The 47797-nt window shown below is 70.5% G+C and carries 37 protein-coding genes (1 of these 37 running past the window's edge); 18 read left to right on the top strand and 19 right to left on the bottom strand.

Annotation, left to right across the window (positions count from 1 at the left end; all coding sequences use genetic code 11):
* Nucleotides 1–221: 221 nt before the first annotated feature.
* Entirely contained in the window at nucleotides 222–656 is a 435-nt protein-coding gene (locus BSP109_RS10640) for a hypothetical protein (protein WP_101600517.1), read from the bottom strand.
* A complete protein-coding gene (locus BSP109_RS10635) occupies nucleotides 653–2263 on the bottom strand; it encodes an acyl-CoA carboxylase subunit beta (protein WP_101600515.1) in 1611 nt (536 codons plus the stop codon). The genes BSP109_RS10640 and BSP109_RS10635 overlap by 4 nt, the downstream gene beginning before the upstream one ends.
* Nucleotides 2264–2357: 94 nt before the next feature.
* On the opposite strand from BSP109_RS10635, the gene BSP109_RS10630 reads away from it, so the two are divergent.
* Nucleotides 2358–3245, top strand: a complete 888-nt coding sequence (locus tag BSP109_RS10630; protein ID WP_087009426.1) for a biotin--[acetyl-CoA-carboxylase] ligase — start codon at nucleotides 2358–2360, stop codon at nucleotides 3243–3245.
* Nucleotides 3242–4909, top strand: coding sequence for an adenylate/guanylate cyclase domain-containing protein (locus tag BSP109_RS10625; protein WP_257944655.1), 1668 nt, complete (start codon nucleotides 3242–3244; stop codon nucleotides 4907–4909). The genes BSP109_RS10630 and BSP109_RS10625 overlap by 4 nt, the downstream gene beginning before the upstream one ends.
* A 66-nt stretch (nucleotides 4910–4975) precedes the next feature.
* On the opposite strand, the gene BSP109_RS10620 is transcribed toward BSP109_RS10625, so the two are convergent.
* The 4 genes from BSP109_RS10620 to BSP109_RS10605 form a co-directional block, all read right to left on the bottom strand.
* The gene (locus tag BSP109_RS10620) at nucleotides 4976–7711 is read right to left on the bottom strand and encodes a DNA topoisomerase (ATP-hydrolyzing) subunit A (RefSeq protein ID WP_087009428.1); all 2736 of its coding nucleotides are present in this window, start codon (nucleotides 7709–7711) and stop codon (nucleotides 4976–4978) included.
* Nucleotides 7708–8736, bottom strand: a complete 1029-nt coding sequence (locus BSP109_RS10615) for a hypothetical protein (protein ID WP_101600514.1) — start codon at nucleotides 8734–8736, stop codon at nucleotides 7708–7710. The genes BSP109_RS10620 and BSP109_RS10615 overlap by 4 nt, the downstream gene beginning before the upstream one ends.
* Before the next feature lie 91 nt (nucleotides 8737–8827).
* Complete coding sequence (locus tag BSP109_RS10610) at nucleotides 8828–9760, bottom strand: siderophore-interacting protein (protein WP_101600512.1); 933 nt, start codon at nucleotides 9758–9760, stop codon at nucleotides 8828–8830.
* A gap of 413 nt (nucleotides 9761–10173) precedes the next feature.
* Nucleotides 10174–12855 (bottom strand): GNAT family N-acetyltransferase, encoded by a 2682-nt coding sequence (locus BSP109_RS10605; protein WP_101600511.1) that lies wholly within the window; start codon nucleotides 12853–12855, stop codon nucleotides 10174–10176.
* Between the two features lie 42 nt (nucleotides 12856–12897).
* Between BSP109_RS10605 and BSP109_RS10600 the strand changes: the two genes are divergently transcribed.
* Both BSP109_RS10600 and BSP109_RS10595 read left to right on the top strand, forming a co-directional pair.
* A complete protein-coding gene (locus BSP109_RS10600; protein WP_087009270.1) occupies nucleotides 12898–13485 on the top strand; it encodes a DUF5998 family protein in 588 nt (195 codons plus the stop codon).
* A 7-nt stretch (nucleotides 13486–13492) separates the two neighbouring features.
* Complete coding sequence (locus tag BSP109_RS10595) at nucleotides 13493–14653, top strand: alkaline phosphatase family protein (RefSeq protein ID WP_101600509.1); 1161 nt, start codon at nucleotides 13493–13495, stop codon at nucleotides 14651–14653.
* A gap of 72 nt (nucleotides 14654–14725) precedes the next feature.
* On the opposite strand, the gene BSP109_RS10590 is transcribed toward BSP109_RS10595, so the two are convergent.
* Nucleotides 14726–15214, bottom strand: coding sequence for a GtrA family protein (locus BSP109_RS10590; RefSeq protein ID WP_101600508.1), 489 nt, complete (start codon nucleotides 15212–15214; stop codon nucleotides 14726–14728).
* A 59-nt stretch (nucleotides 15215–15273) separates the two neighbouring features.
* On the opposite strand from BSP109_RS10590, the gene BSP109_RS17915 reads away from it, so the two are divergent.
* Nucleotides 15274–17127 (top strand): 5-(carboxyamino)imidazole ribonucleotide synthase, encoded by a 1854-nt coding sequence (locus BSP109_RS17915; protein ID WP_101600506.1) that lies wholly within the window; start codon nucleotides 15274–15276, stop codon nucleotides 17125–17127.
* 100 nt (nucleotides 17128–17227) lie between these two features.
* On the top strand, nucleotides 17228–18376 hold the full coding sequence (locus BSP109_RS10580) for an acyl-CoA dehydrogenase family protein (RefSeq protein ID WP_087009276.1): 1149 nt from the start codon (nucleotides 17228–17230) through the stop codon (nucleotides 18374–18376).
* A gap of 38 nt (nucleotides 18377–18414) precedes the next feature.
* Here BSP109_RS10580 and BSP109_RS10575 read toward each other — a convergent pair whose 3' ends face one another.
* Nucleotides 18415–19419 (bottom strand): patatin-like phospholipase family protein, encoded by a 1005-nt coding sequence (locus BSP109_RS10575; RefSeq protein ID WP_101600505.1) that lies wholly within the window; start codon nucleotides 19417–19419, stop codon nucleotides 18415–18417.
* Between the two features lie 102 nt (nucleotides 19420–19521).
* Here BSP109_RS10575 and BSP109_RS10570 point away from each other — a divergent pair, with 102 nt between their 5' ends.
* From BSP109_RS10570 to manA, 4 genes are all read left to right on the top strand, one after another.
* The gene (locus BSP109_RS10570) at nucleotides 19522–20718 is read left to right on the top strand and encodes a pyridoxal phosphate-dependent aminotransferase (protein ID WP_101600503.1); all 1197 of its coding nucleotides are present in this window, start codon (nucleotides 19522–19524) and stop codon (nucleotides 20716–20718) included.
* 179 nt (nucleotides 20719–20897) lie between these two features.
* Nucleotides 20898–22400, top strand: coding sequence for an LCP family protein (locus tag BSP109_RS17910; RefSeq protein WP_101600501.1), 1503 nt, complete (start codon nucleotides 20898–20900; stop codon nucleotides 22398–22400).
* Nucleotides 22401–22743: 343 nt separating this feature from the next.
* A complete protein-coding gene (locus tag BSP109_RS10560) occupies nucleotides 22744–25536 on the top strand; it encodes an NlpC/P60 family protein (RefSeq protein WP_101600499.1) in 2793 nt (930 codons plus the stop codon).
* Nucleotides 25537–25693: 157 nt separating this feature from the next.
* Nucleotides 25694–26953: a mannose-6-phosphate isomerase, class I gene (gene manA, locus BSP109_RS10555; protein WP_101600498.1), complete on the top strand. Its 1260-nt coding sequence runs from the start codon at nucleotides 25694–25696 to the stop codon at nucleotides 26951–26953.
* A gap of 169 nt (nucleotides 26954–27122) precedes the next feature.
* On the opposite strand, the gene BSP109_RS10550 is transcribed toward manA, so the two are convergent.
* The 4 genes from BSP109_RS10550 to BSP109_RS10535 all read right to left on the bottom strand — a co-directional run bounded on the left by BSP109_RS10550 (nucleotide 27123) and on the right by BSP109_RS10535 (nucleotide 30476).
* Entirely contained in the window at nucleotides 27123–27785 is a 663-nt protein-coding gene (locus BSP109_RS10550) for a 3-oxoacid CoA-transferase subunit B (protein WP_101600496.1), read from the bottom strand.
* A 3-nt stretch (nucleotides 27786–27788) separates the two neighbouring features.
* Nucleotides 27789–28559, bottom strand: coding sequence for a CoA transferase subunit A (locus BSP109_RS10545; protein WP_101600494.1), 771 nt, complete (start codon nucleotides 28557–28559; stop codon nucleotides 27789–27791).
* A gap of 87 nt (nucleotides 28560–28646) precedes the next feature.
* The gene (locus tag BSP109_RS10540; protein WP_101600493.1) at nucleotides 28647–29291 is read right to left on the bottom strand and encodes a hypothetical protein; all 645 of its coding nucleotides are present in this window, start codon (nucleotides 29289–29291) and stop codon (nucleotides 28647–28649) included.
* 6 nt (nucleotides 29292–29297) lie between these two features.
* A complete protein-coding gene (locus tag BSP109_RS10535; RefSeq protein ID WP_101600491.1) occupies nucleotides 29298–30476 on the bottom strand; it encodes a coenzyme F420-0:L-glutamate ligase in 1179 nt (392 codons plus the stop codon).
* Between the two features lie 483 nt (nucleotides 30477–30959).
* Here BSP109_RS10535 and BSP109_RS10530 point away from each other — a divergent pair, with 483 nt between their 5' ends.
* Genes BSP109_RS10530 through BSP109_RS10520 form a run of 3 tightly spaced genes read left to right on the top strand, consistent with a single transcriptional unit; the run spans nucleotide 30960 to nucleotide 35736 of the window.
* Nucleotides 30960–31220 (top strand): WhiB family transcriptional regulator, encoded by a 261-nt coding sequence (locus BSP109_RS10530; protein WP_087009306.1) that lies wholly within the window; start codon nucleotides 30960–30962, stop codon nucleotides 31218–31220.
* Entirely contained in the window at nucleotides 31217–34282 is a 3066-nt protein-coding gene (locus BSP109_RS10525) for a hypothetical protein (RefSeq protein ID WP_101600490.1), read from the top strand. Before BSP109_RS10530 ends, BSP109_RS10525 begins: the two co-directional genes overlap by 4 nt.
* Nucleotides 34279–35736, top strand: coding sequence for a DUF5719 family protein (locus BSP109_RS10520; protein WP_101600488.1), 1458 nt, complete (start codon nucleotides 34279–34281; stop codon nucleotides 35734–35736). The genes BSP109_RS10525 and BSP109_RS10520 overlap by 4 nt, the downstream gene beginning before the upstream one ends.
* Nucleotides 35737–35758: 22 nt before the next feature.
* On the opposite strand, the gene BSP109_RS10515 is transcribed toward BSP109_RS10520, so the two are convergent.
* The gene (locus tag BSP109_RS10515) at nucleotides 35759–36139 is read right to left on the bottom strand and encodes a metallopeptidase family protein (protein WP_101600486.1); all 381 of its coding nucleotides are present in this window, start codon (nucleotides 36137–36139) and stop codon (nucleotides 35759–35761) included.
* A gap of 73 nt (nucleotides 36140–36212) precedes the next feature.
* Between BSP109_RS10515 and BSP109_RS10510 the strand changes: the two genes are divergently transcribed.
* The 3 genes from BSP109_RS10510 to ahcY are packed head-to-tail and all read left to right on the top strand — an operon-like array spanning nucleotide 36213 to nucleotide 39579.
* Nucleotides 36213–36569, top strand: a complete 357-nt coding sequence (locus tag BSP109_RS10510) for a DUF3499 domain-containing protein (RefSeq protein ID WP_257944654.1) — start codon at nucleotides 36213–36215, stop codon at nucleotides 36567–36569.
* Nucleotides 36570–36592: 23 nt separating this feature from the next.
* A complete protein-coding gene (manB, locus tag BSP109_RS10505) occupies nucleotides 36593–38083 on the top strand; it encodes a phosphomannomutase/phosphoglucomutase (protein ID WP_257944653.1) in 1491 nt (496 codons plus the stop codon).
* A 5-nt stretch (nucleotides 38084–38088) separates the two neighbouring features.
* Nucleotides 38089–39579, top strand: coding sequence for an adenosylhomocysteinase (ahcY, locus tag BSP109_RS10500; protein ID WP_087009305.1), 1491 nt, complete (start codon nucleotides 38089–38091; stop codon nucleotides 39577–39579).
* A gap of 183 nt (nucleotides 39580–39762) precedes the next feature.
* Here ahcY and BSP109_RS10495 read toward each other — a convergent pair whose 3' ends face one another.
* Entirely contained in the window at nucleotides 39763–40581 is an 819-nt protein-coding gene (locus tag BSP109_RS10495) for an RDD family protein (protein WP_256970202.1), read from the bottom strand.
* Nucleotides 40582–40709: 128 nt separating this feature from the next.
* Here BSP109_RS10495 and BSP109_RS10490 point away from each other — a divergent pair, with 128 nt between their 5' ends.
* Nucleotides 40710–41705, top strand: a complete 996-nt coding sequence (locus tag BSP109_RS10490; protein WP_087004917.1) for a stage II sporulation protein M — start codon at nucleotides 40710–40712, stop codon at nucleotides 41703–41705.
* Nucleotides 41706–41725: 20 nt separating this feature from the next.
* On the opposite strand, the gene BSP109_RS10485 is transcribed toward BSP109_RS10490, so the two are convergent.
* From BSP109_RS10485 to BSP109_RS10465, 5 genes are all read right to left on the bottom strand, one after another.
* Complete coding sequence (locus BSP109_RS10485) at nucleotides 41726–43018, bottom strand: DUF58 domain-containing protein (RefSeq protein WP_101600481.1); 1293 nt, start codon at nucleotides 43016–43018, stop codon at nucleotides 41726–41728.
* Between the two features lie 70 nt (nucleotides 43019–43088).
* A complete protein-coding gene (locus BSP109_RS10480; protein WP_087004912.1) occupies nucleotides 43089–44468 on the bottom strand; it encodes a MoxR family ATPase in 1380 nt (459 codons plus the stop codon).
* Nucleotides 44465–45727: a DUF4350 domain-containing protein gene (locus BSP109_RS10475; protein ID WP_101600479.1), complete on the bottom strand. Its 1263-nt coding sequence runs from the start codon at nucleotides 45725–45727 to the stop codon at nucleotides 44465–44467. Before BSP109_RS10475 ends, BSP109_RS10480 begins: the two co-directional genes overlap by 4 nt.
* Entirely contained in the window at nucleotides 45724–46482 is a 759-nt protein-coding gene (locus BSP109_RS10470; protein ID WP_101600477.1) for a DUF4129 domain-containing protein, read from the bottom strand. Before BSP109_RS10470 ends, BSP109_RS10475 begins: the two co-directional genes overlap by 4 nt.
* On the bottom strand, nucleotides 46482–47624 hold the full coding sequence (locus BSP109_RS10465; protein ID WP_101600475.1) for a hypothetical protein: 1143 nt from the start codon (nucleotides 47622–47624) through the stop codon (nucleotides 46482–46484). The genes BSP109_RS10470 and BSP109_RS10465 overlap by 1 nt, the downstream gene beginning before the upstream one ends.
* Nucleotides 47625–47776: 152 nt before the next feature.
* Between BSP109_RS10465 and mtrA the strand changes: the two genes are divergently transcribed.
* Nucleotides 47777–47797, top strand: partial view of an MtrAB system response regulator MtrA gene (mtrA, locus tag BSP109_RS10460; protein ID WP_101600527.1) — the beginning only. 660 nt of this gene lie beyond the right edge of the window; 21 of the gene's 681 nt are visible here — the first part of the coding sequence; it begins with the start codon at nucleotides 47777–47779; its stop codon lies beyond the right edge, outside the window.

Here is a 47797-nt window from a genome sequence, read left to right as displayed (position 1 = left end):
TGATCTCAGCGTCCACAGCCAGATCGATCTCGACCACGTCGCCGATCAGATGAACCGCCGACCACGTCGGCGTCTGGAATTCGCGACTCCCTACGAAGTACTCTCAGACCACCTGTTGCGATGACCCACTGAAACCGCCTCTGCGAGGTGTGCAGGTGTTGCGCACTCGCCGGAATCGGCCACAGCTCATCGCCGGAGTGGTCCCTCGGATCAGAGGTCTCTCAGCCGCGAGCGGCCCAGCCTCCGCGCATCCGCCGCCGCACCGCGCGCTCCGGGGAGGCGAAGCCCACTCGGCGACCGGTCCGGCCGCCGTCGGCGCGGCCGCTCGACGGGCCCATTCCGCTGACGCCGCCGGAGCCGCCGGCACCGGTGACGCCCGGCGTGCTCGCGAAGCCCGAGCCGGCTGCTGGACCTGACCCGGCTGCTGGACCTGAACCGGCACCGGCGCCGAGGTCCGCCCCGGGACCAGCCGCCGCCCCCGAACCAGCCCCCGAACCAGCCCTCGAACCAGCGCCACCGCCGGAGTCGGCCTCCGCCTCGGCGTCGGCCCGCATCCGTCCCACCGCGGTGAGAGCGGCGACGGCGGCCTGACGCGCCAGGGCGCGCTCCGACTCCTCGGTCAGCAGCTCACGGCCGTGTGCGTCCGCCGGGCTCACAGGGGGATGTTCCCGTGCTTGCGGGCAGGCTGCTCGACGTGCTTGTTCTCCAGGGCGCGCAGTGAGCGGACGATGCGCGCGCGGGTCTCCGACGGGCGGATCACGGCGTCGATGTATCCCTCCTCGGCGGCGAGGTACGGATTGAGCAGCTCGTCCTCGTACTCCTGGATGAGCTCCGCACGGCGGGCGTCGACGTCGCCGCCGGCCTCATCGACCGCGGCCAGATCGCGCCGGTAGACGATGTTCGCCGCACCCTGCGCGCCCATCACGGCGATCTGCGCCGACGGCCACGCGAGGTTGATATCCGCACCCAGCTGCTTCGAGCCCATGACGCAGTACGCGCCGCCGTACGCCTTCCGGGTGATGAGCGTGACCAGCGGGACGGTCGCCTCCCCGTAGGCGTAGATGAGCTTCGCACCGCGGCGGATGATCCCGCCGTACTCCTGGTCGGTGCCCGGCAGGAACCCGGGCACGTCGACGAACGTGAGGATCGGGATGTTGAACGCGTCGCACAGGCGCACGAAGCGCGCCGCCTTCTCCGACGCGTCGATGTCGAGAGTGCCCGCCAGCTGCATCGGCTGGTTCGCGATGATCCCGACGCTGCGGCCCTCCACCCGGCCGAACGCCGTGACGACGTTCGGAGCGAACAGCTCCGACACCTGCAGGAGTGTCTCCGGATCGAGCACCGTCTCGACCACGCTCAGGATGTCGTACGGCTGCGACGGCGAATCCGGCACGAGCACGTCGAGCGCACGATCCTCGTCGGACTCATCGAGGTCTGCGGGCTCGTCGTAGCGGGGGACGGGGTCGAGGCTGTTCTGCGGCAGGTAGGAGAGCAGATCGCGCACGTAGTCGATCGCATCCGGTTCGTCCGCGGCGAGGTAGTGCGCGTTGCCGGTGACGGTGTTGTTCGTCCGACCGCCGCCCAGCTCCTCGTGCCCCACGTTCTCGCCGGTGACCGTCTTGATGACGTCCGGGCCCGTGATGTACATGTGCGACGTCCCGTCGACCATGATCGTCACGTCCGTGAGTGCGGGGGAGTACACCGCGCCGCCTGCTGACGGCCCCATGATCAGCGAGATCTGCGGGATCACGCCGGACGACGCGACGTTGAGGCGGAAGATCTCCGCGAAGAGCGCGATCGAGCCGACGCCCTCCTGGATGCGCGCGCCGCCGGAGTCGTTGATGCCGACGATCGGGCAGCCCAGCTTGAGCGCGAGCTTCTGGACCTTGACGATCTTGCGGCCGTTCGCCTCTGCGAGTGACCCGCCCAGCACCGTGAAGTCGTGCGCGAAGACCGCGACGGTGCGCCCTTCGATGGTGCCGAGTCCGCAGACCACGCCGTCGCCGTCAGGACGGTTCTTCATCATCCCGAAGTGGGTGTTGTGGTGGCGGACGAATTCGTCGACCTCCTGGAACGAGCCCTCGTCCAGCAGCTGGTCGATGCGTTCGCGTGCGGTCTGCTTGCCCTTCTTCCGCTGGTTCCCGACTGCGCGCTCGCTGCCGGTGTGGGCGGCGGTGCGCCGCTCCTCGAACGCGGCGATGCGGTCGGCCGTCGTGCGGGGGACGCTGCTGTTGGCGGACTGCGGTTCCGTGGTCTGGCTCATGGGCCACACCCTACGGCGACTGCACGCCCGCTGACGATCACCGCAGTGCCCGCGCGCGCTCGTTGTAAGGAGCCGCCAAAGGTCATAGGGTGATGTGGTGCACAGCGACGGGCCGATACGCGCTACGTCCGCGGACCCTCACGATCCCTCAGAGGGTGACCGTGGTGCGCCATCGAACCTGTATGAGGAGCCGAACCTGCGAAACCCTGTCATCCATGAGTGGACGACCGCGACGGCATCGACGAACGACCGCCTCGTGGAGCTGTTGGAAGCAGGCGCGGACCTGCCCGATTTCGCAGTCGTGGGCACCGATCACCAGACCGCCGGCCGAGGCCGCCTGGACCGCGTCTGGACCGTCCCGCCCGGCCGTGCGCTCACGTTCTCCGTGCCGGTCCGCGTCCCGTCCGACACTCCCGCCGACGCACTGGGCTGGCTGCCCGTCGTCACCGGTGTCGCCGTCCGGGCGGCGCTGGCCGAAGCGGGCGTCGCAGCCCAGCTGAAGTGGCCGAACGACGTGCTGGTCGACGGCCGGAAGATCTGCGGGATCCTCGCGCGCATGGTCGTGCACGGCGGTCGCACGAGCGTCGTCATCGGAGCGGGCGTGAACGTCGGCCTGACGGCGGATGATCTGCGCGCCGGCGGCGTGCCGGACGGTGCCGCGACCTCCGTCCTGCTCGAAGGGGGCCGGACGGATCGTGATGCGCTGCTGGGTTCTCTGGTGGCGCACCTCCGTCGGACCGCCACCGCTGTGCTGGACGAAGGATCCGCCTTCGCGGAGGGTGCGACCGCGGCCGAGGCCCGTGCCGCCATGGTCACACTGGGATCGGCCGTCCGCGTCCACCTTCCGGGCGGCGACCAGCTGGTCGGGACCGCCGTCGACCTGGACGCGCACGCGAACCTCCTGGTCCGTCCGGACGGTGCCGCTGAGGACGCGACCGTCCGTGTGGCCGCCGGCGATGTCGTCCACGTGAGGCCTGCATGAGCGCGGACGACGACCGCGCAGATCAGCACCGCCCCACCCGGAGATGGACACGACCGGCGATGACGGACGCGCCCGCCACCTGGACGGGCTCAGTCCGCTGGGCCGACGCGGCAGACCCCGCAGCCTGGATGCCGGGCGGTGCGGAGCGCTCTGCCGACGCGGAGGACACCCCTACGCGGGCGATGCCCACGGTCGCTCCTGCAGTCGAGCCCGCAGAGGCAGCCGGCGGGGCTGAGTCCTCAGCGTCGTCCCACGCCCCGGGGCCACCCGACTCTGCAGCATCGTCCGACACGTCGGGATCGTCCGATCCGTCGGCGGAGGGCGCAGCCGACGCGGCCTCGCAGGATGCCGGGCAGGACGCGCCGCGGGTCGCGTCGCTGCCCCTCGTCGATGAGCCGACGGACGGCAGTGACCCAGCGATGGAGCCCGTCTCGGAGTACGACCCTGAGGCGGAGGCCCCCGCGGATCCCGACGAACTCGACCCGGACTCCGGAGAGGACCGCTCCGACGACCACGGGTCCTTCTCCCGCCGCCTGGCGGACGATCCGCGCACCGGTGCCCTGTCGACCATCGACCTGGAATCGGCGTCGCAGCGCGAGGCCGAGGCCACGGAGGACACGATCTACGAGCTCCGCAGTGCGGCGCAGCACCTCGAGGAGGTGCTGATCGGCGGGAAGCGCGTCCTCACCCGCAAGGAGGTCGCACAGCTGGCAGAGGTGTCAACGCTGTCCGCCCGCAAGCTGTGGCGGTCGCTGGGCCAGCCCCGCATCCCTGAGGGGGAAGCGGCCTTCACGGTGAGCGACGCGGCGCCGCTGCGTCGGCTCGCCGATCTCGTCTCGGGTGAGCTCGTCGACGAGGAGACGGCTCTCCAGCTGTCCCGGGCCATCGGCCAGATGACCGACAGACTGGTCGTCTGGCAGATGGAGGCGGTGGTCGAGTTCCTCATCGAGGAGAAGGGCCTGAGCGACAGCAAGGCGCGGCTGACGGCACTCGATGTGTTCGAGGACCTCATCGATCCGCTGCAGGACCTCATGGTCTACGCCTGGCGGCGCAACCTCGCCGGCGCACTGGGACGCCTCAACGTGAACGTCGAGGAGGGTCTGGAGATCGGCGGCGCGTCGCGCGGCCAGGACCCCACCATGCCGTTGGCCCGGGGGATCGGCTTCATCGACCTCGTCTCCTACACGCGGCTGTCGCAGCAGCTGGACTCCCGCGAGCTCAGCAGACTGGTGAAGAAGTTCCAATTCCTCGCGTACAACATCGTGGCCGCGGGCGGCGGGAAGGTCATCAAGACGGTCGGCGACGAAGTGTTCTTCGCCGCGGAGACGCCGCTGGCGGGTGCGGAGATCGCGATGACGCTGCTCGAGCAGGTCAAGGCGGACGAATCGCTGCCCCGGTGCCGCGTGGGCTTCTCCTGGGGGCGGGTCCTGTCCCGCATGGGCGACATCTTCGGCACGACCGTGAACCTCGCCGCACGCCTCACCGCAGTGGCCGACCCGAACACCGTGGTGACGGACGCGGACACCGCGCGCATCATCGAGCGGGACGACGCCTTCGAGTTCACCGGCCGGCGCGACCTCAACCTGCAGGGGCTGGGCGAGGTCGGAGTCGTGGAGATGCACCGGCTGTCCGAGTCGACGATCAATGCGGAGGACATCGTCTGACAGGACGGCTGGTCAGCGTGAGGACGCTGCGCCTGACGCTCGGCGGCCTCCTCCGGCCACCAGACGTCAGAACAGGGCGCTCGCCTCGCCGTCGTCATCGCCCTCGTCATCGTCATGGGAGACGATGACAGCGTCGTCGACATCCTTCGCCGCGGCGCGAGCGATCTCTTCCCGCCGCGCTTCGCGTTCGGCGTCGGCGGTCGTGACTCCGTCACCCGCCGACTCCATGCCGGGCAGGGTGCCGGATGCCATGCCGGCGACAGAGAATCCTGCCTCCGTGCCCTGGCCGTTAGGATCTCCAGCGCCTGCGTCTGCGGCGGGTCCTGCGTCTCCGCCCGCCGTCGCTGCCGCGTCGTCGCCTGCGGAGGCATAGGGCAGTGTGCCGATCGCGTCGATCTTCGAGTCGAGCGGCACACCGGAGGCGTCGCGCCGTGCCAGGGAGTCCGGGAGGGAGCGCGCCCCGCCGCCGGAGGACGCCGCCTGCGGTGACGGCCCGACGAAGCCCAGCGCGAGTTCGGATTCGCCGGTGAGGAAGCGGTGCGCACGGACTCCGCCCGTGGCGCGTCCCTTGCCGGGGAACTCCGTGAAGTCGGAGACCTTGATCGAGGACACGGGGTCCCCGTAGAAGTTCTCTCCCCGCGCGATGGTGACGACGCGGTTCTCCGCCTGCGGATCCACCAGCGAGAACGCGATGACGCGAGCCTCATCGGTGAGGCGGACGCCCGCGACCCCGCCTGCCGCCCAGCCCTGCGCCCGCAGCACCGACACGGGGAAGTGGAGCAGCTGCGCGTTGGACGTGAGGAAGGCCGCGTCGTACGACTCCAGGTCGGTTCCCGCCGGAGCCTGCGCGGCACCGACGACGAGGTCCTTGCCCTTGAGGCTGATCGCCTCCCATTCACCGCGTCCTGACGGAGCGCCCTGGCCGGCGGCCCGTTTCACGATGCCGTTCCGAGTGCCCAGGACCAGGTCCTGGGCCGGATCGACGAGTGCGATGACCTTCTCGCCCTTCTCGAGCTCCACGAGGTCCTTCACCGGTGTGCCGCCCGCCAGCGCGGGCCGGGTGGCCTGCGGGGGCAGGTGGGGGAGGTGGACGACCTCGAGTGCGACGAGCCGTCCCGTGTCGGTGAGAGCCGCCAGCTGGCCCAGCGCCGTCGTGGGCAGCTGCGAGACGATCGCGTCGTGGGACGCTCGGCGCCCCTCGCCGGACAGCGGCGAGCGGTCCGTCGTCCGCGCAGCCCTGCCGGAGCTGGACAGCAGCACCCAGCAGGGATCGTCCGACATCGTGAGCGGCTGCTGCGACTTGCGTCCCTTCGCAGACAGTTCCTTGAGGGAGCCTTCGACCAGCACGGTGCGACGAGGATCCGCGATCTGGTCCGCGGTCTCACCCAGCTCCGTCGCGACGAGTTCGCGGAGTGCAGCCTCATCGGCCAGCAGGTGCTCCAGGTATTCGATGAGCTTCTGCAGTTCGTCCCGCTCCGCCTCGAGCTCGAGACGTGAGAACTTCGTGAGGCGGCGCAGCTGGAGGTCCAGGATGTACGTCGCCTGGATCTCTGAGAGGTCGAAGACCTCCATGAGGCGCGTCCGCGCGGTTCCTGCATCTTCGGAGGAGCGGATGAGCTGGATGACTTCGTCGATGTCGACGATGGCGATGAGCATGCCCTCGACCAGGTGGAGGCGGTCCTTCGCCTTCCCCAGGCGGAACTGCGTGCGCCTGCGGATGACGTCGATCCGGTGGTCGACGTAGACCTGCAGCAGTTCGAGCAGTCCCAGCGTGCGCGGCTGACCGTCGACCAGGCATACGTTGTTGATGCCGAAGCTGTCCTCCATGGGCGTGAGCCGGTAGAGCTCCTCGAGGACCGCCTTGGGGTCGAACCCGGTCTTGACCCCGATGACCAGTCGCATCCCGTGCTTCCGGTCGGAGAAGTCGTCGATCGAGGCGACGCCGGACAGGCGCTTGGCCTGCACCTGGTCCTTGACCCGCTCGATGATCTTCTCCGGACCCACCTGGTACGGCAGCTCTGTCACGATGATCCCGCGCCGGCGCGGCGTGAGATTCTCGAAGGAGACGGTGGCCCGGGTGCGGAACGTGCCGCGTCCGGTCTCATACGCTTCCCGGACTCCGTCCAGACCGATGATGCGTCCGCCCGACGGAAGATCCGGGCCGGGGATGAAGCGCATGAGCTCATCCAGCGTGGCATCGGGATGGCGGATCAGGTGCTGTGCGGCGGCGATGACCTCACCGGGGTTGTGGGGTGCCATATTGGTCGCCATCCCCACCGCGATGCCGGAGGCGCCGTTGATGAGTAGGTTGGGGAACGCCGACGGCAGGACGGACGGCTGGGTGAGCGTGTTGTCGTAGTTGGGGACGAAGTCCACGACGTCTTCGCCGAGCCCGGCGATCATCCCCATGGCGGCGGGCGCCAGCCGTGCCTCCGTGTACCGCGGTGCGGCGGGGCCGTCGTCCAGGCTGCCGAAGTTCCCGTGGCCGTCGACCAGCGGCAGGCGGAGGTTGAAGCTCTGCGCCAGGCGCACCAGCGCGTCGTAGATCGCGGAATCGCCGTGCGGGTGGAGCTTGCCCATCACGTCGCCGATGATGCGGGAGGACTTCACATGGCCGCGGTCGGGGCGCAGGCCCATCTCACCCATCTGGTACACGATGCGTCGCTGCACCGGTTTGAGCCCGTCGCGGGCATCCGGCAGGGCACGCGCATAGATGACTGAATACGCGTACTCGAGGAACGACGTCTCCATCTCCTGGGAGACGTCGACGTCTGAGATATGTCCTGCCGTGCCGGTCGTCATGGGTGTAGTGGGACTCCTTCTCGGTGAGCGTCCCCCATGGTATCGGCAGATGCGGACACAGCCGGGGATCTGGGCGCCTGGAGCGTGCCGTGGCGGTGACCGACCAGCAGCCGGACTCCCCACAGGGCGCCGGCCGCGCTCACCGCCAGGAGCGCGAGGGACGACGCCGGCAGGGTCCCGTACTCGCCGAGGACGACGGTCCCCACGGTGACCGCGGCGATCGGGTCGATGACGGTGAGGCCTGCGAGGACGGTCGCGGCGGAGCCGCTCGCGTACGCGGTCTGGACAAGCCAGACGCCCACCGCCGAGGCCGGGGCCAGTGCCGCGATGACGATCCAGACGGGGAGGGGGAGACCTTCCCCTGCGAGGAATCGTGCGGCCGCGACGTGCGCGCCCGATGCCACGCAGCCGAACAGGATGCCCGCCGCTGCGACGCGGGCCAGATGGCCTGCTCTGCTGCGGGCGAGGAGCACGCCGGCGAACGACCCTGCGATCAGCAGCGCCGCGAGCACCCCCGCCGCGTCCGGGGAGGCGGGGGAGTGCTCCACGTGCTGAGCGGAGATGCTCACGAATGCGGCGACGGAACCGGCTGTCAGCAGGACGGCGAACACGGCCTCGCGCGTGAGGGGACTGTGCGACGCACGGGCACCCAGGAGCACCGCGAGGGCGAGCGACGCGGTGCCGAGCGGCTGGATGAGTGCGATGGGTGCCAGCCCCAGGGCGATCACGTTGGAGACGGTCTCCAGCACGATCAGTGCGCCGCCCAGCAGCCACAGCGGTGTGCGGAGGAGGCGGCGCATGCCTGCCGGGTGCCCGGATCCGGCAGCACCCGACCGGCCCTCCTCGGGTCTGGCCGCCTCGGGTTTGGCCGCCTCGGGTTTGGCCGCCTTGGATCTTGCCAGCTCGGATCGGGTCACCGCTGCGTGTTGGGCGTGCGTGCCCAATGCGAGTAGCACGGCGCCCGTCAGGGCGAGGAGGACGGCGAGAGCGTGACCCGCGGGGAGGAGGCCGGACAGGAGGGACATGCCTTCGAGCCTACGAACGGCAGCCGTGCGGGGCAGTGGGGAAAGCCGCCGGTCGCGGCGCGGGGATCCCCCGCTTCGAGCAGGGGGAGCGTCAGGAGGTGGGTGCCTCGCACTGCGGGCAGGCGCGTCCCCGCAGAGTGCGGTCGAACGCGGCCACGCCGCGTCGCCAGTACCCGTCGACCGTCCAGTTGTCGCGCGTGAGGAGGGTGCGGAAGGTGAGGAAGCAGCGCAGCGACTTGATGGACATCGCCTCACCGGCGGCCCAGACGTAGCCGTTGGGATTCGTGAAGTCGTGCTCCATCACCGCGTCGGCCAGCAGGGTGGTGGTGCCCGGGTCCGCGTCGCCGCGGTGCAGCCAGTGGACCGTGAGGTCCGCCCGTGTGGGCAGGTCGATCTGCGCTGCGGTGGAGTCGACCTCGACGTAGGCGGTGGCGGCGGTGCCCTCCGGCAGCGACTCCGCCCAGCGCGCCAGGGCGGGCAGTGCGGTGTCGTCTGCGGCGAGCACGTACCAGTCGAAGGTGTCCTTCACGAGGTACGTGCCGCGGGGACCCATCGAGGCCAGTCGATCGCCGGGCTGCGCGGCAGCGGCCCAGTGGCCGGCGACGCCGTGCGTGTGGAGGACGAAGTCGATGTCGACAGTCCGGCTCACGGAGTCGAACCACCGGATGGTGAAGTCGCGGTGGGTGAGCCCCCGGAGCGAGAAGCGGCCGTCCGCGACGGTCGGCAGAACCGGTTCGCCGTGCTCGTCCACGTCGAAGAAGAGCTTGAGATGGTCGTCCGGACTGATGCTCGGGAACTCAGCGAAGTCGTCATCGGCGCGGAAGCGGACGCGCATGAGTGCGCCGGACAGGCGCAGGGACGTGACGACGGTGAGCACGCGGGGGCTGGTGTCGAAGCGGAACGTGGCGTTCCGGGTGTTCTCGCGCTGCGGGGCGTGGTCGCTGCGGAACACGGGGCGAGGCGCGACCGGAGCCAGCGGGCGGTCGGTCCCCGTCATCGTCGGGTCCATCGCGAGCGTGCTCATCGGTCCTCCTCGAGCGGTGCGAGAGGTGCGGGCTCCTGCGGGGGAGCGGCCACCCGGAGGGAAGGCTCACCTGCATCTCTATCCGTCACACAAACGTACGCTAATGAAGTGTGCTGAGGCAAGCCTAAGGTCCCGTCGTGGGACAGGAGCGTCCTCGCACGGCGGCTGGAAGCGAACCCCATCGGACCCGTCCTGCGTCACCCCCACCCGTCCCATCCCCGGCCATCCCCACCCCTTCCCATCCCTGAACATCCCCCCACCTACCAACTTTCATCAGACCGCACATGAACGAAGGTGTGCGGTCTGATGAAAGTTGGTAGGTACAGACGGGCACGTGGGGACAGCCAGCCATGTGGGGACAGGAGGCCTCGGGTGGAGAGGGGCAGTCGATGGTCCGCCCGCAGGCTCTCCGGTCAGGCGAGTCGGCGGCGCGCGGAGTCGATCCGGTCGACCGCGGACCGCAGGACGACGCGGATGCTCAGCACGTGCGATTCCGTCTGCGTGGCGACGACCGGGTGGACGGCGATGTCGGCGATGGCGGGGAAGTCATCGACCAGCTGGGAGATCCGCAGCAGCAGATCCTCGATCGGCTCCACGTTCATGACGGGCAGGCCCTTGTAGCCGAACAGGCGCGGTGCCGCCTTCACGGACCGGAGCATCTGGGACGCGTCGACGTCCGTGAGGGGCGCGACGCGGTGCGCGATGTCGCCCACCAGCTCCGTCGTGTCCCCGGACAGGGAGAACGACACCACGGGGCCCAGCAGGGGATCCTCGCCGCCGCGCACCACGCACGCGGTGCCGGGCGGGGCCATGCGCTGGACATCGATGTCGTAGGGGCCCTCCTGGGTGAAGGAATCGATGACCCCGCGGACCTGCTCGTAGTCGTCCCGCAGCTCTTCCGCCGTCTCGATGTTGAGGCGGACTCCGCCCAGCTCCATCCGGTGGCGCAGACGGGTATGGACGGCCTTGAGCGCCACGGGGTAGCCCAGCTCGTCGGCCGCAGCGAGCGCCTCGTCGACGGACGACGTCGTGACGTGGGGGAGGACGGAGATGCCGTACGCCTTCGCCAGCTCGCGGGTGCGGGACGGCGTGAGCACCACGGTCCCCTCGCCGTCGACCTCGTCGAGCGCGGAGTCGATGACGGAGCGCGCCGCACGGCGGTCGATCCCGTCGAGCTCCGGGTAGTGGCCGTGGTCCTCACCGCGCCACATCGCGTAGTCGGTGGTGCGGGCGAGCGCGATGACGGCGTCCTCCGGACCGAAGTAGCTGGGCACGGTGCGGCGCTCCGGGGTGCCTTCGTCCCCCGGAACGAAGGCGGTGAGCTCTTCGCGCACGCCCTGGACGCCGGAGAAGCAGGCGACGGTCGTCTGCGCCGCCTGGGCGGCCTGCTCGGAGAGGACCTCCGCGATCTCCTGATCCGATGCCCCGGCGGACGGGGTGAAGCTCACGATGACGGAGTCCACGTCGTCGCGGGAGTACATCCCCGCGAGCGCCTCTGAGAATTCGTCCGCGCGGACCTCCGGGTGGAGGGAGACGGGGTCGCAGTCGACCACGAGGCCCTCGGCGCGGGCAGCCTGGACGAGCAGCGTCCCCATGGCCGCGGAGTTGCCGATGATCCCGACCCTGCGTCCCGTGGGCAGGCGCTGGGCGGTGAGGACCTGGGTGATGTCGAAGAGCTGGCGGATGGAGTCGGCGCGGATGATCCCGGCCTGCGCGAGGATCTCGTCCAGTGCTCCGCCCGCCCGCTCCGCGAGTCCGGAGAGGCGGACCTGGTGGCCCGGCGGCAGCTCCTGGCCCGTGAGGTCGGACTTCACGACGACCACGGGCTTCACCCGGCTCACGCGACGGGCGATGCGCGAGAACTTGCGCGGATTGCCGATCGACTCCAGGTAGAGGCCCACCGCCTTCGTCGCGGGGTCCTCCTCCCAGTACTGGAGGAGGTCGTTGCCGGACAGGTCCGCACGGTTGCCGGCGGACACGAACGTCGACATGCCGAGTCCCAGCCGGGTGGCGCGGGCCAGCAGCGCGGTGCCCAGAGCACCGGACTGGCTGAACAGGCCCAGGCTGCCCGGCTCCGGGAGGAAGGGGGCCAGGGACGAGTTGAGCGCGACGTCGGGCGCGGTGTTCGCGATCCCGAAGCTGTTGGGGCCCACGACCCGCATGCCGTGGGAGCGGGCCGTGGCGACGACCTCGCGCTGGAGTGCCGTGCCCTCTTCTCCGGCCTCCGCGAAGCCGGAGGAGATGACGACGACCGCTTTGACCCCGTGCGCGGCGCAGTCGCGGACGACCCCGCTGACGGACACGGCCGGCACGGCGATGACGGCGAGGTCGGCCGGCTCCGTCAGCTCGTCGAGGCTGCGGACGGTCTGCACGCCGGCGATCGACTCCGCCTCCGGGTGGACCACCGTGAGCTGCCCCTGGAACCCCGCCGACGTGAGGTTGCGGACCAGCAGGTTACCGGTGGAGTGGCGCTTCCGGGACGCGCCGATCACGACGACGGAGGCCGGGTGGAGGACGGAGCGGACGCTCAGCGCCTCCGCACGGTGCTCGCGGGCCGCGATGACCTGCATCGCACGATCCGTCGGGTCGATCTCGAAGCGCACGGCGACGACGCCGTCCTCGAACTCGCGCGACACGTCGTATCCGGCGGCGGCGAACACCTGCAGCATCGGGCGGTTCTGGGGCAGGACCTCGGCGGTGAAGACGGTGATCCCGACTTCGCGGGCGGCGACGGCGAGGTGCTCGAGCAGGATCGAGCCGATCCCGCGCCCCTGGTGCGCGTCCGCGATGTTGAAGGCGACCTCCGCCGACTCCGCATCGATCCGGTCGAAGCGGCCCACACCGATCACCTCGTCGCCCACGACCAGCACGAAGGCGACGCGCGTGCGATGGTCGACGGTGACGAACCGGTCCAGATCCTTCGTGGGGATCTGCGGCATGGGGGCGAAGAAGCGCAGGTACACGGATTCGGGCGACTGCGCCCGGTGCATCTTCTGCAGGGACTCGGAATCGGACGGGACGATGGGGCGCAGGTGGGCCGTGCCTCCGTCGCGGAGGACGACGTCGGCCTCCCAGTGGGCGGGGTAGCTCGTCATACGGGAAGCATATGCGGGATGAGTGGCGCATATGCTGGGCGCATGGCAATTCCGCATGAACTCATCTCCGATCTCCAGGCGGCCGGGTACTACCCGCAGCTCGCCGGGACCATGCTCGTCGAGAGCCTGTTCGACGAGGAGATCCGTTCGCACTTCGTTCACATCGACACGCATGTGGACCTCGACTCGATCCACCGGCACGTGACGGCGTTCGCGATCACGCCCACCCGCCTGCTCATCGCGCACGTGGACGACGATCCCGCACCGCGCCCGCTGGGCCAGCCGCCGCGCGCGATGACGTCGTCGGAGGCGATCGAGCTGGTCGACATCCGCACCGTCCTCATCGGACGGACGTACGAGCGGCCCGCGCAGTTCGAGCCGGGTCAGCCGCCCGTCGAGGTGTCGCTGACACTCGGCTGGGGCTCGACCACCCGGATCGACACCTTCCCGGAGGCGTGCACGGATCCGCAGTGCGACGCGGACCACGGCTACGGCGGCAGCCTGCTGTCCGAGGACCTCACGCTGCGCGTCTCCGCCCAGGCGGAGGGCCCGGAGGCGGTGGCGCGCGCAGAGGCGTTCGCCGTCGAACTCCGCAGGGCCTCATTCCGCGCGACCCGCGACAGGGGCTGAGCAGTCGATGGCCGCACCGCTGACGATCCCCACCCCTGACTATGCGGGACCGCTGCTGTCCGACGTGCTCCCCGCTGCGGCGCTCGCCGTGGGTGCGGAGCACATCCTCGCGCCCGAGGCCGTCGCCCGGGCCCAGCGGATCGCCCCGGACGCGTCGGCCAGGACGGCCGTCGTCGTCCTGATCGACGGACTGGGCTCGCGGCTGCTGCGCCGCCGGGCGGCGCACACCCCGTTCCTGCGGTCCCTGCTGCCGGACGAGACGCTGCTGAGCGCCGGCTTCCCGTCGACCACGGCGAATTCCCTGTCCTCGCTTGCGACCGGCATGCTGCCGGGCGCGCACGGCGTCATGGGCTACACGCTGCTGGACCCCGAACGCGATGAGGTGTTCAACCAGCTCACCGGATCCGACCACGTCGACGGCCGCCTCTGGGTGCCGGACGACACGCTGTTCGACCGGCTCATCGCCGGGGGGATCGATGCCGTCAACCTGGGTGAGCCGAAGTTCGACGGCCGCGGGCTCAACCGCGGCTCGATGCGCGGGGCCCGGTTCCGCGGATCGCGGACGCTCGACGAGCGGGTCGACCACGCCCTGGAGGAGCTGCGGGCGCCCGGGCAGCGGATCGTCTACCTGTACTGGGGCGCCCTCGACAAGAACGGCCACGTCCACGGGGTCGACTCGTGGGAGTGGCTCGAGGAGCTCGAGCGCGTGGACGGCAGCCTGCGCAGGCTCGCGGCGGCGCTGCCGCACGACGCCGTCATGGCGGTGACGGCTGACCACGGGATGATCGACGTCCCCCATGAGACGCGCCTCGACCTCGCGGAGCACCCTGCGCACCGGGACCTGCTCCGCGCAGTGGGGGGAGAGCCGCGTGCGACGCACCTCTATGCCCGGGAGGGCGCGACCGCGGACGCGCTCGCTGCGTTCCGGGCCCTGGTGGGGGAGCGGGGCACCGTCCTCGCCCGCGCCGAGGCCGTGGGAGCCGGACTGTTCGGTCCCGTCCGCGATCGGAACCTGCCGCGGATCGGTGACCTCGTCGTCATCGGCGAGCCGGGATTCGGGATCGTGGATTCGGAGAACGACTCCCCGGCCGCGCTGTCGCTGCTGGGGCACCACGGCGGCGTGACAGCCGATGAGCTCGAGATCCCGCTGCTCCTGCTGAACGGCTGAAGCTAGCCGGGTGCCGGGTGGAGTCCGCCCGACTGAGTCGTCCGGCCAGCAGAGTCTCGCCGGTCCGGCTCGCTAGCCGGCGTGGCCCCCGGAGGGTGCCGAGTCTTCGAATTCGACGACCGCTCTGCGGGGCGTGGGCTCTGCGCCCGGCTCAGGGCGGTAGATCACGTGGCGGTACATGAGGTAGCGGAACACGTTGCCGATCAGCACGCCGACGACGTTGCCGGAGATGTTGTCCGCGAACGTCGAGGTGAGGCCCAGGACGTAGTGCGAGAACCAGAGGCAGCCCACTGCGATGAGCAGGCCCACCGCGTTGACGGCGAAGAAGCCCACCGCCTCCTTGACGGGAGTGTTCGACTTCCCGTCGCGGAACGTCCAGTAGCGGGAGCCGATCCACGACACGGTCGTCGCGGCGGTGACGGAGAGGACCTTCGCCCACATGGGCCCCATCCCCGCAGGTTCGAGCCTCAGCAGGTTGAACAGACCGATGTCGACGATGAAGGCGATGCCTCCGATGATGGAGAACTTCCCCACCCGGCGGAGCTCCTTCAGCAGTCCCATGTGCGCAAGACTATCGGCGGATGAGGACGCCGCCGCACAGCGCGCATAGACTGTCTCCCGTGACTTTCCCCAAGATCGGCGTCGTGGGCGGCGGACAGCTCGCCAGGATGATGGCGCCCGCAGCAGAGGCGCTCGGCGTCTCCTTCCATGTCCTCAGTGAGGCCGACGGCGCGTCCGCCGCGCAGGTGTCCGCATACGTCACGGTGGGCGACTACCGCGATTGGGACACCCTCAAGGCGTTCGCGGACACCGTCGACGTCCTCACCTTCGACCACGAGCACGTGCCGCCGGAGCACCTGCGGGCGCTCGAGGCGGCCGGCCACAGTGTGCATCCGGGCCCCGACGCGCTCATCCACGCGCAGGACAAGCTGGTCATGCGAGCGAAGATCGATGAGCTGGGTCTGCCCAATCCCCGCTGGGCGGAGGTGGGCTCCGTCGACGAGCTCGAGGCCGCATCCCGGGACCTGGGCCTGCCGCTCATCCTCAAGACTCCGCGCGGCGGCTACGACGGCCACGGTGTGCGGGTCATCCACGATCCCGCCGAGGCCGCCGACTGGTTCGCGGAGGCCCCCGGCACGCTGCTGGCGGAGGAGAAGGTCGCCTTCACCCGTGAGCTCGCGGTCATGGTCGGTCGGTCGCCCTCCGGGCAGACCGCCGTGTGGCCCGTCGTCGCGACGCACCAGCAGGACGGGGTGTGCAAGGAGGCGCTCGCACCGGCCCCCGATCTGTCCAGAGAGCTGTCCGCCCGCATCCAGGGCGACGTCATCGCGCTGGCCACACGCCTGGGCGTCACCGGCGTCATGGCCATGGAGATGTTCGAGGTCGACGGCGGGTACCTCGTGAACGAACTCGCGATGCGTCCCCACAACACGGGCCACTGGACCCAGGACGGCTCGATCACGAGTCAGTTCGAGCAGCACCTGCGCGCGGTCCTCGACCTGCCGCTGGGCGATCCGTCGGCGATCGCGCCGCTCACCGCGATGGTGAACGTGCTGGGCTCGGACCGCGACGACCTCTACCACTCATACCTCCACGTGCTCGCGCACGATCCCGCGGTCAAGGTGCACATGTACGGCAAGGGCGTGCGTCCCGGACGGAAGCTCGGACACGTGAACCTGTCCGGAGCGGATGCGCCGGAGCACCTGCTCGCCCGCGCTCGCCACGCCGCGGACTTCATCGCCGGCGTGGACACGAACCCCCACCCCGATTTCGGCGACGCCGCGAACGCGGCCGGCGCGGGGATCGCCACGTCCGCGGCGCGCGGAACGGAGACGGACGCACCGGCGGCAGCGGCCTCCCCAGCAGCGGGGGCGACGTCGGAGGCATCGGCGGCGACCGCCTCGGCGGCGGGGGCGGCCTCTGCCGGACCCGATGACCGGTCCCGGGTCGGCATCGTCATGGGCTCGGACTCCGACTGGCCGACGATGTCAGCGGCAGCCGATGCACTGCGGGAGTTCGGCATCCCCTTCACCGCCGAGGTCGTATCCGCGCACCGGATGCCCGAGGACATGGTCGAGTGGGGCCGCACGGCCGCCGACCGCGGCCTCGAGGTGATCATCGCGGGCGCCGGCGGCGCTGCGCACCTGCCCGGCATGCTCGCGTCACTGACCTCCCTGCCGGTCATCGGTGTCCCCGTCCCGCTCACGTACCTCGACGGCATGGATTCGCTGCTGTCGATCGTGCAGATGCCGGCCGGTGTCCCCGTCGCGACCGTCTCCGTGGGAGGGGCCGCGAACGCGGGCCTGCTCGCGGTGAGGATCCTGGCGAGCGGCGCTGCGGGAGACGAGGCGCAGGGCAGCACCGATCTGCGCAGCGCGCTGGATGACCACCGCTTGGCCCTGCGGGAGAAGGCGATGGCCAAGGGCCGTGCACTGTCGAAGCGCGTCGCTGCCGAAGGCGACGCGCACCACTGAGACCAAACCCCTGCGACGGCGTCCGCCCGGGCATCGTCGCGCACTGACCGTCCGATCGTCGGGCCCGAACGCAAGGACCCGCACCAGAAGGAGTACGAGCATGACATTCGATCTCTTCCGTCCCACTGAGGAGCACGACGAGCTGCGTGCCGCCGTCCGCGAAGTCGTCGAGGGGAAGATCACCCCGCACGCTGCAGAGGTGGACGCTGATGCCCGCTATCCGCAGGAGGCGCACGACGCGCTGCTGGCGACCGACTTCTTCGCTCCGCACGTGCCGGAGCAGTACGGCGGTGTGGGTGCGGACGCGCTGGCCACGGCGATCGTGATCGAGGAGGTGGCGCGCGGCTGCGCGTCCTCGTCGCTGATCCCCGCCGTGAACAAGCTGGGCTCGATGCCCGTGCAGCTGGGCGGCGGCGAGGAGGTCAAGGAGAAGTACCTCTCGCAGCTGGCGGAGGGGCGCGGATTCTCCTACGGGCTGTCCGAGCGCGAGGCGGGCTCCGACACGGCGTCCATGAAGACGCGCGCGGTGCGCGATGGCGACGGCTGGACGCTGAACGGTGTGAAGACGTGGATCACGAATGCGGGTGTGTCCGACTTCTACACGGTCATGGCGGTCACGGATCCGGACGGTGCGCGGGGACGCAACATCACTGCGTTCGTCGTGGAGAAGGGCGATGAGGGCTTCACGTTCAGTGAGAAGGAGCGGAAGCTCGGCATCAAGGGCAGTCCCACGCGTGAGCTGATCTTCGACAATGTCCACCTGCCCGCTGATCGGATCGTCGGGGCGGAGGGCGAGGGGCTGAAGATCGCTCTGCGGACCCTCGACCACACGCGGGTGACGATCGCGGCGCAGGCGGTGGGCATCGCCCAGGGAGCGCTCGACTACGCGATGGGATACATCAAGGAGCGCAAGCAGTTCGGCAAGGCCATCGCTGACTTCCAGGGCATCCAGTTCATGGTTGCGGACATGGGCATGAAGCTCGAGGCGGCCCGTCAGCTCACGTATGTCGCTGCGGCGAAGAGTGAGCGGGAGGATGCGGATCTGGGTTACTTCGGTGCGGCGGCGAAGGCGTATGCGTCCGATGCGGCGATGGAGATCACGACGGATGCCGTGCAGCTGCTGGGCGGTGCCGGGTACGTGGCCGATCACCCGGTCGAGCGCATGATGCGCGATGCGAAGATCACGCAGATCTATGAGGGCACGAACCAGGTGCAGCGGCTCGTCATGGGACGCAAGCTGCTCGCCTGAGCGAACGGCCGGTGCGCGAACGGCGCGGGTGGGTTCCGTCAGTGCGGAGGGGGCCTACCCGCGCCGTCATCGTCCGGAGCCAAGCCTGCGAGGTGCTTCGTCGCGGCCGTGCGACCCGCTTCGACGAGCCGGGCGATCTGCGCCGGCGACTGGTCGAAGTCCAGGGCCGACAGGCCGGATGTGTCGACGAACATCGTCCGCTCGATGGCGTCGGGATCATCGATGTGCCTGCGGTCGATCCCGTGCACCGCCGTCTCCACGAGCGCGCTCGTCGCCTGGAGCAGGTTCCCGACCGGAGCGTGGACCGCCGGGTCGTGCTCACGGGCGGAGAGGCGGATCCCGATCGTGGGCCAGCGCGCGTCCGCGCGGTCCTCGTGGTCGAAGACGGTGATCGGATAGTTGGACAGGAGCCCGCCGTCTACCAGGCTCGCGGACCCCTCCGGCCGCGTCTTCAGGCGGACGGGTCGGAAGACGTACGGGACGGCTGCGGAGGCCCCCACTGCGTCGGCGACCGACTGCTCGTCCGGATCGAGTCCGTAGTGCCCGTAGTCCCACGGGAGCAGGCTCATGCGCTGATCCGACAGATCGCTCACGACCACCACGAGCGCGTACTCGCGCTCCGGCGGCAGCGCGGAGCCCGGATCCGTCCGGCGGAGGTCTCCGAAGGTCGCGACCCCCAGGTCGCCCAGCACTCCCGTGAGCCAGTCGCGGAGGTACTTCCCCTCGTGCAGGCCCCCGGTGGCGAGCAGCGACACCGCGTCGGCGATGCCGTGGAGCGGCCCGAGCGCCCGACCCACCGCGCTGGAATCGGTGACGCGCGGCAGATCGAGCGTCGCGGCGATGTCGGACAGCCGTGTGAGCGGCTCGCCCGCATGCTGGAGTGCGGCGACCAGGGAGCCCATGATCGCGCCGGCCGATGTGCCGGCGATGCGCGGGAAGCGGTACTGCGCCCGCGCCAGGACGTCGAGTGCGCCGATGAACGCCATGCCCTTCACACCGCCGCCCTCCATCACGAGGTCGGCGCGGGGCGAGGCGTTCGTCATGGGACGAGCCTAGGACAGATGCCGGGGCGCTGCGGGGAGTGACGGGCACGGTGAGAAGCGGGAGACTGGAGACATCAGAGCCCGCCACGCGAGGAGCCCGCCATGAAGATCGCACGCCGCATCGACGGACTGGGGACGGAGACGGCCTTCGCCGTCGCACAGGCCGCCGGGGAGTGGAAGGCGCGCGGCAACCGCGTCTTCCCGTTCCACCTGGGCGACATCGACCTCCCCACCGCCCCGCACATCGTCGAGGCGATGAACGCCGCGATCGCGGACGGGAAGACCGGCTACTGCCCGGGCCCCGGCATCCCGGAGCTGCGGGAGGCGCTGGCCGACGACATCGGAAGCCGACGGGGCATGACGATCTCCGCGGACGAGGTCGTCGTGACGACGGGCGGCAAGCCGGTCATCACGAAGTTCCTCCAGACCGTCATGGACCCGGGGGAGGGGGTGCTGTACCCGAACCCCGGCTTCCCGATCTACGAATCACAGATCGAGTACCTCGGCGGCGTCCCGCTGCCGTACCGGTACGTCCCCACGGCGGACGGCTTCGCGATCGACCTCGACCACCTGCGCTCCCTCATCACGCCGCGGACGACTGCGCTCATCTACAACGACCTGCAGAACCCGATCTCCGCGGAGTCGACGGACGCGGAGCGCGAGGCGGTCGCGCAGATCGCACAGGAGCACGATCTGTGGGTGCTGTCCGACGAGGCGTACTTCGAGATGCGCTACGAAGGCGCATCCCGCTCGATCGCCGCACTGCCGGGGATGGCGGAGCGGACGGTCATCCTCTACACGTTCAGCAAGAAGTTCGCGATGACGGGGTCGCGGCTGGGCTGCGCCGTGGCGCCGCGCGCGGTCGCGCATGTGATCTCCACCCTCAACACGAATGACGAGTCCTGCACGACGCACTTCGTCCAGTGGGCCGGGATCGCCGCCCTCACCGGCACGCAGGAGCCGGTGCGCCGCATGCTGGAGGAGTTCCGGGCGCGGCGCGACGCCGTGTGCGACCTCGTCAACACGATCCCGGGGATGAGCGTGGAGGTCCCGCAGTCCACGTTCTACGTCTTCCCCGACGTCACGGATGCCGTCCGTCGGATGGGCCTGACGAGCGTCAGCGAGTTCGCGGAGCAGGCGCTGCGCAGCACAGGGGTCTCCTTCTGCACGCGCGAGCACTTCGGAAGGCGGCAGCCGGGCGAGGACCGGGAGTACATCAGGCTCGCGTACTCCGGGATCGGGCTCGACGACATCACGGAGGGGCTCACCCGTCTGCGCGCGTGGGTGGACTCCGTGTGAGCGCCCGCGACGTCTGTACGGCCTGAGTCCGTGCGCCCAGACACGACCGGGACCGGACATGGCCGAGACAGGACATCCAGCGATCTCTCACCGACCTGCCGGGGCGGGTTCCGTGAGAACCGCCCTCTGATCGTGCATTGTGGTGCTGTTCGCCGTTCGCTACACCCCGAGGCCCCCCTGTGACCGAGAAGCGCTCACTGCAGTACGCGGATCCAGTCCGCGAGCCCCGCCACCTCGACGCCCCGCGTCGTGACGTGCGGGGGTGGGTGCTGCTCGCAGCGACGATCCTCATGCCCGGCAGCGTCCAGTCGTTCTTCCGCGTGCGCGGGTCCCGGATCCCACTGGTCATCACACTGCTCACGTGGCTGCTCGTCGCGGTCGCGCTCATCGTGGTGCTCATCAGGCGCCAGTTCGCGTTCACCCTCGCGACGAACCCCTTCCTCCTCACGTTCCTGCTCGCCCTGCTGGTCATCGCGGGCGTGAACTGGATCCTGTGCCTCCTGGGCACCGTGCGCAGGGTCAGGCTACACACGCTCAGTCCCAGGGCCCGGAAGCGGTTCCTGGCGGCGGCGACGGTCGCCGTCCTGGTCGTCACGGGCGGCACCGCCTACGGCACGTACATGATGAACAGCCAGCGGGAGCTCATGTCCGACCTGTTCGCCGGCGGTCTGGGTGAGCGGCCCGCGGACGGCCGGTTCAACATCCTGCTCCTGGGATCCGACGCGGGGAAGGGCCGTGAGGGGATCCGTCCGGACAGCATCACCCTGGTGAGCGTCGATGCGAAGACCGGCGGCGCCGTCATGATCGGCCTGCCCCGCAACATGCAGAACGTGCCCTTCACCGAGGACAGCCCGCTGGCGGCCGTGCACCCGAACGGCTTCGACTGCGGCGACGAGTGCCTCCTGAACGCCGTCTACCAGCAGGGGGAGGAGCACGCGGACGAGTATCCGGACGACGTGACCCCCGGGGTCGAGGCGATGAAGGAGGCCGTCGGCGGTGTGACGGGCCTCGACGTGCAGTACCACGCGATGATCGACCTCGAGGGCTTCGAGAGCCTCATCGATGCGATGGGCGGCATCTCCGTCGTGTCGGAGAAGCGCGTGCCCATCTCCTCCGAGGTCGACCCCGCGACGGGTGAGCACGGGCCCGTGAAGGAGTGGATCGAGCCCGGCGAGCATCACTTCGACGGCTACCACGCGCTCTGGTTCGCACGCTCGCGCGAGTTCTCCTCCGACTACGAGCGGATGGTCCGACAGCGCTGCGTGCAGGACGCGATGGTCCAGCAGCTCGATCCCTCGACCCTCCTGCTGCGCTTCCAAGACATCGCGAAGGCGGCCCCGGACGTCGTGTCGACGGACATCCCGCAGGTCCAGGTGGACCGCTTCGTGGACCTGGCACTCAAGACGCGCACCGCGGGGACGACCTCGGTGGACCTCACGCCGCCCGAGGTGAACCCGACCCACCCGGACTTCGCCGAGGTCCGGCAGCTGGTGGCCGACACGGTCGCGGAATCGGAGCAGGCGGCCGAGGAGGCAGAGGCTGCCGGGGCACTGCCCACGGATGCGATGGGCGCGACCCAGGACGTCTCACTGTGGGCTGCGCCCGCGGCGGGGGCGGCCGGCGACGCGGAGGACGCGGAGGGCTCCGAGGCGGACGCCGCCTCGATCTGCAGCGTGCCCTGACGAACAGCGGTAAGCTGTTCCGGGCGCTGTCGCCCCGCGCTGCCTGAGGGAGGACTCGCAGCCGGCTCACGGTGTTCCCTCCCGCACGGACGTGACGAGCGTCACGTGCGAATGTGATCGATCTGCGAGATCTGCCCGGATCCTCACAAAACTTTTTCAGCCGCCGTTCGGCGCGAGAACATGCGGAACCACACGCGTGTCATTTCCTTTTCCCGCTGGATTTCAACTAAGACACGCCGAAAATATGTAACAATCTTGAGATGTTGAGGTGGTTCGCCGCATCCAGCGACGACCCCACTTCGTAGAAGCCTCCTTCCCTGACTTCCTCACAAAGGCTGAAACGATGAGAATTCTGGTCCCTTCTGTAGCCGCATGCGCGGCCGCGGTCATGGTGACGACGTTCGGACTCTCGAGTTCGACCGCCGCGATCGCGGTTCCTGTCAATCCCGAAATCAGTTCGTCGCCCCTGACGGACATCAGCGCCGACGGCCTCGATGAGATCGGGGCACGCGCCTCCTCCGAATCCACCACCACCGCGTCGAACCGCGGGCTGATCAACGTGCCCGGACTGCTGCGCGCCGACAACGGCTCGACCGCACAGAACGCCTCCGCGGGCCCGCTGGCACCGCAGGACGGAGCCTTCGAGGCGGCGAACACAGGCCTCACCGATTCGTCGGAGGAATCAGCAGAGGGCGATGCGCCCGCGCTGGGCGAGCCCGATGAATCCACGACCGAGTCCGAAGACCCGGAATCGTCCGAATCATCTGAGTCCTCCGAACCGGACGCGACCGACGACCCCGTCGTCGGATCCGTGCAGGAGGAGACCGAGGACGGCACCTCGATCGCTGCGATCTCCGAGGTCGTGGACGTCCCCAGCGGCAACCCGAGCATCGTGGGCGTGACCTATGAGGGTGACACCGATGTGTCGTTCGAGGTCCGTCAGAAGACCGGCGGCGAATGGGGCGCCTGGGTCGACCTCGAGATCGAGAACATCGACGAGGGCGGCAACGGCACGGAGCCGTTCATCGTGTCCGACGCAGAGGGTGTCCAGCTGCGGGTGCTCGGCGCCGCCGACGCACCGGCGGAGACTGAGCTCGTCCTCGTCGACCCGAAGTCGTCCGCGGCCGATGCGGCCGCCGTCGAGGAGAACCAGCCGGTCCTCCCGCCGCAGGCAGACGCGGGCGATGAGTCCGCAGCGCCGTCCGACGAGGACGCATCCGACTCCGCCGAGGGCGCAGAGACCGCCGAGGCCCCTGCCGCCGATGCTGCGAACGCAGCATCCGCGGACAGCGCGTCCGTGAAGAACGCGTCCTACGTGCCGGGCAGCTCGTCCGTGCAGAACACCGCCGTGAAGAAGGTCGACAAGCCGTCGATCGGCTCCCGCAAGTCGTGGGGCGCCAACGAGAACCTGCGGAACGGCTCCGCCGACTACGCGAGCTCCGTCAAGGCCGCGGTCGTCCACCACACGGCCGGTGCCAACGGATACAGCGCCGGTGACGTCCCCTCGATCCTCCGCGGCATCTACAGCTTCCACACGCAGGGCCGCGGCTGGAACGACGTGGGCTACAACGTCCTCGCGGACAAGTTCGGCCGCCTCTGGGAGGGCCGCGCCGGTGGTGTCAGCAAGGCCGTGATCGGCGCGCACGCCGCCGGCTACAACACCGGGTCCTTCGGCATCTCCGTCATGGGCTCCTACGACAAGTCGGCGCCGCCGCAGAAGACGATCGACGCGGTCAACCACGCGATCGCCTGGAAGCTGTCGCTGGACGGCGTGTCCGCAGCGGACAAGACCACGCTGGGCGGCAAGCGCGTCCGCACTGTCATCGGTCACCGCGATGTCGGCCAGACCGCCTGCCCCGGTGCTGCGTTCTACTCCAAGATGGGCGGCATGCGCTCTGCGATCGAGAAGATGCAGGACGGCGGCGACACCCCTGAGGACAAGAAGGACGACGACAAGAAGAAGGACGACAAGAAGGACGAAGACAAGAAGAAGGACGACAAGAAGAAGGACGACGAGAAGAAGTCCAAGACTCCTATCGAGAAGAAGTACGAGGGCAACGTCGAGCAGCTGGGCAAGCCGTCCGGCAAGGAATTCAAGATCGCCGGTGGCCTGGGCCAGAAGTACGCGAAGGGCCACATCTACTACACGAAGGACACCGGCGCGCACATCGTGAAGGGTGCCTTCGACGACCGAGTGGACGAGAAGCTCCTCAAGCAGATCGGCTTCCCGAAGGCCGACCGGAAGGGCGGACTCAAGGACAAGGGCCTCTACCAGCCCTTCCAGAAGGGGTCCATCCACTACACGAAGTCCACCGGCGCGCACGCGACGACCGGCATCCTCCAGAAGTACTGGAAGGACAAGGGCTACGAGAACGGCCACCTGGGATACCCCACCAGTGATCTGACGGTGAAGGACGGCCGCGCCGAGCAGTCGTTCCAGGGCGGACGCCTCGTCTGGGCAGAGGGCTACGGCACGACCGAGTTCTCCGCTGACGGAGATCTCAGTGCCGGCGTCGAGGATCTGAGCCCCCGTGACGGAGGTGAGTCCGGCGAACCCGGGGAAGGCCCGTCGGACGAGCCGACCGTCGAACCGTCGGACGAGCCCACGGCAGATCCTTCCGAGGAGCCCTCTGAGGAGCCCACGACAGAGCCCACCGAGGATTCGTCACCGGAACCCAGCCGCAGCGCCACCCCCGAGCCGACGAAGACCGCGGAGCCGAAGCCGACCAAGACGGCCGACCCCAAGCCTTCGAAGAAGCCGGAGAAGACTCCGGAGCAGAAGGAGGAGGAGAAGCGCGCCGACATCATCGCTGAGGCGAAGAAGCACATGGGCGTGCCATACCGCTGGGGCGGTACCTCTCCGTCGGGCTGGGACTGCTCGGGCTACACGCAGTACGTCTACGGCAAGAACGGGATCGACCTGCCGCGCAACACGAGTGCGCAGAAGGCAGCAGGAGAGGTGATCTCCGCCAAGGAGGCGAAGCCGGGCGACCTCGTCTGGATCCCCGGTCACATCGGCATCATCTCTGAGACCAAGGGTCAGATGTACGATGCGGGGTCCTCGCGGACGAACACGTCGAAGCGCAGCTACAGCTGGATGCTCGATCGTGGAGCGGTCTTCATCCGCGTGATCTGATCTCGGAGCTCGGAGGGTGGGGAACCTTCCGGCATGCCGGTCACGAGCGGCCCCGCACCTGAACAGGGTGTGGGGCCGCTCGTGCGTGGTTCGGCCGCACGAGTGGCCTATCGTAGGCTTCGCGGGACGTGTTGGATGCGGGTGGACGAGGAGATGGATGCAGCGGCTGACGAACACCCGGAAGGATTATGCCTGGGGCAGCCCGACGGGCATTCCGGAGATCCTGGGGCAGGAGCCGGACGGCACGCCCGTCGCGGAGCTGTGGGTGGGTGCCCATCCCGGTGCGCCGTCCACGGTCGACGGCCGCAGCCTCGATGCGCTCATCGCTGAGGACCCCGTCCGGTTCCTGGGCGAGGAGTCACTCGCGCGCTTCGGTCCGCGCCTGCCGTTCCTCCTGAAGGTCCTCTCCGCCCGCAGCGCACTGTCCATCCAGAGCCACCCGACCCGGGAGCAGGCCGAAGCCGGTTTCGCGCGCGAAGAGGCGGCAGGGATCCCAACGGATGCCCCGCATCGCACGTACAGGGACTCGTGGCACAAGCCGGAGCTGCTCTACGCCCTGGGCGAGTTCCACGCGCTCTGCGGGTTCCGGCCCGTCACAGCCGTCCTCGCGACGCTCGAGCGGTTCGCGCACGCACTGGAGACCGCCGAGGCCCCCGCAGAGGCGCGCGACGCACTGGCGGCGTGGCGAGACGCGCTGACTCGACCACCACGGGATCCGCGCGCTGACGCCGTCGTGCTGCGCACCGCGGTCGAGCGCCTCCTGGGTGAGCCCGCGCGGTTCGGCGCACTCGCCGACGCCCTGGCGGCTGCCCTGGCTGATTCTGCGCTCCGCTCTGCGGCTGCGGACGACCCGTCGCACGTCGGCAGCAGCACGGACCCGGTGCACACACTGCAGGAGACGCACGCGGACTTCCCACACGACCCGGGGCCGCTGGTGGCAGTCATGCTCCGGCGCCACCTCCTGCAGGCGGGTGAGTCACTGGTCGTCGAGTCGGGCAGCATCCACGCGTATCTGCGGGGCATGGGCGTCGAGATCATGGCCTCGAGCGACAACGTTCTGCGAGGCGGCCTCACGGCGAAGCACGTCGACGTGTGCGAGCTGGTCCGCACGGCACGCTTCGACACGCACGCCCCGGACCTGCTCACACCGGACGACGCCGGTGAGCTGCGGGGGAGGACCGATGACTTCGTCCTCACGGTCATCACGGAAGCTGCGGGCCGTCGCCTGGAGCGCTCCGGCGCCCTCACCCTCCTCTGTACGGAGGGGGCCTTCATGCTGCGTACCGAGGGCCCGGGCGACGCGGGCTCCGCCTCACTCGAGCTGGCTCGCGGGGACTCCGTGTGGATCCCGGCGGATGAGCCCCGCCCCGCGGTGACCGGCATCGGGTCGCTCTTCGTCGCCAGCACGGGGCTGTGACCGTCTGAGCTGCGACTGGCCTGTGACAGTCCGGGCTGCGGCCGACCGGGCTGTGACCGCCTGGGCCGTGACTGTCTGACGCGCGCACAGACGACAGCGGGCGGGGACCCCTCGGAGGATCCCCGCCCGCTCTCCCAGGTCGCAGGCTTCTGCTGCACCCGTCTGACGATCAGGCGACTGTCGCGGCCTCCGGCACGTCTCCGGTGATGGGCTCGAGGCCCTGGGTCTTCTCCTGGATCTCCTCGACGCTCACGCCGGGGGCGCGCTCGATGAGGCGGAATCCGGTTCCGGTGACGTCGAGGACCGCGAGGTCGGTGATGATGCGCGAGACGACGCGCTCACCGGTCAGCGGCAGGTCGCATGCTTCGAGCAGCTTCAGCGACCCGTCCTTGGCCGTGTGGTCCATGAGGACGAGGACCTTCTTCGCGCCGTGGACCAGATCCATCGCGCCGCCCATGCCCTTGACCATCTTGCCGGGGATCATCCAGTTGGCGATGTCGCCGTTGCCGGCGACCTGCATGCCGCCCAGGATCGCCACGTCGATCTTGCCGCCGCGGATCATGCCGAAACTCACCGCGGAGTCGAAGAACGCCGCACCGGGGTGCATCGTGACGATCTCCTTGCCCGCGTTGATGAGGTCGGGATCGACCTCGTCCCGGCGGGGGTAGGGGCCGACGCCCAGCAGCCCGTTCTCCGACTGGAGGACGACGTGGACGCCTTCGGGGATGTAGTTCGGAACGAGCGTGGGCATGCCGATGCCCAGGTTGACGTATGAGCCGTCGGCGAGCTCCTCAGCCGCGCGGGCGGCCATCTGATTGCGTGTCAGGCTCATGGGTCAGTCCTCCCTCACGGTCATCTTCTCGATGGGCTTGTCCGCGACCTGCTCAGGGGTGAGCTGGAGGACGCGAGCGACGTAGATGCCCGGCAGGTGGACGTCGTCCGGGTCGATCTCGCCGACCTCGACGAGCTCCTCGACCTCTGCGATCGTCGTGTTCGCGGACATCGCCGCCGGCGGATTGAAATTGCGGGCGGAGGCGTTGAAGACGAGGTTGCCCGCACGATCGCCCTTCGCGGCGCGGACGAAGGCGTAGTCCGTGGGCAGCGACTCCTCGAGGACGTACTCCTGCTCCTCGCCGAACGTCGAGAGCGCCCGCGTGTCCTTCTTCGGCGAGGACTTCACGATGTTCCCCTCGCTGTCGTACTTCCACGGGATGCCGCCGTCGGCCACCTGGGTGCCGGACCCGGTGATCGTGTAGAAGGCGGGGATGCCGGCGCCTGCGGCACGCAGCTTCTCCGCCATCGTGCCCTGCGGGGTCAGCTCGACCTCGAGCTCCCCCGACAGGTACTGGCGGGCGAACTCCTTGTTCTCCCCGACGTAGGAGGCGATGATGCGGCTGATCTGCCGCGTCTCGAGGAGCTTGCCCAGGCCGCGTCCGTCCACCCCTGCGTTGTTGGAGATGACCTCCAGACCCTTCGCACCCTGCTCGCGGACCGCGTCGATGAGCACCTCGGGCACTCCGACGACTCCGAAGCCCCCGACGGCGATGCGTGAGCCGTCGGGGATGTCCTTCACCGCTTCTGCTGCTGTCGAAACCACTTTGTCCATGGTTCGGATTATTGCACGGGACCGCATGATCGCGGGGTTTCGTCCGCTAGGCGGAGAGGACTGCATCGAAAGCGCGGAGGGGAGCGCTCAGTCCGTCTGGCGGAGGACGACGAGCCCGTGGAGGAGACCCGCCAGCACCCGGCCCCAGTCGGCGGCGGAGCGGGGCGCCTCGGTGACGACGACCTCGGCGGCGGGTGCGTCGGTCGTGCCGGCGGTGGGCTCGGCCAGCCGGGCGAGCGCGGCCGACTCCGTCGTGGAGGCATCGCCGAACGACACGGTCTCGACGGCTCCCACGGGCGCCTCGTCGGGGTGGGTGCGCAGGGCGGTCGCGTAGTCGATCGTGTCGACCGGCGCGTCGACGCTCAGGGCGAGCGGGGCGACCGGGAAGACGAAGACCTCGTCGGCGGAGTGGGTGACGGGGTCCTCGGCGCGGTGCTCGGAGGCGAGTGCGGCCCAGTCGCCCTGCGGCTCCTCCTCCGCCACGATGCGCACGCACGCACCCAGCGACCACGCTGCGAGGACGCCGGACAGCGCGCGCCAGTGCAGGCCGGCGGAATCGACGACGCCGAGGTCCAGGTCCGGCCCGACCTCGGATTCGGCCAGCAGGCCGTGCGCCTTGTGCGCCCAGTTCGCGAGCACGGGGCCGGTGAGTTCGAGGGAGGCCCCGTCCGGGCCCTCCCAGCGCAGGACCGGACGGCGGAGTGCGGCGAGTGCCGCGAGGTAGGTGCGCACGGGGTGTCAGCTTCCTGTCGGTGTGGGGGCGAGTTCGATCCGGACGTCTGCACCGCCGGGGATGCCGGAGTCCTCCCAGATCCAGTCCGTCTCGCAGCGGAGGTCCTCTGCGGACAGCGCCGTGGCGATGCGCTCGATCAGTGAGCCCAGGCCCACGGCCGCCTCGACGAGGGGATGCCCGGACGATTCGGACCGCGCGGTCTCCGGGCGCGGTCGGACGCGGATCGAGGACCCGGATCCGGTCAGCGTCAGCCGCCACCCCGCCTGGCCCGGAGTGCGCGGGGAACCCCCGCGGGCGACGGCCAGCGCGCGAGTGGCGCGGGCCAGGATGTCGTCCGAATCGTCGCCGGACGGCGGCGTGATCCCGGGGTCGGCCGGGTCGACGCCCAGCGCCGTCCACGCGGCCTCGACGTGACCGGTGCGGAACCAGTCGTCCGACAGCGGGCGGGACAGCCCGGCTGCGCCCGGTCCGGCGTCGGTGACGACCTCGCTCACGCCGCGGACGATCGCGACGGGACGTCCGCGCGCGGAGCCCTTCACCAGATCCGCCGCCTGCGCGATCGCATCAGCCACAGCCCGCACAGTCACCTGCTGAGGGCGGCCCGCGTCGTCCGGCTCTCCGCGCTGGGAGTCGAGGGGGTCGATGCCTGCGCAGCCCAGGACGAAGTCGGAGACGCCCACCCGCCACGGCCGCGACGTGGTGTCGGAGACGAGGACGCCCAGGCGCACGCCGAAGCGGTGGGAGAAGGCATCGCGCAGGCGCGCGGCGGATGCGTCCGGGTCCTGCGGGTGGAGGAGGACGTCGTCATCCCCGTCGGTGTTCGACTGGTCGAGTCCGGCGGCCGCCTGGACGGTGCCGGACGCCGTGCGCACCACGTTCACCGTGACGCCGGAGGAGTAGCGGCGGCGGACGACAGTGTGCCGCGAGTGCGCATCGACCAGGCGCTCGAAGTCCTGCCGGGTCGCTGCGCGAGCGAGCGAGTTCTCCGCCTTCGCGACGACCTTCGACGCGACGACTAGGACGTCGCCGTCCTTGAGGTCGAGCCCGCTTGCGGTGATCGCGCCCCCGATCTCCCGTCCGAGGTCCGTTCCCGGGCCGATCCGGCCGATCCCGGGCACCGCGTAGGCGGTGAGGAGGCGGCTGGATTCGGCCCTGCGGTGCGGCGCGGAGGGTGAGGAGGTCATGGGTCCATCGTCGCAGACGCAGAACTTCCGAATACTCACAGCATCACATGTGCGCCACAGGTTGTGGTCTCACATGCTGAGTTCCACCACATGTAGTGGAAGCGATGCGCGAATGAGTGTGAACCTCTCGAACAGCCGTTCGAATGGCCCGAATGATACCCGTCGACGGCTTGACGGATGGGTAATGACACACGTGTAATTTCAGTATGAGTCGGACGCGTCGGGCAGGTCAGTCGGCGCAGAAGACGACAAGGGGGAAGACTCGTGACACCAGCACACAGAATGATGACAGCAGCAGGAATGAGCGCGGTACCGCAGACGCAGCCGCCTGCCGTACCGCTGCGCGAGAGCGTGGCGGACAGAGCGGCGGTCGACTGGTTCGTCGACCCGGGGACCGGGGAGCCGTCGTTCGTCAGCGACCCGCTCGACCTCGATCCCGTCTCACTGTCGCCGCGCGCCCCGGGAGGAGACCGCGGGGAAGCGGTGTCCCCCCTGTCGCTCCTGCTGGGCGGCTCCGGGGACGGCGACCTCGCATGGCAGGACCAGGCACTCTGCGCGCAGACGGACCCGGAGGCGTTCTTCCCGGAGAAGGGCGGCTCGACCCGCGAGGCGAAGAAGGTCTGCTCGTCGTGCGACGTCCGCTCCGAATGCCTCGAGTACGCGCTGTCGAACGACGAGCGCTTCGGCATCTGGGGCGGGCTCTCCGAGCGTGAAAGGCGCCGCCTCAAGAAGCAGGCGGGGTGAGCCTTCGCATCACCGCCGTCGTCGGCACCGATGACGGCGCAGACCTCCGGGGTGCCCGCGCGTCAGCGGAGATCCCGGGGGTTTCGTCTGTCCTCCGGGCCTCGGCTCGCGACACCGCCGAGACGGTCGACCGCGCCGTGGCCGACGGCGCCCAGTGGGTCTGGCTCCTGGGCTCCCGCGACGAACCGGCTCCGGACGCGCTGTCGAGGCTGCTCGACGTCGCGGGGTCCGGCGACGCCGTCGGGCTGGTGGGGCCGCGGCTGCGCGTCTCCGATTCTGATCGCCTGGCCTCCGCCGGAGTGACGACGACCGCACGGGGCCTGCGTGTGAACCCGGTGTCCCCGGGCGAGGTCGACCAGGGTCAGTTCGGTCGGACCGAAGACGTCTACGCCGTCGACCTGCCCGGAGCGCTGATCTCCGCAGAGGTGATCGCCGCCGTCGGCGCACCCGCGGCCGCGCTGTCCACGTCGTATCGCGGGATCGAGTACGCCCGCCGCGTCAGGGCCGCAGGATTCCGCGTGGTGCTCGCCCCGCGCGCCGAGGTCGTCGTGCCCGCGCAGACGGCCCGCGCGCTGCTGTCCTCCCCGCGCCCGCCGCGCGCCGTCGCAGACGTGCGCGCCGAGCATCGCTACCGGCTCTCCCGCGTCCGGTCCGCTGCGGCCTGGCGCACGAGCATCGTGCTGTTGTTCACCGCGCTCGCGGCCGCGTGCGGCCGCCTCCTGTCGAACGATCCGCGTGGTGCTGGCAACTGGTTGGGCGCCGCACGCCGGATCGGTCTCGACCGTCGCGCCGTCGCGCACCTGCGCCGCATCAGTCCCGTCACGGAACCCGCCCCCGGACTGCTCGCGACGCGCCAGCGGCTCGACACGGCGCGCAGGGAGCTGCGTGAGACCGGCGCCGACGGCACAGCGGCGTGGTGGATGGGGCGCGGCACCGCAGGCGCGGGCACCGCGGACGGGGCGCTCGCCGTGGGCGCCGATGAAGCACTCAACACGGGGGAGGAGCTGCAGTCCTTCTCCGGAATGGACGTCGGTCCGCGCCGCAGCGCACTCCTGCACCCCCTCACCGGCGTCCTCCTGCTCACGTCGCTCGCCGCTGTCCTCATCAGCTGGCGGCTGGTGGGCCCCGGATCCCTGACCGGCGGCGCGATGCCGCGCCTCGATGTGGGCTTCGGGGAGGCGCTGGGACGAGTGCTCGGCCTCCACGACGACGCGGGGCTGGGATCGCGCACGCCGGCGGACCCGCTCCTGAGCGTGCTCCTCGTGTGGTCCCTGCCCTTCCTCGGGAACCTCGACCTCGCCGTCCGCGTGCTGCTCATCCTCGCGCTGCCCGCCGCGGCTCTCCTCACCTACGTCACCGCGTCCCGCTTGACGCCCCGTCCGAGCATCCGCGCGCTGCTGGCACTCGTGTGGTCGGCCTCGCCGGCCTTCGTCGTGTCGCTCGTGGAGGGACGGGTCGGCGCCGTCCTCGCGTGGCTGGTCCTGCCGGTCTTCGTCCGCGCCCTCCACTCCGCGGTCAGCCGGCGGTCCATCGAGGCGTCTGCCGCCGCCGGACTGCTGCTGGCGATCGTCTGCGCCGGGATGCCGATCCTCCTGGTCCCCGCCGCCGTGCTCGTGATCGTGCTCGTCGTGCGCACCCGTGCGCTGCGGCTGCTCTGGGCGCTGGTCCCCGTGCTCGCGCTCACCGGCCCGTGGCTGGTCGCGGCCGTGCGCCAGCCCGATGCGCTCCTGACGGACCCGGGCGCCGTCCTCCCGTACCCCGTCGCCCGCTCGTGGATCCTGGCCCTGGGATGGCCCGAGGTGCCGGTCTCCCAGGCACTCGCGGGCACCGGCGCTGCTCCCTGCATCGTCCTCATCCTGGTCGTCTCCCTCCCGCTGGTCATCGCAGCCGGCGCCGCCTACTTCCGCCGCGGCGCACCCGACGACCTGATCATCGGGTCGACCGCGCTGACGGTGCTCGGCCTCTGCCTCGCGATCGCCCAGTCGATGACGGCCGCAGGGCTCACCGCGCACCGGCTCGTCGCCGCCTGGCCGGCCGCGGGGCTCGCCCTCTTCACCCTGGGGCTGTGCGGCCTGCTCGCCGCCTCGCTGATCCGGGCCCCCGGACGCCGGGGCACGACGTCCGCACTGCCGTCCCGCAGACGGTCGCGCACCGTCGTCATCGCGGCCGCCGGCTCCGCCGCGCTGGTGCTCGCCGCGCTGTCGCTCGACGCATCGGTGGGCGGCACGGAGGTCGAGCGGACCGCTGACGATCGCCTGCCCGTCTTCGCGGGGGAGCGGGCGAGCGGCCCCCTCGCCCAGCGCACCCTCATCCTCGACGCCGCCGATGACGAGGTGACGGGGCGCATCGTGGGTGCCACGGGCGGGACGGTGCTGGAGTCCTCGACGCTCACGCGTGCCGCGCAGCTGCACGGCTTCGGGCCGCGTCGCGTCCCCGTCGCACTGGACCCCGCTGACACCGCTCTGGCGGGCGCGGTCGGTCGCCTCACGGCCGAAGGCGGGGGCGATGCGGGAGAGGCCCTGTCGGCACTGGGCATCGGCTTCGTCGTGCTCACCGGAGACGACGGCCCGGCCCTCGACGACGCCACCCGCAGCGTGTCGGGTGCGACCGGGCTGACCCGGCTGGGCACCGCTGACCAGGGACTCCTCTGGCAGGTCTCCGATGCGGGCGCCGACGATCAGGACGATGACGCTGCGGACTCCGGTCCGTCGGAGCAGGACGGGACCGAGGTCGCGTGGGCCAGGGTCGTGGACGCGGAGGGGCGCAGCGCACCGGTGCCCGTCACGGACGGCACCGCCGAGATCCCCGCGGGCCCGTCCGGACGACTGCTCGTCCTCGCGGAGCGCGAGGGCGTCACGAATGCCGCGATCGACGGTGACCGACTGGCCGCCGGTGACCCCGTCCAGGGGTGGGCCCAGTCGTTCCTGCTGCCCGAGGACGCCGTGACGGTCACCTTCAGCGCGACCCCCGCCTGGTACCGCGCGGTGACTGTCGCGGGCTGGGTGCTCCTGCTTGTCACTGCCGTCGTCTCCGTGCCGATCGGTCGAGGGAGTCGCCGATGAATGCCATCTCGAAGTCCGCCGCGACCTTCGTCGGGATCGCAGTGCCCGGCGTCCTCATCGCGGTCACCGCGTTCGTCGCGCCTCTGCCCAGCGGTTCGGGGGCGCGCGGTCCGGAACAGGTCCGTCTGCCCGCCTCAGCCACGACCGCCGTCTGCCCCGGCCCCCTGTCGCTGGCCGACGACGCCGCGGGCACCGACGAGGAGTTCGAGGCCGCAGAGGCGCCCACCACCGTCGCCCGCGCCGTGAGCGCGTCCATGACCGCACCGGACGGTTCGCAGGGCGCTGCGGGCATCGACGCGGCGGTGCTGGGCGGAGACGACCTCTTCGCGACGGACCCCGGCGACCCGTTCGTCACCGGCGCCGACGGCATGGGCGCCCCCGTGCTCTACACCGGCACGCCGGCCGGCGAGAGCCCCGCCCTCGTGTCCGCCGTGCAGACGGCGGATGCGGATTCCGGCGACTACGCGGGCCTCGCCGCGCTCAGCTGCTCCGAGCCCGTCACCCGCGCGATGTTCTCAGGTGCCTCGACGATGGCGGGTGAGGACTCCCGCCTCCTCATCGGCAATCCGACTGACGCGCCGGTCACGGTCCGCGTCTCGCTCACCGGCGAATCCGGTCCGGTCCCCGTCGCCGGAGAGGATTCGCTGACCGTCCAGCCGCACTCGATGCGGACAGTCGTCCTGGGTGCGCTCGCGGAGGGCGTGCCCGTCGTGGGAGCGGAGGTGACCGCCGAGGACGGTCGCGTCACCGCCGCACTCCAGCACATCCGCCGCGACGGGCTGGATCCCCGGGGGATCGAGTACGCCGCGCCCGAGGCCCCGGCCTCCACCCGCGCGGTCGTCCCCGTCGGCACGGGGGGTGCGGTCCGTCTGCGTGTGTCCAATCCCAGCGACACCGCCGTCACCGCCCGACTGGGCGCCCACTCCGCGGACGGCCCGGAAGCCCTGCCGACGGGATCCGTCGCGATCCCCGCGCACGGGACTGCGGAGGTGGACCTCGGAGAGGTGTCTGCAGGCGACGTGATGATCGAGGCCGACACGGACATCTCCGCCACCGCCTCCGTCACCGTCGACACGGACGAGGGCCAGGACGTCGCCCACTACCCGGGCGTCGAGGCGCTGGGGGGCACCCAGCTCGTCGCGCTGCCGACGGACGAGAGGGGCGGTCCGCTGGGCGGAGACCTGGTCCTCGCGGCGGGGGAGGGGAGCGTGGACGTCGTCCCGGTCGGCGCGGACGGCGAGCGGGGAGACGCGCGCACGCTCGATCTCGATCCCCAGCGCGCTCTCGTCCTGGGACTCGCCGACTTCGGCGACGCGCGGGCGCTCGAGCTGCGCAGCACGACGGACGACGCGTTCGCGACGGTCGCGGCGCGGAGCGATTCGGGTGCGAGCGCCGTGGGCATCCCCGCGCCCCCGCAGGGCGTCGGCTACCAGGACGTCCGCCTCGAACGATGACCGGCTGCGGCCCGACGGGACGTCAGCGGGGGCGCAGCTCGTCCGGGTCGCGTCCGCACAGCAGTGCCGCCTGATCGGCGAGGACATCCGCGATGAGGTCGGCCAGGTCCAGCTCGTCCGTGCAGCGCTGCGCGATCGGCAGGCGGTGGAGCACGATGACGGCGGGTTCGTCCCGCGTCGCCGGCAGGACACGCCCCAGCTCCACATCCGCATCCACCGGTGGGATGTCATCGACCGTGAGGACCACGGAGTCCAGTTCGCCCTCGACCCGCAGCCGGATGTCGGCCAGGAGGATCGCCGCCACGCGGGCGAACTCCTCCGCCCGGCTGCGCACGGCGGGGACGGGCGCGTGGAAGAGCAGCGGACTGCGACCGTGACGGTCGTGGCGGCGCGACGGGGACATGGCTGGGAGTCTATGCGGTCGTCGGCCGTGGGGTGCTCGAACGGAGGGCTCTCCATTGGGTAGACTGCCTGACGTGTCAGGAGTACGTCTGTGTGCAAAGGCCGGGTGCGGCGTCACTGCCCGATTCACGATGACCTACGTCCACGCGGACGCCACCGTCGTCGTCGGCCCCCTCGCCACCCGTGCCGAACCGGGCGCCCTCGATCTCTGCCGACACCACGCCTCCCGCATGACCGCGCCCCGCGGATGGGAGCTGCTCCGCCTCGACATCGGTGAAGAGCAGCCGGAGCGCTCACGCGATGACCTGCTCGCGATCGCAGACGCGGTCCGCGAAGCCGCACGGCCCCGCCGCGAACCGCAGCCCCCCGCGGACCTGCCGTCGGGCCCGGGACGCGGACACCTGCGGATCATCGCCGGGAACGGGGAATGATCGACGCGCAGGGTGTCCCTGACGTGACTGATGGCGACAGCCCCGTGCGTGAGGCGAGGCGCGCCCGGTTCGACCGGGTGCTGGGAGCGTATGACCTGCGCGGCCGGATCGGCTCAGACCTCGACGACGATCTGCTCTACGCGCTCGGCTTCGGCGCGGCTCGCGCGTTCGGCGCGCAGGGCGCGACCGAGGTCGTGATCGGCTGCGACATGCGCCCTGATTCCCCGCGGTTCGCGGAGTCGGCTGCGGCAGGCGTGATCGCCGGCGGTCTGCGAGCGCGCTTCGTGGGACTGTGCTCGACCGACCAGCTGTACTTCGCATCCGGGCTGTGGGACCTCCCCGGCCTCATGGTGACCGCCAGCCACAACCCCGCCGACTACAACGGGGTGAAGGTGTGCGGCGCCGGTGCGACGGGAGTGTCGCGCGACCAGGGCCTCGGCGAGATCCGCGATGCGGCGGTGGGCGCACCGCAGCGTGTCGACGACGACGTCGCGGTGGCCGTCGATGACGCCGCGGCTCGCGACCTGGCAGCCGCGTTCGCGCAGAGACTGCGGGACCTGACCGGACTGGACCGGCTGCGCCCGGTGCGCCCTCTCACGATCGTCGCGGACGCCGGCAACGGGATGGCCGGGAAGCTGCTGGGCGAGGTGTTCGGCACGGACGCGGGCCTGGAACCCGTCCCGTTCGACGTGATCGGCCTGTACACGGAGCTGGACGGCACCTTCCCCCACCACCCGGCGAACCCGCTCGAGCCTGCGAACCTCCTCGACGTCCGCGACGCGGTCCGCGCGCAGGATGCGGACCTGGGCCTCGCATTCGACGGGGACGCCGACCGCTGCTTCTTCATCGACGGCGCGGGCGAGGTCCTCTCCCCGTCCGCGATCGGTGCGCTCGTCGCAGAGCGCGAGATCGCACGTGCCCGCGGCGAGGGGGAGGAGCAGCCGGTCGTCCTCCACAACCTCATCACCTCGCGCATCGTGGCGGAGACGGTCGAGGCATCCGGAGGACTCCCCGTGCGGACCCCCGTCGGCCACTCGCGGATCAAGCAGCTCATGCGCGAGCACGACGCGGTGTTCGCAGCGGAGCACTCCGCGCACTTCTACTTCCGCGACTTCTACTCCGCGGACTCCGGCATGCTCGCCGCCTGCCACGTGATCGCCCTGCTCGCGCGGACGGAGGACTCCGCGCAGGACCTCGTGGCCCGCCGGGAGCGCTACGTGGCCTCGGGAGAGATCAACTCGACCGTGACGGATCCGGACGCCGTGCTGGCGGACTTCGCCGCGCGGGCCCGGACCGGTGAGTTCGGCGACGGCGAGGTCGTGGAGTTCGACGGCGTCTCGCTCGAGGGCGACGACTTCTGGTGCAATGTGCGCAGATCGAACACGGAGCCCCTGGTCCGCTTCAACTGCGAGACTCCCACAGCGGAGCGCACCCGCGCACTCACGGACGCCGTGCTCGCACGCGTCCGCTCACAGAACACACCCGGAACCGAACCCGAATCCCCTCGGAGGTAAGAACGATGACGAAGCAGTCGGCGGTCCTCGCCGATCACGACCACCGGATCGCGGATCTCACGCTCGCAGAGGCGGGACGTCACCAGATCCGCCTCGCGGAGCGGGAGATGCCCGGTCTCATGAGCCTGCGCGAGGAGTACGCGGGGGCCAATCCGCTGGCAGGCGCACGGATCGCCGGCTCCCTGCACATGACCGTGCAGACGGCCGTGCTCATCGAGACGCTGGTCGACCTGGGCGCAGACGTCCGCTGGGCGTCCTGCAACATCTTCTCCACACAGGACGAAGCGGCTGCGGCCGTCGTCGTGGGCGACGGTACGCCGGACGCACCGACCGGGGTCCCCGTCTTCGCGTGGAAGGGCGAGACCCTCGACGAGTACTGGTGGTGCGCCGACCAGATCTTCCGGTTCCCGGCGATCGGCGACACCCCTGCGGGCGCGAACCTCATCCTCGATGACGGCGGCGACGCGACGATGTACCTGCTCGAGGGCGCTGCCGCTGAAGCCGCCGGCGGAGTCGCCGACGACGCCGAGGACGACCCGGACGAGCTCAAGGCGTTCCGTGCGCGGCTGCGCACGTCGCTCGCCGAGGAGCCGGGCCGCTTCACGCAGCAGGCGCCCCTGATGCGCGGTGTGAGCGAGGAGACGACCACCGGCGTCAACCGCCTGTACCGCCTCGCGGAGGAGGGCCGGCTGCCGTTCCCCGCGATCAACGTCAACGACGCCGTCACGAAGTCGAAGTTCGACAACCGCTACGGCATCCGCCACTCGCTGCCGGACGGCATCAACCGTGCGACGGACGTCCTGATCGGGGGCAAGATCGCCCTGGTGATCGGCTATGGCGACGTGGGCAAGGGTGCGGCAGAGGCGATGCGCGGCCAGGGTGCACGCGTCATCGTGAGCGAGATCGACCCGATCTGCGCGCTGCAGGCCGCGATGGACGGCTACCAGGTCGTCACGACGACCCAGGGCGTGGAGACCGCGGACTTCGTCATCACGACGACGGGCAACTCTGCGGTCCTGTCGGTCGAGCAGCTGCAGGTGCTCAAGCCCGGTGCGATCGTCGGCAACGTCGGTCACTTCGACGATGAGATCGACCTGGCGGGGCTCGCGAAGATCCCCGGCGTCACCAAGGTGGAGATCAAGCCGCAGGTCCACGAGTGGACGCTGCCGGCGGCCGAGGGGACCGGTCGTGAGTCGACCAGCATCATCGTTCTGGCGGAGGGGCGCCTGCTCAATTTGGGCAACGCGACGGGCCACCCCAGCTTCGTCATGAGCGCCTCCTTCACCAACCAGGTCATGGCGCAGATCGAGCTGCACACGGGCGTCGCGGAGTACACGAACGACGTGCACCGCCTCCCGAAGGCGCTCGACGAGAAGGTCGCGCGGCTGCACCTGCCGGCGCTGGGCGCCCAGCTGATGGAGCTCACGAAGGAGCAGGCGGAGTACATCGGCGTGGACGTCGCCGGGCCGTACAAGCCGGATCACTACCGCTACTGAGTCACGACCCCTGCCCCCCCTCTCAGTGCTCGAGTGAGTGCAATCCGGCCCCCGAGAGCGCTCTCGGGGGCCGGATTGCACTCACTCGAGGGAATGGTTCCTGTGGAGTGGCGCGCGAGGGCTGGTCGTGGGGAGGGTCCGCGTGAGCTGGCAGTGCGGAAGGTGCGCGGGAAGGGTGCTTGCTCAGTGCAGGCGGAGACCGTGGGGGAGGGTCCCGACCCGACTGCGGAACGCGGCGGCGGTCGTGTCCGTCCGGCGCTGGCGCTCGACGTACTCCGACCGGGTGCGGACGATCACAGCCGCGAGGAACATCTCCGGTGTGGTCCCCGCCGGCGGCGCAGGGGCGATGTACGGGTTGAGCTCCTCCGCGAGTTCGACCGCCCGCGCGTGGCGGGATTCAGGCGTGCGCTGGGACGCGGAGGACAGGAACTGCACGATGCGGTGGTGGAGTCCGGCCGGCAGCGGGGAGACGTCCGCCTTCGGGGTCCAGCCGTAGAGGTGAGGGTGCAGGACGATCTGATCATGCCGGGGACGGGTCGCACGCTCGCTCACGGCCAGGGTGCCGGCGAGCATGTCGCCCAGGCGCTTGCTGCGACTGGACAGCAGGCCCACCAGCGCGGCGATCGACCCGCCCGTCGCGAGCACCTCGAACTGCCAGAGGAGCGCACGGATGAGGGCGTGGCGGAAGCTGATCGCGCCCCCGTCGTCGCGGACCACGCGCAGTCCCAGGGCGAGCTTCCCCAGTGAGCGGCCGCGCATCAGCAGCTCGACGGCACACGGGATCGCGACGGTCGTGAAGACCGTCAGCAGGATCGCGATCGATGAGGCGACGAGGTCCCACTGGAGCTGGGCCTCGGACAGGATCCACGTCGCGCAGATGAACAGCGCGACGTACACGATGGTGTAGGCCACGGCGTCGATGACGGCCGACAGCGCCCGGGCGGCGTAGTGGGCCGGTTGGACCCGGAGGGCGACGGCCTCGCCTGTCACAAGCACGCTCATGTGCTCCATCGTCCCATAGGGGCAGGGCTCCGGTGACCGTGCGCACCGCGGTGACGCGACGGCGCGGACTGCGGTGACGCGACCGTGCGGACTGCGGTGGCAGGGCGTCGCCTGGGTAGGGTGGGGGCATGGATCCCGCTCTCCTCGCACAGCTCCACGGACCCCAGTGGATGCACCTGGAACAGCTGGCGAAGAAGGTGCGGCTGAACCCGGCGGAGGCGTCGGAGTTCCTCACCCTCTACCGCGCGGCGTCGAAGGATCTGTCGCGGATCGTGACCGTCGCACCGGACTCGGAGACCGCCGCCCGCCTCTCCGTGATCGTCCACCGCGCGCGCACGCACCTGTCGTCGATCCCGCGCGGTCCGATGTCCGCGTTCGTGCGCTTCGCGGTGCGCTCGCTGCCGGCCTCCCTCTACCGATTGCGATGGATGTTCCTGGGCGTGACGGCCTTCTTCCTGGGCAGCGCCGTCGTCGCCGCCGTGTGGGCCCTCAACACGCCCGGCGCGCTCGATGCCCTCATGCCCCCGGCGCAGCAGCAGGCCTTCGCCGAGGACGAGTTCGTCGACTACTACAAGGAGAATCCCAACTCCGTCTTCGCCCTGGGCGTCTGGACGAACAACGCCTGGATCGCCGTGCAGTGGATCGCGCTGGGGATCACAGGGATCTACGTGGTCTTCGGGCTGCTCATGAACGGCGTCAACGTCGGATTCTCCGCCGCCGTCATGTACGCGCATGACTACGAAGCGGACTTCTGGTCCTACATCCTGCCGCACGGGATCCCGGAGATCACGTGCATCCTGATCGCGGCGGCCGCAGGCCTGCAGATCTTCGTCGCATGGGTGATCCCGCGGGCGATGACCCGCGGGCAGGCGCTCGCGAAGGAGGCCAGGTCCCTCATGACCGTGGCGGGAGGACTCGTCTTCTTCCTCTTCCTGTCCGGACTGGTCGAGGGCTTCATCACGCCGAACCCGCTGCCCGTCTGGCTGAAGATCTCCGTGGGCGTGGGCCTCACGCTGGGGATCTTCGCCTACGCGACGCTGCTGGGCCGACCCGTGCTGATGGCGGGCGGCGACGGCGACCTCGAGGAGGAGCGCGCCGGCTACCGCACGGTCGTCGCCTACTGACGCAGCCGCCGTCTCCCGGATCAGAGTCGGCCGGAGGACTTCAGCATGATGTAGAGGTCCGCGAGCGCCGGCGGCAGATCGTCGGGTGATTCGTGCACGGAGTGCACACCCAGACCGGACAGCGCGTGGATGAGGGACCGGGACTCCAGCAGCTCGCGCTCCGCGGCCGCGGCGGTGTACACCTGCTCCGTCGTGAAGCGGGCAGACGCCATGTCCTGGAGCGCTGGATCCGCCACGGACGCGATCGCGACCATGTGACGACGGGTGAGGACGGGGAGCGCGGGCAGCAGATCCTCCGCGATCGTCGCCGGATCCAGCGCCGTGACGAAGACGACGAGCGCGCGGTGGGAGGTGACCCCCATGACGGCGGAGACGATCGTCCCCCAGTCCGCCTCGAGCAGCTCCGGAGTGATCGGCGTGATGCGGTGCATGAGATGGTCGAGCGAGGCCATCCTGCCGAGCGGGCCGACGCGTGCGCGGACGCGTGCATCCGCGACCAGCACGTCCACGCGGTCGCCCGCACCGGCGGCGAGGCCTGCGAGGAGCAGCCCCGATTCGATCGCCGCGTCGAACGCGGTGCCCGTCCCCACGTAGCGGGCGGACAGCCGGGACGAGTCGAGGACGATGATGACGCGACGATCCCGTTCGGGCCGGTACGTCCGCACCATCACCTCCTGCGCACGTGCCGTCGCCCGCCAGTCGATGGAGCGGACGTCGTCGCCGCGGACATACTCCCGCAGCGAATCGAATTCGGTGCCGGCGCCCTTGAGCATGACCGCAGTGCGACCCTCCAGCTCGCGGAGCCTGCGGAGCTTCGACGGGAGGTGCCTGCGGGAGTGGAACGGCGGCAGCACGGTGATCGCCGCCGGCACCTCGACGCTGCGCTGACGGGCGACGAGCCCGACCCACGAGGTCGACCGGACCGTGATCCGGTCCGCGCGCAGCATCCCGCGCCGTGTGGGCCGCAGCACGGTCGTCCTCTCGTAGGGGGACCCGGGCCGGACCGTCGCGCGGAACCGGTTGTCCTGCGCACCCGCGGTCGGCGCCCATGCGTCGCGGACGAGCAGGCGACGTGCACGCCGTCCGCTGTTCGTGACGGTGAGGACCGCGTGTGTGTCCTCGCCCAGCCGGATGCGCGGTCCCGGGGTGCGCTGGAAGCCGAGCGCGCGGATCCCGGGAGCCGCCAGCCAATCGAGCAGCCCGATGATCGCGAGCACCCCGAGCAAGACGAGGAACGTCGTGCCCTCCGGACGCAGCGCGATGGGCACCGCGGCGATCGCAGTGAGGACGAGGAAGCGCCAGGTCAGTGCCACGGGCGGCCCCCGGTTCGGAGCGCAGCACCGGGCAGGGCCTGCGGTGAGATCGACGGCATGGAGGAGGGACTCACCGTGGGACGTTCACCGATTCGACGATCGAGGCCAGCACCCGGTCGATGTCGGCCCCCTCCATCTGCGCTTCGGGGCGCAGGGCGATGCGGTGGCGGAACGTCATCGGCACGAGCGACTTCACGTCGTCGGGCGTGATGTAGCCGCGGCCGGAGAGCCACGCCTTCGCCTGAGAGGCCGCGAGCAGGCGGGTGGCACCGCGCGGCGAGACGCCCAGTGCCAGCGAGGGGGCCTGACGCGTCGCCTGGACGATGTCGACGATGTAGGCGATCACCTCGGGCGCGCAGTGCACCTGCGCCGCCCGGTTCCCCGCCCGCAGGAGCTCCTCCGGCCCTGCCACGCGGGCGATGCCCGCGTCTCGCAGCCGGTGCGCGTCGAAGCCCTCGGCGTGACGCGTGAGGATCGAGAACTCGGTGTCGCGGTCCGGCAGTCCCAGGACCAGCTTGAAGAGGAACCGGTCCAACTGGGCCTCCGGCAGCGGATACGTGCCCTCGTACTCGATCGGGTTCTGCGTCGCGGCGACGAGGAACGGCGGGGCGAGCCGACGCGATGTCCCATCGACGGTCACCTGACGCTCCTCCATCGACTCGAGGAGTGCGGACTGCGTCTTGGGCGGAGTGCGGTTGATCTCGTCGGCGATGAGGAGGTTGGTGAACACCGGGCCCTCGCGGAATGAGAAGTCCCCGGACTTCGCGTCGTAGACCATCGAGCCCGTGATGTCTCCGGGCATCAGATCGGGGGTGAACTGCACACGCTGCGAGTCCAGGTCGAGGGACTGCGCGATCGAGCGCACGAGCAGGGTCTTCGCCACGCCCGGCACCCCCTCGAGCAGGACGTGACCCTGCACCAGCAGTGCGAGCAGGATCCCCTCGACCGCCTGGGTCTGCCCGACGACCGCCTTGCCCGTCTCCTCGCGCACGCGCAGCAGGACCTCGCGCAGCTGAGCGTCCTCGTCCGTGAGCACGAGCGATTCCGCCGGTGCCGGCGCATTCACCCCGTCGCGCGGCGGCGCGAACTGTGCGCCGTCCGGGTTCACGGGAGCCTGGACCGGCCGCCCCTGCGGCGAGTGTTCGCCGTGCAGGCTCTGCGAGGGATAGGCCCCTGACTGACCCTGCGGGGGATGGGCACCCGGCTGGTTCTGCTGGGTGTGGGCGCTCTGCTGGCCCTGCTGGTGCGGCTGCGGGTAGGTGCCCGGCCGACCCTGCTGTGCTGGGTATCCCTGGAGACCCGGCTGGCCCTGCTGCGTCGGATGTCCCTGGGGACCCGGCTGGCTCTGAGTCCCCGGCTGGGCCTGGGAATCCGGCTGGCCCTGGGGACCGTGCTGGCCCGGCTGGCCGTGCTGGCCCTGGGGACCCGGCTGCGGAGGGGGAACGGTCATAGGGGGTCGACCTCGCTCTCGATGGTGGTGATGTCGATGGAGATGCGGATGAGCGTCTCGTCGTCGTGGGGCTGGTCAGTGAGCAGGACGGCCTCCGCCCAGGCCGGATCGAGCCCGGACTGGGCAGCGGCACGAGCGACGACCTCGGCGGCGGGTGCGTCGGGCGGCAGCGCGAGGCGGCGGCCGATCCGCACGAGTGCGGCGGTCCGCAGGTCGGCGAGCGCCTCCGCACGGGCCTGCGACCGCTGAAGGAGCGCGCTGCGACCGCGCACGGTCTCTGCGGCGGGCACGATCACGGGCAGCGGCTCGATCGCGAGCGGACCGAGCCTGCGGCCGTACACCAGCAGCGCGACGAGGACGACGGGCAGCGACCACAGCAGAGCCGCCACCGCCCACCGGGGGAACAGCCACGTGGGCGATCCGCCCGCGCCGCCCTCGTCACCCTCGACGGGCTGATCGGACTGGACGGGGTAGTAGTAGGTCAGCGGTTCGTCGGTGCCCAGGACGCCCGCGACGAGCGACATGTGCCCCTCCTGGGCGAGCGTGCCGTTCGCGAACCACTGCGTGGAGCCCATGACGGTGAGGGTCCCGCCGGCGTCGCCGTGGGGGACCTGTGCGTACACGCCGTGCGGGACGACGTCGCCCGAGTCCGCGCCGTAGCAGAAGGTCGAATCCGCGGGCTCTGAGCTCGTCGAGAAGTATTCGTCCCCGGTGTCCTCGTGGCGCACGTTGCCCGCGGTGTTCGCGATGTCCGCCTCGCAGTTCGGAGCGCGGCGCGACGGGGGCGCACCCGCACCCTCGCTGAGGTAGTCGTAGAGCAGGGCATCGGTCCAGACCTCGACCTGCTGCTCCGGTGCGATGAGCACGATCCGTGCGCCGGATGCGGCGGCGCGGGCGGAGAGGTCCTCGATCGCGGGATCCGACAGCGTCCAGTCGGCCGCGTAGATCGCGACCGTCTCTCCCGCGTCCACTGCCGCGCCGGCCTCGCCCAACGATTCGGTGGTGGTGAGGTCCCGCCCGTGGTCGCGCAGGACCTCGACGAATGCGCGGCCGCCGCTGTCCTCGGTCGACTCGTAGTGCAGCGGCGACGTGTTCTCCCCGCCCTGGACGAGCACAGTGACGATCGCGGCGATGAGCACGACGATCGCTGCGACGACCCACAGGGCTGAGGACCGGGCGAGGCCGCCGGCACGTGCGAGGACTCCCTGACCGGTCGCGGACCGGGTGCCGCGGATCGCGACGTCGGTCTGCGCGCTCATGCGCCACCGCCCGAGGTGCCGGTCGGCTGACCGTCGCCGGCGCTCGATCCGATGCCGGCGGCGTGCGGGGCCGAGTCCGTCGGTGTTGAGTCGATCGGCGCGGGTGCATCGGAGGTGATCCGTGCGTCGAGTGCTCCCGCGTCCTCCCACGCGGTGCGGGTGACGCGGCTGCCGGAGAAGGACACGTCGTCGAAGAGGGTCGCGAGCCGGGTGAAGGCATCGGCCGCACGGGGGAGTGCCGCGCTGGAGGCGGCCGCGAGCTCCTGTGCCGTCGACGCGCGGTCGATGACGATCCGCTGCGCGTTCGCCTGCTCCGCGAAGACTGCTCGGACCAGGTCCTGCACCGCGAGCCGCCAGTTTTCGGCCGCCGCGGCCTCGGCGGCCGTGCGACGCAGCGCGACGGGGTCGAGCTGCGAGCGGAACACGGGCTGGCGAGCGGCGACGTGCTCCAGGCGCACGTTCGCGCTGCGGCGGGTCCACCACACTGCGAGCACGATGAGCGCGATCACGGCGAGGACCAGCACGATCGTGAGCGCCGGGGACTCGATGCCGGTCGCGGAATCGAGCATGTCGGCGAAGAAATCGCTGATGGCCCGCCCGATCCGCTCGAATAGGGTCATGTCCGCTTCTCTGTAGAGGGGATCCGACAGCTCGTCGCGGGCCCACTGCTGCCCCTCGTCACGGTCCGGCTGGGCGAGGAGTGCGGACTGTGCCTGTGCCTGCGACGGTAGGAGGGGATCCGTGCCTGCGGGCATCAGCGCGGACCTCCCGCACCGCTGAGATGCGCCAGCGGGTCGGTGGAGTCCACGGTCCGCGCGGCGGCCGCCTCCTCGAGCTCCGCACGGTGGAGCAGGACGAGGTCGTATCCCTCCCGGCGCATGCGCCGATCGAGGTACACCATCGCGACGACTCCGCTCAGGAACGCGAACATGAGCGCAGTCGCGCCGATCGCGACGGCTCCGATCGCGACGCCCATCCCGATGCCCAGCGCGATCCCGGCGAAGGCCGCAGCACCGGAGCCGCCGTCGAGCGACAGCACGACGAAGACGAGGATGAAGACGAACATGAGCACGAACAGGATCGGGGTCAGGATGAGGCTCACGACCTGTGAGGACAGGAAGTAGGACAGCGCGAGCTGGCCGAAGGACTTCCAGAACCCCCTGCGTGTCAGGTCCCACGACCGCTTCAGCGCCGCGAAGACGCCCAGGTCCTCGACGGCGAGCGCGGCGCCTGCGAGCGCGGACTTCGTGAAGAGGTAGGCCGTCGCGGCGACCCACAGGGCGACTCCCAGTGTGGCGACGAGGACGCCGGCCGCCGGAGACAGCACCAGCAGGATGAGGCCCGGGGCGACGAGGACGCCCAGGACGAGGACGTGGGCCGCGAGGCACACGACGCACAGCAGCACCAGCCGCAGCCGGCGGCCGCGCAGGGCACGCCACACGGCGGACAGCGTCGTGCGCTCACGGGAGAACGCCGAATCGGCCGCGACCGCGGCGAAGGCGGACAGCAGCTGGACCAGGGAGAGGATGAGGAAGGAGGCCGCCACGGACACGGTCTGGATCACGATGTTGAGTCCGATCCCCGCTTCGGGGTTCTCGAGCACGCGTCCGATGAATCCGGCGTTCCCCACGACGAGCGCGGTGAACGCGAGGCCCGCGGCGAGGGTCACGAGCGTGTGGACGATCATCGCGATCCCGAACGTCGCGCCGGGAGCGAAGCGGAGCAGGCGGAACCCGCCGTCCATGGCCTCGAAGAACGTGAACGGCCTCTTCGGGAGCGTTCCGGGCTGGGGCGCGGGCATCCACTGCGCGGGCGGCCTGGCGCCGCTGCGAGCACGGAGAGTGCCGCTCGCCCAGTCGACCTCTGTGCCCCACACGGAGTGCTGCGAGGTGGTCACACACACCTCCCGGGCAGTCCGTGCTCACTGTGTCGGCTGGTCATCGGCACCATCCTGCCATGAGCACCCGACGACGCGCGTTCCAGACTTCCTGAAGGTTCCATCGCGGGTCCTGTGCGCCGATGGCCGCGACGTTTGGAACAATGGACGGCATGAATGCACGCATCCTGGTG

It is taken from the genome of Brevibacterium sp. Mu109 (assembly GCF_900169375.1).
In the GTDB taxonomy this organism is placed as follows: domain Bacteria; phylum Actinomycetota; class Actinomycetes; order Actinomycetales; family Brevibacteriaceae; genus Brevibacterium; species Brevibacterium yomogidense_A.
Note: the sequence above shows the minus strand (reverse complement) of the source record. Positions and strands in the feature narration are given on the sequence as shown.

Excerpts from the sequence above, each read along its gene's own strand:
- BSP109_RS10610 (WP_101600512.1), bottom strand. The coding sequence starts at position 9,760 with ATGAGCACGCTCGCGATGGACCCGACGATGACGGGGACCGACCGCCCG.
- BSP109_RS10490 (WP_087004917.1), top strand. The coding sequence starts at position 40,710 with ATGGATCCCGCTCTCCTCGCACAGCTCCACGGACCCCAGTGGATGCAC.
- BSP109_RS10515 (WP_101600486.1), bottom strand. The coding sequence starts at position 36,139 with ATGTCCCCGTCGCGCCGCCACGACCGTCACGGTCGCAGTCCGCTGCTC.
- BSP109_RS10620 (WP_087009428.1), bottom strand. The coding sequence starts at position 7,711 with ATGACGACCGGCACGGCAGGACATATCTCAGACGTCGACGTCTCCCAG.
- BSP109_RS10615 (WP_101600514.1), bottom strand. The coding sequence starts at position 8,736 with ATGTCCCTCCTGTCCGGCCTCCTCCCCGCGGGTCACGCTCTCGCCGTC.
- BSP109_RS10495 (WP_256970202.1), bottom strand. The coding sequence starts at position 40,581 with ATGAGCGTGCTTGTGACAGGCGAGGCCGTCGCCCTCCGGGTCCAACCG.
- BSP109_RS10575 (WP_101600505.1), bottom strand. The coding sequence starts at position 19,419 with ATGACGAACGCCTCGCCCCGCGCCGACCTCGTGATGGAGGGCGGCGGT.
- BSP109_RS10535 (WP_101600491.1), bottom strand. The coding sequence starts at position 30,476 with ATGACCTCCTCACCCTCCGCGCCGCACCGCAGGGCCGAATCCAGCCGC.
- BSP109_RS10550 (WP_101600496.1), bottom strand. The coding sequence starts at position 27,785 with ATGAGCCTGACACGCAATCAGATGGCCGCCCGCGCGGCTGAGGAGCTC.
- BSP109_RS10570 (WP_101600503.1), top strand. The coding sequence starts at position 19,522 with ATGAAGATCGCACGCCGCATCGACGGACTGGGGACGGAGACGGCCTTC.
- BSP109_RS10520 (WP_101600488.1), top strand. The coding sequence starts at position 34,279 with ATGAATGCCATCTCGAAGTCCGCCGCGACCTTCGTCGGGATCGCAGTG.
- BSP109_RS10560 (WP_101600499.1), top strand. The coding sequence starts at position 22,744 with ATGAGAATTCTGGTCCCTTCTGTAGCCGCATGCGCGGCCGCGGTCATG.
- BSP109_RS10600 (WP_087009270.1), top strand. The coding sequence starts at position 12,898 with ATGGCAATTCCGCATGAACTCATCTCCGATCTCCAGGCGGCCGGGTAC.
- BSP109_RS10590 (WP_101600508.1), bottom strand. The coding sequence starts at position 15,214 with ATGGGACTGCTGAAGGAGCTCCGCCGGGTGGGGAAGTTCTCCATCATC.
- manA (WP_101600498.1), top strand. The coding sequence starts at position 25,694 with ATGCAGCGGCTGACGAACACCCGGAAGGATTATGCCTGGGGCAGCCCG.
- BSP109_RS10545 (WP_101600494.1), bottom strand. The coding sequence starts at position 28,559 with ATGGACAAAGTGGTTTCGACAGCAGCAGAAGCGGTGAAGGACATCCCC.
- BSP109_RS10625 (WP_257944655.1), top strand. The coding sequence starts at position 3,242 with ATGAGCGCGGACGACGACCGCGCAGATCAGCACCGCCCCACCCGGAGA.
- BSP109_RS10595 (WP_101600509.1), top strand. The coding sequence starts at position 13,493 with ATGGCCGCACCGCTGACGATCCCCACCCCTGACTATGCGGGACCGCTG.
- ahcY (WP_087009305.1), top strand. The coding sequence starts at position 38,089 with ATGACGAAGCAGTCGGCGGTCCTCGCCGATCACGACCACCGGATCGCG.
- BSP109_RS10605 (WP_101600511.1), bottom strand. The coding sequence starts at position 12,855 with ATGACGAGCTACCCCGCCCACTGGGAGGCCGACGTCGTCCTCCGCGAC.
- BSP109_RS10470 (WP_101600477.1), bottom strand. The coding sequence starts at position 46,482 with ATGCCCGCAGGCACGGATCCCCTCCTACCGTCGCAGGCACAGGCACAG.
- BSP109_RS10635 (WP_101600515.1), bottom strand. The coding sequence starts at position 2,263 with ATGAGCCAGACCACGGAACCGCAGTCCGCCAACAGCAGCGTCCCCCGC.
- BSP109_RS10480 (WP_087004912.1), bottom strand. The coding sequence starts at position 44,468 with ATGACCGTTCCCCCTCCGCAGCCGGGTCCCCAGGGCCAGCACGGCCAG.
- BSP109_RS10475 (WP_101600479.1), bottom strand. The coding sequence starts at position 45,727 with ATGAGCGCGCAGACCGACGTCGCGATCCGCGGCACCCGGTCCGCGACC.
- BSP109_RS10580 (WP_087009276.1), top strand. The coding sequence starts at position 17,228 with ATGACATTCGATCTCTTCCGTCCCACTGAGGAGCACGACGAGCTGCGT.